The following is a 57,671-nucleotide window of genomic DNA, read 5'->3' on the forward strand; positions in this document are numbered from 1 at the left end:
AGCCCACCTCAAGATGAGATTTCCCAATGAGTAAGACCCCTTGAAGACGACGAGGTAGATAGGCTGGGGGTGGAAGTGCAGCAATGCATGGAGCTGACCAGTACTAATCGGTCGAGGGCTTATCCTATAAGCTTTCTGAAGGAAAGCATAAGCTATAAATCGTAAAGAATGTTTCGTATCTAGTTTTCAGGGAGCAAAACCTTGTAAAACGCTATTGGTTTTATACACACTTTATCGTGATGTACCAAAACCAACGCGGATCGCATTTGTTTCACAAATGCTCGTTTGGTGGCGATAGCGGAGGGGTTCCACACGTACCCATCCCGAACACGACCGTTAAGCCCTCCAGCGCCGATGGTACTTGGACCGCAGGGTCTTGGGAGAGTAGGACGCCGCCAAGCACAGCACTACAAACACACTTTCGATGTATATCGGAAGTGTGTTTTTGTATGTATACTTGCTAATCTATGTGCTCTGTAAACAGTCGGATTATATAGATGATTTCCTCTAGTTTCATTATAATTTGTCCCCAAATAAAACTGGCTTATTCACTTGCTAGATATGAAATAACGTCTTTTAATTTCTCCAAGTTGCCTTTCCCGCTGACATCACTGAATTGAGTGTAATATCCCTTTGAGCCTAACTCCTTGGCCATTGTAAATGTAATGGTATTAATGGCACCCCTTTGTTATTCGCATATCTTACCATCTTATGTAGAATCGATGGATACGTAACATGGTTAATGCTTTCAACGCTTTTGATATTTTAAGTCCTGTGACAAGAACAGTTTTAATATCTGAACAAGGTATTTGATCCAGGATAGAGAAGTATACAAAATAATATATACGTAATTTTTGCGCTTAGAAAGGATATTATTTTATGATGATCATGATTAATGGTGCATTTGGATCGGGAAAAACGACGGCCGCGAAGGCTTTGAATAAGAAGATTCCAAACAGTATGATTTTTGACCCGGAAGAGATTGGTTATATGCTGAGAAAGGTTATACCAGACGAGGTGAAATATAAGGAAGAACAAACGGATGATTTTCAAGATTTAGAGTTGTGGAGAACACTTGTTGTCGCTTGTGCTAAAGAATTAAAACGAAAATATAACCGTACACTGATTATACCAATGACTCTATATAAACTTGAGAATTATGAATATATAAGGCAAGGCCTTGGGGAAATAGATTCAGAGATGTATCATTTTTGTCTTACTGCATCTAAAGATACAATCCATAGTAGGCTGAATGACCGAGGAGAAACACCTGGTGAATGGGTATATCGACAAACGGAACGTTGTATCGCGGCATTCGAAGATGCACGGTTTGAGATTAAACTTGATACAGACCAGATGAAAAGAGAAGAAGTCGTTAAGACGATTTTGGATCACATCAAAGGAGGGCACCTGACATGACATCTACCGAAACCCATATTTATATGGTTAGACATGCAGAATCTATATATATTCATGGAGAGGAACGTTCACGAGGTCTTACGGAGAAAGGATTAGAGTACGCGAAGTGTGTTGCAAATGTGTTCGCCGATATTAAGGTAGATGCTGTGGTCTCAAGTCCATATAGAAGAGCTATTCAGACGGTTCAATATGTAGCGGATCAAAACAGGCTACCGATCGATGAATATGAAAATTTACGCGAACGTTTGATAAAAGGACCCCTTTATGAGGAAAAATGGGAGGTCATTCTCCAGGCCATCAAAAAGTCATTTGATGACAAGGATTACTCGCTGCACGGAGGGGAGTCGACAAAGCAGGCACAAGAGCGGTCTATTCCTGTACTTGAACTATTGCTGGAACAATATGCAGGAAAGCATGTTGTCATTGGTACCCACGGAAATATTATGACCATTATGATGAACTATTACGATTCAAATTATGGGTTTCGCTTTTGGAAACAAACCACGATGCCGGATATCTATCATTTAATTTTTCGTGATATGAAGCTGACTAAAGTAGAGCGCATGTGGAATACCCCCATACACCAAGAATAAAGGAGAATGATTTATGAAGAACGATACCATTAAAGCATATTGTCTTTCTAAAAAGGGGGCAACAGAAGATTACCCTTTTGGTCCTGCGCCCCTTGTTGTCAAAGTTGGAGGCAAGATGTTTGCCTTAATTACGTTCAATGAGAAACAGCAATCGACAGACATTTCTCTCAAATGTGATCCCGTGATAGCTGAGAATCTACGGGAACAACATGAAGAAGTTGTCCCCGGTTATCATCTCAACAAGAAGCACTGGAACTCGATATCTCTTCAAGGAAGCTTATCACTTGAGGATATTATATCAATGATTGATCATTCCTATGAGCTGGTACTAAAAAGCCTGACTAAAAAACAACAAGAGTTAATCCTTAGTTCTTAAGCAGTCAATGCGTTTTCGTGATTTAGAAGGGCTTCATGTTTAATGTGTCGATCTTCTCATCCGTAATATCGATTCCCATACGTTTCGTAATATCACGGTAATGGCCAGCTCTTCGGAGAACAGGACTACCTTCTACTTCACCAAGACCGGCCTCAAGTCCGTTCAGTACAAGAATGCTCGCTCCAAAACCCGGGGTAAGCCCTTTCGCTTTTTCAGCCGGAGTTGGTTTCCATCTGCCTGCCATCACATCATGTGCTGATGGTTTAGGTTCTTGTGGTGTCATCCAGAATAAGATTGCCGTCATATATCCTAGTTTCCCGTCTTCCGCCACTTGATCTGGAGTTTGCAGAAGAACATTTTTGTCTCCGTAAATGATAGAACTGAATAATCCATAATTAAAATTCCAGCTCAGCATGATCGGACCCCGTCCGTAATATCGCTGACCACTTACTCCAGGAAATAGCTTGGCCGAAGCTGGATCAACAAAGGCATCCATATTTACTCCTGTACGTCCTGCAATATTTTCATTCCAGAATAGGCCCCATTTTAGTTCCCCTCCAGGTGCACCAGCCCATCCTCCTCCCGTTTCATGGGATAGATTAGCGAGAAAAGCAGCAAGTTCTCTTTTTCGGTCTTTTTTAAATCCTTCCTTTAAGAAGGCACCAAAGTCCACAATAACCGTTTCTAACGTTTTTTTCTTATTTTCATCTGAATTAAAATCATCCGATCGAAGAATAAGGGTTTCCACTTTTGCTTCTTTATCTAATCTAACGATTTCTTGCGAAGAGGGCGAACCTGTTCGTGTACTAATTTTAATTTTTAGGTTAGACACTTCTTGGACTGCTTGCATTAAGTTGGCGTACGAAAAATAATCACTTTGGTCCTCTTTAAAGTATTCCTTTCCCTTAGCAACCTTGAACCATTCTTTAGAACCAAGCCGATAAGGAAATAACTCCTCAAAATCTTGCTCCGATAATAATGCTTTTACCGCCTCTATAGATTTATCAGGTGAATAATCAGGATCGATATCGTCCCATTCCTGAGTAATATCTTTACGAGATAGCAAACGGTGTTCTCCGAGTTCTAGGGTACTGCCTTTGTACTGAATTAAGCTGAGGCTTCTTAATTTCGTTAGTCCTTCGGATGAAGTATTAGAAGCTGGCGAAGTTGAGTTTGTTTTTAGTTCCTGGGCGGCAGTAGTTAATGGTGATAGTAATAGAGCTGAGCTGAGGGCAATGCCTACACTTTTATAGGCAAGGGATTTCTTAGCCAGACGTTTCTTTTCATTCATCGTTATTCTCCTTCCACTCATTAAAATGGACTTGGTTTTCAAACATATCATAAAAATCCTTAAAAAATTTGTACATAGTTCCTAAATCCCGTGTTCTGGTCATTCCTTATGGCTCTAAAGGGACAGTTATATATAGAATATAGAAATAGGACAAAGAGAGTAGAAAATGCCGGAGAATTAGAGTGATTGCTGTCGATCATTTTAGGAAAACTAGGATTTGTGTATGTGCAAACGTGTAGGGATAAATTACAACACAATGAGTGGAAGAGATGGAACAGATTTATAAATAAAGGGTAATGATTATAGAAGTGAGAAGTGGAAGAGGGTTATGAATTAGGACACAATAGAAAATGACATCTTTATTTTTTAAAAAATTGTGACAGAATAAATGAATGGATGATAGATTTTGAATAATTTTGATAGAAAATGATTGTTTTTTGATGATTTTATGATACTATAAGAGCTGGCAGGAGGAGTGGGAATGCTTACTGAAGAACGATACCGTTTGATTTTAGAACGCTTACAATCACGCGGCGTTGTCAAACTGCAAGAACTTGTAGAGTTGCTAGGGGCTTCTGAATCAACAGTTAGAAGAGATCTTATTGATCTGGAGGCAAATCGTCTGCTCAAGCGAGTGCATGGTGGTGCTTCACTAATTACACAGAAAAGCACTGAACCCGGTATGGATGAAAAAACATTCAAAAACATTCATGAGAAAAATAAAGTTGCCAGGCTTGCAGCGGAGCAATTGCAAAATGGCGATTGTATCTATCTAGATGCAGGTACAACAACACTTTCCATGATTCCTTATATAGAAGCAGAGAATATTACAGTGGTAACGAATGGCCTGTCTCATGTGGATGCGTTAGTCTCCAAAAATATTCGCAGTTACTTGCTTGGCGGCTTGATGAAAACGCATACGAAAGCAGTCGTAGGGAGTATCGCACTTCAAAATATGAATCAATTCCGTTTTGATAAATCGTTTATTGGTACGAATGGAATTGATGTAAAGATGGGGTATACTACTCCTGACCCGGAGGAAGCCTTAATAAAACGGAATGCGCATTTGTTGTCTGGTGAAACTTTTGTGCTAGCTGACTCCAGTAAATTTGGTGAGATTACGTTTGCTAAGTTGTTTGACTTGAATGAAGCAACGTTAATTACCGATATGGTACCAGAACCATATAAAGTTCCCATTGGTCAGAAATATAAAGTAATTGAGGGATGAACAATGATCTATACAGTGACACTGAATCCTTCCATTGATTACATCGTGGAAGTTGAACAATTACAGCTCGGACATTTAAACCGAATGAAACGGGATTTGAAGTTACCTGGAGGAAAAGGGATTAACGTTTCTAGAGTTCTTACCCAGCTTGGTGCAGAGAATACAGCGATGGGATTCCTTGGCGGATTTACAGGTGAATTCATTCGTGATTTCTTATCCAAGAGCTCGGTCGCTTCCGACTTTGTATCGATTTCCGATGATACAAGAATTAATGTGAAGCTGAAGCATGGCGATGAAACGGAAATTAATGGGCTTGGACCTGCTATTACGAATGAAGAAGCGCAAGCTCTTGTAGCAAAGCTCTCTCAATTGAAAAAAGGTGACATTCTCGTTCTATCGGGCAGTGTACCTCCTTCTCTTGGCAGTGACTTTTATAAGCGTTTAATTCAGGTTTGTAAAGAAGCAGGGGCTGACTTTGTTATCGATACAACTGGAGAAGCCTTGTTACAAGCACTGAAAGATAAACCTCTTCTTGTAAAGCCGAATCACCATGAACTGGCTGAACTATTTGGCGTTACCATTGATACCAAGGAAGATTTGGTGAAATATGGCCGGAAACTTCTTGAAGAAGGTGCTAAACATGTGCTCATCTCTATGGCGGGTGAAGGTGCATTGTTGATTACGGATAACGAGGTATATCATGCGAATGTTCCTGCTGGTAAAGTGAAGAATTCAGTAGGTGCTGGAGATTCCATGATTGCTGGATTTATTGGAACGTTCGCTCTTACAGGCGATGTACTGAAATCTATCCGTACGGGTGTTGCCTCAGGCAGTGCAACTGCGTTCTCCGATGATCTAGCAGTAAAAGAACAGATTGAGTCGCTGATTCCTCAAGTACAAATTAATGAGTGGAAATAACTTACATCATGGGTAAGGATATTCGATTTTTAATACTTGCCTAAGTAAAGGAGTGCATACTGTGAGAATTACGGATCTGATGATCAAAGAAGTAATGATAATGGATTTAAAGGCAACAACAAAGGCGGAAGCAATTGATGAACTGATTGCGAGCCTTAACAAAAGCGGACGTATTAATGACCCGGAATTGTTCAAGGAAGCGATCTATAAGAGAGAAGAGCAATCAAGTACGGGGATTGGTGGAGGTATTGCGATGCCGCATGCCAAAACTAAAGCAGTGAATGAACCAACGGTTGTTTTTGCAAAAAGCAAAGCAGGGATTGACTTTGATTCGTTAGATGGAGCACCAGCTCATGTATTCTTTATGATTGCTGCCCCAGAAGGAGCAGGGAATACGCATCTTCGTACACTTGCTGCTTTGTCTAAGCTATTAATTGACGCTGATTTCATCGAACAATTGATGAACACGAAAACGCCGGATGAAGTAACTGCATTATTTGATGAAAAGCAACAAACCGAAGAAGCGGAGCAAGCGAAAAAAGAAGCAGAAAAGGCAACTGCAGCTGAAGCAGGTTCTGCAGAAACAAAAGCTAAAGCAGAAACGAAATCAAAAACAGAAGCAGAAACAAAAGCTGATTCTTCCGAAGATTTTGTTGTAGCCGTTACGGCTTGTCCGACAGGTATTGCTCATACTTTTATGGCAGAAGATGCATTGCTTAAAAAAGCAAAAGAGATGGGAGTACAAATTCGGGTAGAGACGAACGGAGCAGAAGGAGCGAAAAACGTTCTGACTGAAGATGAAATTCGCCGAGCAAAAGGGGTCATCATTGCAGCTGGTAAAAAGGTTGATCTGGACCGTTTCCATGGAAAACCTGTACTTCAGCGCCCAGTAGCGGACGGAATTCGTAAACCAGAAGAACTAATCACCAAGGCTTTAAAAGGTGATGCACCTATACTTCATGCAGATTCTGCGTCATCCTCTTCTTCTGCGGATGAAGAAAAGACAAGCATAGGAAGTACGCTCTATAAAAACCTCATGAACGGGATTTCGCATATGCTGCCATTCGTGGTGGGTGGAGGTATCCTGCTTGCCATCTCCTTCTTGATTGAACAAGCAGCTGGTGCGGATAGTCCGATCTTCCAGTTATTGCAGACGATTGGCGGCGGAGATGGAGCATTCCACTTCCTAATTCCGGTCCTTGCTGGTTTTATTGCGATGAGTATTGGGGATCGTTCAGCTCTCATGCCAGGTATGGTCGGCGGTTTAATGGCAGTAAATGCAAACGCTGGATTCCTTGGCGGTCTTGCAGCCGGTTTTCTAGCGGGTTATGTGATCCTTGGCCTGCGTAGAGTATTTAAATATTTACCATCAGCGATTGATGGACTAAAATCCATTATGCTTTATCCTGTTTTTGGTCTTCTGATTACCGGTGCAGTAATGTACTACATTCTTTCACCGATTTTCAGTTGGATTAACGTAGGTTTGGTGGATATACTGAATAACCTGGGTACAGGGAATATGGTGCTTCTTGGTGTCATTCTTGCTGGAATGATGTCCGTTGATATGGGTGGTCCGTTTAATAAAGCTGCATATACGTTTTCCATTGGTGTCTTTACTTCTAGCGGGAACGAGAACGGGCTAATGATGGCAGCAGTAATGGCCGGCGGTATGGTTCCGCCACTTGCCATTGCACTCGCTACGACGTTCTTCAAAAATAAATTTACTGAACAAGAACGTAAATCAGGTGTAACGAATTACGTGCTGGGACTCTCCTTCATTACCGAAGGCGCGATTCCATTTGCAGCAGCTGATCCGCTTCGTGTCCTGACTTCCTGTATTATTGGTTCCGGTATTGCAGGCGGACTAACACAATTGTGGGGAATTAACCTTCCTGCACCGCATGGCGGTATTTTTGTAGCAGCACTTGCTAACCATGCACTGCTGTTCTTACTTGCTGTAGTCATTGGAGCGATTGTGTCTGGTCTGATTCTCGGATTATGGAAAAAACCAATTGAAGTAAAAGCATAAAATAAATGAAGATGAAACCTGGAAGGGAATATCCTTCCGGGTTTTATTTTTTATAAGGCTAATCCAGAAGCGTGACTTCATCGCCTTCGGTAACAATACCCGTATGCAGTACAGAAGCATATATACCAAACTGGTTATTTCGCTCAGTAACTACCTTCTTCAGCAGAGAGGGGTCTCGCTTCGCATTTTCTGGATCAATATTAATGATGGAACATCGTTTACATGGTCGTTTAATTAGTAAGATAACATTCTCTCCGATTTGCATCCTTTTACCAAACCATTGTTCCTCCATAAAAGGAATCTGCTCAGCCAGCGACAAAACGAAGTTTGGTCGAAATCTACGTGAATCCACTTCATTATTTCCCCATAGTTTCTCAAGTTGTGTAATGGAAGCGTCTGTGACGAGTTGAATAGGTTCCTCTTCGATCGCTCCTAAAGGCACATGAGCAGGTTCGTACTGGATCGGCACAATTTCTTTTTTATACAATTCCTCTAATTTACGAGTCAGTTCCTCATCACCAAAGTAATATTTCTGTGCCTCAGGTGTAATGACTTCCACACGCGGATAATGCTTCCCTATTTCTTGAGCTGTAAAGCTGGCCTGAAAACTAGCCATTTGTGGCAATTGAGTAATCGTAACATATTGATTTTGATTTGATTTGTGTACAAAAGCATGACTGCGATCCCCATAAAGTCCATATTCCATCACTTGAGTACAAGGCACCCGTTCTCCTTGGAACGATTTTATAGGATGACGTACAATTTCTTTGATCCGGCCGACATACATTGAGTTCACTCCTTCGATTTCATGAAAAGGTTGTGCAAGGTGGTAGATAACACTTATAGATATATAATAACTTGTTTATGGTATTTTTTGGGGTAACAATAGAAGAAAACAGGGAAAGAGGATGCGAATGGGACAAATCGTCTTAAAACCTTATAAAGATTCATGTCATGAACAAGTTGTACAGTTATATCTGGCGGTGACAGCGAAGTATAAACATGCGATTTTTTGGTGGCCAGGTCCGGAAGAAAATCACGATAATGTGTACTGTGCCTTTGACAGAGAGACCCTTGTTGGAAAAGGACAAGTCGAAATCATAACCATTCAATCTCAGGATGAGACCGGTGTATACGAAGGAACGAAAGACGGTACAGTGGAGAGCTATCACCAGATCTATATGAATATAAAGGTAAGACCGAAGTATCTAATCAGGAGGAAGTGTTTCAGTTACTTTACGGTGCATTATATGAACGTGCGCTTGTCCTCGCTCAAGATCTTCCTAAGACGCATTCCGTACAGCTTTGTGTAGGAAATCATCAGGGAGAACAGGAGAATTCAGCGCTTTTTGAGAAGCGTGGTTTTACTCCGATGTATCGCCAGTATGAGATGGAAAAAGAGCTGAATAGTGTACAGGAAGCTTCCAATTTACAGATCCCTGAACTTCAGTTCATCCAAACTGCACTTGAATCTTCTGATGAAGAACAACGCTATCTGCGTACAGAAAGCACGATATGGCCGGAATATCCACTTGGGTTACATCGACTTCGTCAGTTGAAAGGAAGAACTGATTTCACTAGCTTTGCTGCACTAGATCCGGATAGCCAGCTCGTAGCCAGCGTCATGGTGTGTCAAGAAAATGAGAAATCAGGTTCCATTGAAGAAGTATTTGTCGTACCGGCTTGGCGAAAAAAAGGAATTGCAACGCATCTTATCCGTTATGGCTTGCAATACTTGCAGGAAAAGGGATATACTGCAGCAAGACTAAGTGTGCAGACAAAGAATGAAAAAGCATTGGAGCTTTATTATCAATCTCTCGGTTTTACGATCTCAGGTGAAGAGCATCGTTATGGAAAAGATCTGATTAAGATTGATTCCCTTTCACACAGATAAGAAAATTCTTTCGTTCATAACTATCAAATTATATAATAGTAAAAACTGGATGAACCCGGATTTCCCTCCTAGGAAAAAACGGGTTTCTTTATTTTATGGAGGAGGAAGCATGTATGATGTATACAAGCATGTAAACAAAATGCCTAGCATGTATTAATCCGAGGGGAAATATCATAGTTATTTCCTGTTTTTTTATTCTGAAACAAGAGTGTCTGGTTCTTATAAATCGATAAATGTGTGCGAGATTTTACTCTTTTCATCAGGAGATTCCCAAGGTTCCTGACAAGAAAACATAAACTTTGTCAAAGAAAATAATATCCTGCGATTACCCGAGAAATATCAGCGGTTACTAGCAAGAGATCGGGAGGGAAGATACATAATGAGTGATATCGAGATTGGTGATTTACGACTATCAGAGCTTCGAGAGCATCCTGAAGATTACCAAAATATTTGCCGGAGACTGTACGGGTATAATGTAAGAGCGAGTAACGGGCTGCTGCAGAAGCCGGGGCAAAACATCCACTTGTATTTGAAAAATGCCAGTTCAGAAGTCGTCGGAGGTATTTTTTGTGAGTCATGGTTATATGGGCTATACATTGATGTGCTATGGATATCAGAAGATTACCGAAAAGCGGGGTATGGCAGGCAGATGCTGCTTGAGGCAGAGCGCAGGGGGAAGGAGATGGGCTGCTTATTCGCACATACCTCCACGTTTTCTTATCAAGCTCCCTCCTTTTATGAGAAGAATGGATATGAAATCTATGGCGTAAATGATGAATACCCAGAGGGGATCAAACAGTATTTTTTAAAGAAAAAGTTGGAATGAAAGTGAAAAGGGGTGGAATGAATGCTTACCATTCAAAAGGTGGAGATGGAACATCTACCGACATTAGCAATGTTGCTCGAAGAGTTAACAGGTGAAAAAACAAATTTCACTAAATTAGAAGAAACCTATCAAAGGTTGCTGCATAATGAGAATTATGAAGTGCTGGGTGCTGTTTACAATGGGGAGCTTGTTGGATCAGTGATGGGAATCTATTGTGAGGACTTGGCTGGTGACTGTAACCCCTTTATGGTAATTGAGAACGTTGTGGTCTCTTCCAAGGCGCGCAGACAAGGAGTCGGCCGTAAAATGATGGACCGAATGGAGGAACTTGCACGAAGCAAGAATTGCTCTTACCTTATTTTGGTATCGGGAGCAGGGCGAGCGGAAGCACATCGGCTGTATGAGTCTCTTGGATACAATGAGAAAGAGTCAGTGGTAGGATTTCGAAAATATTTAGATTAGGGGTGAGGAATTGAGCAAATCATGGCGTTTTGTACTTGAAGGGGCAGTGGTTCTCATGCTGATCTTTGTGATTATGCCGATTTTATCGGGAATGGTTATGACATGGATGTATGTTCCTCAGATGATGCAAAGTGAGTCTGCATCTGTTCAATCATTTGAAGCTTCTCCTCTACTGATGATCGGTATGGCTTTATTGACGCTCTTCGTCTATATGATGATTCGAACCGGAATAACACGGATGATCAGGAAGGGGAAATCAAGTGAGTGAACAAATACATGTAGTAAGAAGAAAAAGAGATCTAGCAGTAATCATTTTTTTAATCCCGTTACTTTCCTCTTATATTTATTTTCTGGTCAAAAATAGTACGCTTGAGATTCCGCTACTTCTTTATGTCTTATCCGTATGTTGTTATATGTATGTGATCGGATTTTTCCTGTATAAATTATTTCTAATACTAAAGTATTGTTTTACATACTATCCACTTCGCTTCGTCGAACTCGAGTTATTACCTGGGTCATTTCGTCTAGGCTCTTGTAGCGTGAAGACTTCGGAGATTGAAGCCATTCGGATCGATGGATACTGGAATTCCACGATAGGGGTTAAGCTGAAGGGGAGAAAACAAATTCCTCTTCATTTAAGGTTGAAATATCAGAATACATTGCAGGAAGACGAAATTATGAAGGAGCTGCGAACCTGGTCCGAGATCCACCAGATTCCTATTCAGTATAAACGCATATCTTACTAATTTAGTAGAGAGGAAGGATACCGAGGTGGAGCAGAAACAATATGTAATTACGAAAAAAGATCGTAAATCACAGCTGGCAGCTACTATATTATTTTTTTTAATGCTGTTAGGTATTAGCGTTCTTCAACGAAAGACAGATCATGTGTTGCTGCACGTTCTTTCATTCGTATTGATTCTGGTATATATCGTGCTTATAGGGTATGAGCTTTATTATTACTTCACCTATACTCGCACTCGTAGAGAACAGTTACTGATCATCAAGGAAGACCGGCTTATAATGCAAGGAGAGGTGATATTCCCCTCTCAAATTGATCTAATTGTCTCAGAAGGATATCTCAATTCTTCGATAGGAATTAAACTAAAGAAGCGCAAATGGATTCCTCAGCGTTTACAATTTATATTTGCAAATCCTAATAAGGAACAAGAAGCATTTGATCAGTTGCAGGAATGGGCAGATACATATCAGATTGAAATCCGGGAGGGAAAAATCAGATCGATAATATAGTATAGAAGGGAGAGGAATATTTATGAATGAGCCTCAGATTGAAGTTATTTCGAGGAGAAGATACAGGAATCTGTTCGCCATGGGGATGTACACCTTATTGATGGGGGGATATAAAGCGATTGCTCATATGGATAGGGATTACATAAATGTATTCATAGTTATAACCGCTGTATTGTTTCTATTTGAACTAGGGCTGCTGCTATATCAATGGTCTGTCAAACCTAAAAGCATCCAACTTCATAAGGGGTGCATTATCGTAGGTAACCGTATGTTTCATACAGATGAGCTGAAGTCCATTATTATAGAGGAGTATTATGGGCCGCATATTGGAATCAAACCTAAAAATAAGAGACTCGTACCCTTATGGCTTGCATTTCGGGTGCTGGATAAGCAAAAAGCAGATCATGCCTTCGATGAAATACATGAATGGGGAGAGCGAAACGAAGTTCCTGTACTCACCCAGCGAATGTGGACACTATAATTAGATACGTAAAAACCTCCCGAACCTGTTTCATTCGTAGCAAACTTGGGAGGTTTTTTTGATGTGCTTAATAGTTAATGATATGAAATATTTAGCTGATTAAATTCACCGTGTGGTTGGATAAGATCCATTCTTGTGATCTTGGAACAAGATTGTTACCCATAGAGAGATGATCAGAATGAGCTCAAAAATATTTGTGGCTGCTGAACTTTCGAAAGGAAGAGGAACCAGTTGCCCTATAAAAAGTAACGCGGTTCCGACAAACATCCATATCCATTTTTGCCGAAAGATTAAGATGATGCCGATGATTAGGAGTATTAGACCCACCACAATAACCATGATTGGAGGTCCTGAGGTGCCTTCTGCTGCATAGCGAAGAACACCGTATTCCTGAACTAGTTGCAGATTTTTCACTTCATGTAAGGTTTGAGCAAAGACCTGATACAGTATCAATGCTAATGTTAAAATCCAGGCGGAGATCCGTATGTATGTTTTCGAAGCAAAAGCTGCTCCTGATCTTTGAAGTATGTAATAACCTACAAGGACAAGACCCGGTGTGACAAAAGCATGAATCCAAAAACGAAGACTGCTTAATATCATAAGGGGCTTACCTTCGCCAATGGCATTGCCAGCTGCAATGATGCCGTTATCGTAAGCAAGGCCAAGTGCTAAGATCACGAGTAAAATCGGGTAATGAAACCACTGCTTTGTCCGTGCCAAATGGGTGAACATGAACAATAACAAGATAATGTAAGCGATTGTAATGACTGAGTAAATCCAGAAATCCATGCGATCCCACCTTCTATTCGATTTTTTCTTCTTTATTCCATAAGCCTATTCACCAATATGTATAATAATGAAACGAATATACTTGCTGAACCAGATTCGCATAACAAACGATAAAGTGAAACCGTTTCGGTCAATGGGAAGACACAATATTTTTATGCATAATTTTACCTCCTGCTGCGAATAGTAAAGGAAAATTCAGGGGGGTTACAAAGGATGTGTAAACGTTATTCGCTTGCAGCAGATTTGGATGAAGTTCGTGATCATTTTGGTGTGCAGCGGGTTATGTATTATTACAAAAACCGTTACAATATTAGCCCGACACAACATGCTCCGCTCATACTTTATGAAGATGGGGAACGTATCATGGACGAATATCGTTGGGGATTTATTCCTTTTTGGGGCAAGGATGCTGTTAACGCAGACTTGATGTCTGTTCATGATAATGTGACTTATCGGAGAATGGTAGAAACAAAACGGTGCATTATTCCTTGTAATGGTTTCTTTTACTGGCGTCAGGAAGGCAAACGAAAATATGCCGTTCGCGTAGTTATGCCGGATCGTTCTATGTTTGGAGTCGCGGGTCTCTATGAAATTTGGAAAGATACCAATAAGGTTCCACTTCGGACCTGCACCATGCTGATGTCGAATGCTAATCTAACTATTCGAGAATTTGATACCCGAATGCCGGCGATTTTAACAAAAGAAGCGATTGATGCCTGGCTTGATCCAGGAATTACGGAAGTACATCAACTGCTTCCTTATCTTACATCTTATCGGGATACGCCGATGGAAGTATATCCTGTATCATCGCTCGTGGGCAATGACAACCATGATTCACTGGATTGTGTAAAAGAAGTAGATATGCGAATGGCTATGATCAAACCTTAACACCTGAACATCGTTAATACACATGACCATACCAGGACGGCAGTAAAGCCGTTTTTGGTATGGTCATGTGTATTTTTACAGCCTTATTATTTACGATGTCTTGCATAGAAACTTTAAAGTAACTATACTTGTTTCAGTAAGCAAGGAAAAGTTTACTAATATTATAGCTGTAAATGTGGGAGTGATAGAGATGAATTCAAAATATAATCTTCTTTTTGATCAAGTTACCTTACCGAATGGAATGATCTTAAAAAATAAAATGATGATGGCGCCGATGACGAATTGGTCTTCTAATGAGGACGGAACTGTATCAGATGCAGAGCTGGAATATTATGCTCGCCGCTCTAATGGAGTAAGTGTCGTTGTTACTGCAGTTGCGTATGTAACAGATAACGGCGTAGGTTTTCCAGGTCAGTTTTCGGTATCGGACGATTCTTTTGTGCCAGGTCTTAAGAAACTGGCGGATACCATTAAAAAACAAGGTGCTAAAGCCGTGTTACAGATTTTTCACGCGGGCAGATTATCTCCCCCTGATTTGGTAGGCGGAGATGTTGTAAGCGCGAGTGCAATTGCAAGTGAAAGACCAGGATCGCCTGAACCGCGTGAACTGCAGGATGCTGAGATTGTTTCAATTATTAAGGATTTTGGAGAAGCGACTCGCCGTGCAATTGAAGCAGGTTTTGACGGGGTTGAGATTCATGGAGCTAACGGTTACTTAATCCAGCAGTTTTTCTCCCCTCATTCAAACCGTAGAGAAGACCGCTGGGGTGGAGATGTAGAGAAACGACTTACATTCCCGCTTGCTGTGATCGATTCCGTTCAATCCGCAGTTAAGAAATATGCGAAAGGTCCCTTTATTGTTGGATATCGTTTTTCACCAGAAGAACCGGAGACACCGGGACTGACAATGGAAGACACTTTCGTATTAACGGATGCACTGCTTGAGAAAAACCTGGATTATCTTCATGTTTCGCTTACCGATTTCTGGTCCAAACCAAGACGTGGCGCGGACGATTCTAAAACCCGAATGGAATGGATTGCAGAGCGTGTAGGTAACCGAGTTCCGCTGGTCGGAGTTGGTAACATTCATACAGCGGATGAGGCACTAAGTGCACTGAATACCAATGTATCCATGATAGCACTTGGCAGAGAATTGATTATTGAACCCGACTGGGTTGAAAAGATTGAATCCGGCAATGAAGAGCATATTGCTGTGCACTTAACAAAAGAAGATCAGGAACGTCTTGTCATTCCGGATCCGCTGTGGAATATGATTCTCGGAGTCCCGGGCTGGTTCCCGGTACTTGATTCAGAAGAATCAAAATAATATGATGAGTATAAGGTCGGAAGCTTCCCGAAGCTTTCCGGCTTTATTGCTTTTTCTTAGATGCTCTATAATATAGTAAAATAAACAAAAGAGAGGATGTTTACAGCTTGAAGCACCCATTTGTACTCGAAGCTGTATGGAACGGTGGACGTAATAGTACCGGTACGATTGAAGCGGGACAGCTTCAAACCAAGATCTCAATTCCTAAAGAGATGGGTGGACCGGGGATCGGTACGAATCCGGATGAGATGCTGCTTGGAGCAGCTGCCACCTGTTATCTGATCACTCTTGCAGCAATGATGGAGCGTTCTGAACTTTCTGTAGAACAGCTTACCTTAACTTCAGAAGCGACCGTCGATGTAACAAACAATATATTTACGTATGAAACAATTACTCATCGACCGGTAGTTACTTTGAAGCAAGGCTCAACAGATTCGGATGTGGAAAAAGCATTTCATCTGTCGCATAAAGCGGAAAGTTCTTGTATGATCTCAAGAGCTGTTGCAGGAAATGTACAAATAAAAACAGAGCCAAGTGTGCTCGTAGACAGTATGTAAGGGAGGAAATACAAAATGACAACTTCAAAATTATTTGTATTTACAGGTTCTTATGCAGAGAAAGAAAATCCAGGGATTCATGTATATGAACTCGATGAAAATACATACGAGCTATCCCTGCGCAGTAAGCAGGGAGGAGTGAAGAACCCAACCTTTCTCCAAGTCGATTCGGATTCTAAGCAACTTATATCCATTGGAGAAATGGTGACAACCGATGGCTTAAAGTCAGGGGAAGCTCTAGCTTATCAGATTTTACCGGAGACGGGAGAACTGGAACTCATCAATCGTGGTCAGTCTGCTTATGCACCTACATGCCATGTTCAAAAGGATCCTCAAGGTGAGTATCTTGTGATCTCAAGCTACCATGGAGGCACAGTAAGTCTAGTATCATTAAAAGAAGATGGAAGCATCGGTAAAATGCTTGATTCCAAACAGCATAAAGGTCATGGGACACATCCAGAACGTCAGGATCGTCCTCATGTTCATTCTGCTTTCTTCTCGCCAGACGGAAGGTTTATCATGGTTCAAGATTTAGGGCTGGATACGATTTTTGTATATCAGATCGACCGGGAAGAAAATAAACTTGTGCTGCATCGTGAAGTGCATACGCATGACGCTGCAGGTCCACGTCATCTCGTATTCCATCCAAATGGCAAGTATGCCTATGTAATTAACGAAGTAGATTCTACGGTAACTTCTTATTCTTATGACGCTGAAGAAGGGAATTTAACGGCGATTCAAACGTTGCCTACGTTGCCAAGCGACTTCACAGGTGAAAATACGTGTGCAGAAATTACGATTTCGGCGGATGGGCGCTTTGTATATGGCTCTAACCGGGGTCATGACAGTATTGTTGTGTATGCCACTTCGGCGGACGGAACGCTCGAACATGTACAGCATATCTCTACGGAAGGTGCTCATCCAAGACACTTTTCGCTTACACCACACGGTAACCTGATGCTTGTCACTAATCGAGATACGAATAATATCGCTGTATTCGAAGTGAACAAGGAGACAGGCCGATTGACTTATACAGGTAAACAAGTGGAGTCACCAAAGCCAGTCTGCGTATGGTCCGTATATATGTAGTGTAGACACAGGAAATGTGGCTGCAAATAAAACAGCACCCTATGCTTCACGATTACATCGTGAGGACATAGGGTGCTGTTTTACTTATTGTTTAAGAGGAAGCTGGGATACATAACTATGTGACAAATCGAGAAGAGAAAGGGCATGATAGAAATCATTCTCTGTCGTTATATGATCCGTTTCTTGTATGTTCTTCAGTAAATGATGTTCTCCATCTTCAAATCCGCTGCCCGAGATGAAGACTTCATTGCTGTTCACAAACGAGCCGGTAGGCAGATAATAGCGTTCAGGCAATAAATTATAATCCTTTTGATTAAATAAATCTTGCCCGAAATGAATATGGTCTTCGAGTGAAATACCAAGCAGATTGGCTATAGTAGGCAAGATATCCACCTGACCACCAATTTGTTTCTGCTCTCCCTCAGGTGTGACACCGGAAGAAGCAATGACAAAAGGAATATTGATCATATCCGAGTAATCATAAGGATGCCCGAGTATTTCATTTAGCAATGACAGGTCTTCGTCATCTAGAGATGTAGTCGGCAGTCCAACATGATCTCCATATAGAACAACAACACTGTTATCCCATACCCCGCGATTTTTCAAATCCGCAATGAATGTACCAAGTTCAGCATCTGCATAATGCTGAGCACGAATATAGTTCCCCACAAAGGTATCATCATAACGTTCGGGAAGAGATAACGTCATTTTCTCTTCGGGAAGAGTAAACGGATGGTGAGCAGACATGGAAATGACTTGGGCATAAAATGGATTTGCTTCTTGATCCATCTCCTCTAATTTTTCCGCTGTTTTTTGATAGAGTACATGATCGGAAGCTCCAAAGAATACCGTATCTTCTTCACCAAAGAATGACTTGTCATAATAGTGATCGAACCCGAGTGATGAATATAGTTCGCCGCGATTCCAGAATTCTACGACATTGGTATGGAACGTAGCAGTATTGTAACCTTTATCTTTAAGAAGTCTTGGCAGGCTCGGCAACACTTTGTCTACGTAAGTCTGGACAGCCGCACCCTCAGGTGGGACATAATAGGAAGTGTTTACTACAAACTCAGCATCCGATGTATTCCCTTGGCCTACCTGATGATAAAAATGAGAGAAATAAGTATGATCTTGTACCAGCTTATTTAAATTCGGTGTAATTTCTTGACCATCGATTTTTAGATGAACCAGAAAATTTTGAAGGGATTCCATCTGAATGATAATGAGATTTTTCCCTTCTAAAGCTCCGTTTAGTTGTAGAATGTCAGCCTTATTTTCAGACAATCCTTTTAATTCATTAATCCATTCTTGCGTGATCTCTTCTGATGGAATAAGTTCCGCTTTCTTTTGATTAAGCAAGGTGTACGCTTCGTAATTGAAAATCCCCATTTGTTCTGCTTTGACTACTTCATTAAAACTGCCGCGATTTGTATAAATATTCAGTGATGTAATAAGAAGTGAGATAGAAAAAAGACAGGCAATGATTTTTTTATTTGCGGGTCTTCGTATCGCTTGTTTCCAGTTTCTCGCCGATTTATTCCTGAATAGTAAATAGCCAAACACGAGAACGTCCGTGAAGATCAGCAAGTATTGAGGATCGATTAGTGAGAAAACACTGTTGCTGACTGCGGTCACCTGATTCACTTGCTCTAATGCTTTGTAGGTGACAATAACACCATAGTATTTGTAATAAATAATAACTGCAAAGAAAATAGCGGTTAAAAGCAAATTGAAAATAGTATATATCATTAATTTTCGTTTCGTGGCAAACCACTCAATAAGACAGAAGATGAGCAGTATGAAAGGTAATTCTTTGAGCATAATGGCCCAGGAAGGTCCGTCATCAAAAACGCCAAACCAAGCTACATAACTCTTAAACAGCATAATTAGAGAGAAGAACAATAACGAGCGTGTGCAGATCATGGTGAGGACATTTGAAGCTTTGACAAAAACGGTTGACTTTTGCTCAGGAGTACTTGGGACATAGTTTATTAAAGCGTCGTCCTGAGATTTTACTTTTTCGAGTGGTGGTTTCATCAATTGTACTTAAGCCGGAATCTCATCTGCCGGACAAAAGTTATCCCTCCCTGCTAGATTCTATCGTTTTCCAGATATTTATCATATCTTCTAGCATTATAGTATAGGTCTTACTGGCTAATCAATTGTGCTTAAAACGTACAGTTCAAAAGTTCTTGTGTTTATATAAAAAATCAACATACTGCCCATTAGTATACTCGAGGTAACTACCCTACTTTAAAGTGCGTACTTCCTATTTGGATCTCTAGTATTTAGTATAAAGGGGAACTGACAAACGGAAGCCAGCTTGTCATGAAAACGAACTATAAAGGAGCGAATGATAATGAAATTACAATTAGCACTTGACCTTGTAAATATCTCAGAAGCTATTGAATTGGTAAAAGAGGTTGAATCTTATATTGATATTGTGGAAATTGGAACACCAATCGTCATTAATGAAGGACTTCATGCAGTGAAAGAAATGAAAGCAGCATTCCCTAATCTTACGGTACTCGCAGATCTTAAAATTATGGATGCGGGCGGTTACGAAATTATGAAAGCTTCCGAAGCGGGAGCTGATATTATTACTGTACTTGGTGCTACGGATGATATGACAATCAAAGGTTCCGTAGAAGAAGCAAAAAAACAAGGCAAAGAAATCCTCGTTGATATGATTAATGTGAAAAACATTGAACAGCGTGCGAAAGAGATCGATGCTCTTGGTGTCGATTATATTTGTGTCCATACTGGATATGATCTTCAAGCCGTAGGCCAAAACTCATTTGAAGATTTGCAGACGATTAAGAGAGCTGTTACAAATGCAAAAACAGCGATTGCGGGCGGAATTAAGCTGGAGACTTTGCCGGAAGTAATCAAAGCTGGACCTGATCTCGTTATTGTCGGCGGCGGAATTACTACCCAAGATGATAAAAAAGCAGTAGCAGCTGAGATGCAGCAATTGATTAAACAAGGGTAACCAAAAGCGATGGTAAAAAGTGATGTAGTATCGATCCTTAGGGAATTAGAAACGGCAGCGACTCTTCTAAGCGAAACCCAGCTAACGGAAGCGATGAATGTAATCGCCGGAGCAGGTCAGGTGTTCGTAGCGGGAGCAGGTCGGTCTGGCTTAATGGGAAAAGCGTTTGCCATGAGGCTGGCACATCTAGGTAAGCCTACTTTTGTAATTGGAGAAACGACGCCCCCTCCCATTCGTAAAGGAGACGTTCTGATTCTTTGCAGCGGGTCAGGTGAAACGAAAAGCTTGTTATCCATGGCCCAAAAGGCGAAAGCAATGGAGGCATCCGTCTTGGTTCTTACGATTCATCAAAATTCTTCGATTGGGCAGCTTGCGGATGTAATCATTCAAATTCATGCGGCAGCGAAGGAAGATGAAGGTAAGCGGCAATCTATTCAGCCCATGGGTTCACTATTTGAACAAAGTCTGATCATTACGCTTGATGGAATTATTCTATCATTAATGAGAAAGATGGATCAGGATACAAGAACCATGTTTGAAAGACATGCCAATCTTGAATAGTTTTCTTTAGCCCCTTTTGCTGCGAAATAGAAAGTTATAGTAGACTTAGGTGAAGGGGGCATGGTATCAAGTGGCAACAGAAATAAAAGATCGGATTAATCTTAAAGAAATTAATTGTGAGAAAGAACTGACGCTTGCTGTCATTGGCGGAAAGTGGAAGCTAATTATATTGTGGCACTTGGGTCTTGAAGGGACCAAACGTTTTAGTGAACTGAAAAAGATGATCCCTCATATTACACAGAAAATGTTGACCCATCAGCTGCGCGAACTGGAACAAGACCTTCTTGTTCATCGCAAAGTGTATGCAGAAGTTCCTCCGCGCGTGGAATATTCTTTGACGGATCATGGACAAAGCCTGATGCCAGTTTTACAAGCGATGTATAATTGGGGCAAACAATATGGTGAGAACGTGATATGGAAAGACGACGGTGAAGAGACGCCAGATCCTGACCATGAGCTGGTAATCGAGTAATAAGTTTATGAGCGGGTAATCGAATAATGAGTCTCGTCCTAAGGACTCGCTTCTGGAAACAGAAGCGGGTTCTTTTTTTTGTCTTTTTTAAAAGAGGCTCAAGTTATTTTATGATACAATTACATAAATTAGGAAGTACATAACAGGAAAAGAGAAGGGGATGAACTCTATGACCAAAATTTTAACAAGGTCTGAAGTCCGGTCAGAATCCACTTGGAATCTGGATGATATATTCGCTACGAAAGAAGCTTGGGAGGAAGAGCGTAAAGCCATCGAGATTGATATTTCTACCGTTACACAGTATGAAGGAAGGCTGGGAGAGGGTGCAGAAGTACTGCTTGCTTGTCTGGAGGCTCAGGAGAAGCTTCAGGGAAGACTGCAGCGAATGAGTGCTTACTCATATCTGCATCAATCGGGCGACAGTATTAACCCTCAGAATCAAATGGATGCCTCAAAAGCGAGAGACGTATCTTCTGCGGTAAGCTCCGCACTCTCTTTTGTGCGTTCAGAGATTTTATCCCTTCCGGATGGAAAAGTGGAAGCCTACATAGAAGAAGAGCCTGGACTCCGAGTGTTCGAAAGAAGTTTGAAGTTGCTGCTTGAGAGCAAGCGTCACCGGCTTAGTGCAGAAACCGAAAAAGTACTTGCTTCTTTTGGTGAAGTGTTAAACGCACCTTACCGTATTTATGAACGGAGCAAGCTGGCGGACATGACCTTTCCTTCCGCTGAAGATGGACGGGGGGGAACAAGTTCCCGTATCCTTTGCACTCTATGAGAATAAATATGTAGAGTCTGCTGATACCGTACTACGCCGAAATTCGTTTAACGCATTTAGTGAAACGTTGTATAAATATCGAAATACGTTCGCAGAAGCGTATGGAACAGAAGTAAAACGCCAAGTGATTGAATCTCGTCTTCGGGGATACGATTCGGTAACAGATATGTTGCTTAAGCCTCAGCAGGTAACTACAGCGATGTACAATAATATCCTTGATATCATTCAGACAGACCTTGCACCACATATGCGGAGATACGCAGCACTCAAGAAACGTGTACTGGGTTTATCTGTGATGACGTTTGCTGATTTAAAAGCTCCGCTTGATCCTGATTTTAGCCCCGGTATTTCATTCGAAGAGGCTGGCGAACTGATCAAAGAAGCTTTGCAGGTCCTTGGACCGGAATATGGCGAGATTGTCGCTGACGCTTTCCGTGAACGCTGGATTGATTATGCAGATAATGCAGGAAAACGAACAGGTGCTTTCTGTATGTCTATTCCAGATGTCCATTCCTACATTCTCATCAGTTGGTCAGATAACATGAGAGGTGCTTTTACCCTCGCTCATGAAGTGGGTCATGCGGGACATTTAATGCTTGCTGGGAAAAATCAACGTCTTACCAATGCCAGACCATCACTTTATTTTATTGAAGCTCCTTCTACACTGAACGAGCTGTTGCTGGCAGATCATTTAATCAAACGTTCTGATGATCCGCGGATGCGCCGCTGGGTAATTTCGCAGCTGTTAGGAACCTATTTCCACAACTTCGTTACTCACCTATTAGAAGGAGAACTGCAGCGTCAGGTGTACGAACTTGCCATGAATAATGAGCCGATTACCGCTGTGAAGTTATGTGAGCTAAAAGGCCGTATTTTATCTTCATTCTGGGGAGAGGATGTTGTCATTGATGATCATGCTGCCCTTACATGGATGCGTCAGCCGCATTATTATATGAGTCTCTATCCTTATACTTATGCTGCAGGTCTTACTGCTTCGACTGCTGTTGCTGAGCAGATTCGTAACGAAGGACAGCCTGCGGTAGATCGCTGGTTAGAGGTTTTAAAAGCCGGGGGGAGCAAAAGTCCCTTGGAACTCATGAAGCTGGCTGGTGTGGATATGTCGCGGCCGGAACCGATTCGCAGTGCGGTACGTTATGTGGGTGAACTGATTGATGAACTGGAGAGTTTATACTAATTCGTACAAAGGTTTTTATGTCCATCAAGGGAGAGAAACGTCATGAGCGTTCATTTTTACTTATTTGGAAGTGGATTTAACGACGGAGGCATGTTTTTTGATGAAGGACCTGGTTTCTTCTCAGGATTAGGCAATTTTTTTGCTGGTTTTCCTCCTGTATTTGCATTTTTCTTTACAACAATTTTATTAATTATTATCAGTGTTGTTCTTTATTCAATTATACAGGGGGTTACCACTTATACTCGTAATAATGCGGCTGAACGTTTGACCGAACGTGCACGTGTTCTAACCAAAAGAACCGAAGTGAGTGGAGGTTCTGGTGATAGCAGGGCATATACTAACTATTATCTAACCTTTGAATTTGAAGATGGTCGTCGAACAGAATTTGAGGTGCGGGCAGAAGAATATGGTTTGCTGGTTGAAGGTGACGAGGGCACACTTACTCATCAAGGAACTCGGTATTTAGGATTTGAACGGATGGCAAGTCCGCTTCGGCCCTAAAAAATATATCATTCACATCTTACTAAGTATTGTTGCTGATTCACTAGAGGCTGTCTGGTCATCTCGATAGAGGGGTGATTAGACAGTTTTTTTCACGAAATGTTGATTTCTATGATAATCTTACAAAATGGGTATGGATTAAGGCCATTCACTTATTTTATAATAGAGAAGTTATCTACAAGCGAAGGGAATAATGAACATGACGATAAGAAAAGCATTAACGGTAGCAGGCTCGGATACAAGCGGAGGCGCTGGAATTCAGGCTGATTTGAAGACATTCCAGGAATATGATGTATACGGAATGACGGCTTTAACAACGATTGTATGCATGGAACCGAAGACATGGGATCATCAAGTATTTCCTGTGGATCTTGGGATTGTAGAAGCGCAGCTTAAAACCGCAATTGAAGGTATTGGTTTTGATGCTATGAAGACAGGGATGCTAGGTTCTGTTGATATTATTGAACTCGTGTCTCGTTATATTGACCAGTACAAGCTAGATCGAATTGTTATTGACCCTGTTATGGTCTGCAAAGGTACAGATGAAGTACTGCAGCCAGAAAATACAGAAGCAATGATCGAATTCCTTCTTCCGCGTGCGGATCTTGTAACTCCAAACATTTTTGAAGCTTCACAACTTGCTAAAACAGGTCCGATTACTACACTGGAAAAAATGCAGGAAGCAGCAACGATCATTCATGATCTCGGAGCAAAACATGTTCTGATTAAAGATAGAGGGAAAATCCGTCCAGGTAAAGCAGTGGATCTGTTATATGATGGACAAACTTATGAATGGTTTGAAGCGGATGCGATTGAAACCCAGTATACGCATGGTGCGGGCTGCACATCTTCGGCTGCAATTACAGCGGGGCTTGCAAAAGGGCGTTCCGTTCGTGAATCCGTATCTGGAGCGAAAACGTTTGTAACACAGGCGATCTCAAATGGATTCCCGCTTAACCAGTTTGTTGGCCCAACAAGACATTCTGCACACCGGATCCCGTCTGCGAAATAATACTCAGCACGTTATCTCAGTAACACTAAAAAGTAACACTAAAAAGAGCTGTCCCATGATGTAGGGTGTGATTCAAGCTACATAGGGGACAACTCTTTTTTTATGAATTACATGGAAATGGCCTCAGGATCTCCTGTGCCCTCTGTAATCCATTCGAACATTCGAGAAATCGCCGCACGGTGCGTTTCCTGCGGGAAATGATGACCGAGACCTTCATAACGATGGAAGTTCACATCTGCTTTTGCTTCGCTTAAGGAGTTGTACATTTTCTCACCTTGACTGTAGGATACCTGAACATCCTTCGTACCATGAACGATAAGCACAGGACAACTGAGTTCGGAAGCAATCGTGACGGGTGAGCGATCTTTATATGCTTCCGGAACTTTCGTTGGAGTCCCCCCGATGACGCGTTTAAACGTACGGCGCAGATCAACTCTTTCCTCGTAGGTCTGAGCCATATCGGATACACCGCTCCAGAGCACCAGTTTATGAATATTTGGTTGGGTGTGCGCTGTATATGCCGCATTAATCGAACCTCTCGAAAATCCCATAATGCTTATTCGTTCGGCATCAACAAAAGGCAGTTCTGACAGAAGTCTTACGGCAGCATACACATCTTCTTTGTCATCTCCGCCAAAGCAGTCGCGTCCTTCACCGCCGTCTGTTCCCCGGTAGGAGGGGGCAAACACGATATGATCGTGCATCGCAAATTCCTCGACCCATGGAGTACGGACCTTACCGAAATTCCCAATTCCACCACGGCAATAAATGAACACAGGCCACTTCTTAGAAGTGAAATCTTGATCTGTGGTATGCAGAGGAGTATTTAGTTGTACAGCGGGATATGTATCGCTGCTGAATTTTCCGAATAGCAACTGGCGAACTTCGTCTTCTGGAAGTTGATACCCGTAGGGCAGACTAAGATATCCTTTTACATGAAGTCCTTCAGATGGATAGGTCACATGATAAATCATAATACATGCTCATCACCTTTGGTCATAGTTGTTATTTTACGCTTGTACTATTATACCCCACAGGCAATGCTCATCAAACGCAAGGTTTACTTTTACCATCTTCTTATGCTGCTACGTATTTTTAATAAAATCTAGCAATGTGGCTTGAAAGCGATTCTTCTCTTCGAATAAAAGTCCATGACCGCTTTCCTCAAAACGATATAACAAAGATCCGGGGATGGCCTGCTGAGTAGCAACTGCGCCTTGAAACTGGGCGATCTGGTCATGAGCTCCGTGAAAAATACCGGTCGGGATTTGAATCTGAGTCAAATCTGAGGAAACATCTTCGTTTCTTAAAGCAATTCCGCTCTGTAAAATGGCGTGGGAAGCGCCTTCGAGGCACATATGCTGAAACCAGCTTTTATATTCTGGACTGATATATTGATAATAGAAGGTGCCTCCAAAATCCGAGATCGCTTGAGGCAAATCAATCTGCATTTGCTGAAGTAAATGATCGATTTGAACTAAAGGCAGACCAAAAGCAGATTGATTCTCTTTTTTTACGAGATAAGGGGTAGTTGCTCCGGCAAGAACGAGTTTTTCCACTCTAGCGCCAGTATCATACTTCGTAATGAAGCGAGTACAGATAGCTCCACCCATGGAGAATCCGACAAGAACTACATTTTCTAGATTAAGTACATCCATTACGAAGGAGATATCTTCGGCAAATCGATCATAGTAATATCCATGCCATGGTTTATCAGACTTCCCAAATCCTCGAAGATCAAGAGTAATACAGCGATATCCTAAGTAGGGCAGCATTTGCATCTGGTAATCAAAAATCCGGTGACTTACAGGCCAGCCCGCGACAAAAAAGATGGTTTGTCCATTTCCTCCGTCCACAGGACGAAGATCTTCTACGTACAGCTGAACTCCATTTTCAACTTCAATCATCATATCCCGTTCCTCCTTTGTTGTTGTAATACGTCATATCGTTCCCCTTGTTCATTTCTATTGTCTTTATCATATGCAGCTCGTATAGAAGGAATGTCCTATCTGTAAAGAAGAAGTTTCACAAAAAAGAAGATGTAGTTTTATGTAATTTAATAGTTGACAGCGCTTCATTTGTTTGAAACAAAGATATATAACTGCTTTTCCTATTGTTTTTTCTGTAAAAAACAGAAAAATACATACTCAAACCCAAATAAAAGTGGTATACTCCCGTTAAGCAATGACAAATTATCCTAAATATAGAACCTCTGGAGGGTTGATTACACTATGGTACAAAACTTGTGGGACAACGAGAAAGCGAAGCAACTGAATAAAGGGCTTGATGAACTTGTGTATCGCTCCAATCTTATTGGAACGGATCGCCGTGTATGTAATTGGGGCGGGGGAAATACGTCAACCAAAACGGTGATTAAGGATTTTCGGGGAAGAGATGTAGAGGTCATGTATGTAAAAGGCAGCGGATCTGATCTTGGAACCATGCAAGCTAAACATTTTACGGGACTTCGGCTTGAAGATATCAATCCTTTATATGAATTAGGTGAAATGCCAGATGAAGAAATGGTAGCATACCTCAGCAATTGTATGATTGATTCAAAACACCCAAGGGCATCAATTGAAACCTTGCTTCATGCATTTCTGCCATTTCCACAGGTAGACCATACACACCCGGATGCCATTATAAGTATCTGCTGTGCAGATAACGGACGCGAAATCGCTCGTGAAATATATGGAGATCGATTCGTCTGGGTTCCTTATATTCGTCCAGGTTTTACGTTGTCAAAGATGATTGCAGAAGGTGTCAGAAATCACCCTAATGCGGAACTTGTGCTTATGGAGAAACATGGACTGGTTACATGGGGAAACACCTCTGAAGAGACGTATGCGAAGACAATTAGCGTGATTCAAGAGGCCGAAGACTATATTGAACGCCAGGCACAGGAGAAGGAAACTTTTGGAGGAGCACGTTATACATCACTTAGCGAGGAAGAACGCCGCGCAGCAGCAGCAGCGATTATGCCTTTGATTCGCGGGGCTGTCAGCGATGAGAAGAAAATGATTTTAACGTATGACGATGCAGATGATGTATTATCATTCGTCAATGGAAACAACTCGAAAGCTTTGTCACAGGTCGGTGCAGCTTGCCCTGATCATCTGGTACATACCAAAGTCGTTCCTTTATTTGTGGAATGGGAACCAAAGTTAGAAAATATAGACCAATTGAAACTAATCTTATCTGAAGAAATCCAGCAGTACAAACAGAATTACAAAGCCTATTTTGAACGTAACAAACATGAAGGAGATCAAATGTTTGAAAGCGCACCGCGCGTCATTTTGATCCCAGGTATTGGAATGATCAATACGGGAAAAAGCCATGCTCATTCGCTAATTAGCGGTGCATTATACCACAGGGCAATTGCCGTGATGAGAGGCGCTACTGCTCTAGGAGAATTTGTCTCTCTTAGTGAAAATGAATCGTACAATGTGGAGTATTGGCCGCTTGAACTGTATAAATTGTCACTCGCACCAAAAGAAACGGAATTCTCGCGCCAAGTTGCACTCATTACGGGTGGGGCAGGCGGAATTGGCAGTGAAACGGCTAGGCTGCTTGTATCCGAAGGGGCACATGTGGCGATTACGGACTTGAATCTTGAAGGGGCTCAGCGTGTTGCAGCAGAAATTAATGCCGAGTACGGAGACGGTAGAGCCCTTGCTATAAAAATGGATGTGACGAACGAAGAGCAAATTAAAGAAGCTTATTCTCAGTGTGCACTTACTTATGGCGGTGTCGACATTATTGTCAATAATGCGGGGCTTGCAACCTCAAGTCCGTTTGATGAAACTTCATTACAAGAATGGAATTTAAATATAAATGTGTTAGGAACAGGATATTTCCTTGTTGCCCGCGAAGCTTTTAAGGTAATGAAAGAGCAGGCGCTTGGAGGCAGTATGGTTTTCATTGGTTCCAAGAATTCAATTTATGCTGGTAAAAATGTGACCGCTTACAGTTCTGCGAAAGCACTCGAAGCCCACTTAGCTCGCTGTATTGCGACAGAAGGCGGGGAATACGGAATTCGCGTAAATACGATTTTACCGGATGCCATCTTACAAGGCTCTGCGATATGGAATTCTAATTGGCGTAATGAGCGAGCTGAAGCTTATGGAATTGAACCTGATCAGCTGGAAGAGCATTACCGGAAGCGGACAACACTGCTCGTTAATATTTATCCAAGAGATATTGCCGAAGGCGTTGCTTTCTTTGCTTCATCCAAAGCTGAAAAAACAACAGGGTGTATGTTGACGATTGATGGCGGAGTACCTGCAGCCTTTACACGTTAAATCCGCAAGTACTCATTTGTTTTGTGCTTCACATTCGAAGGAGGGAACAGATTTGAAGGATAAAGCCTATGTACTATTCGAAGAGCAACAGTTAGCAAGAGGAATCGATGTTAATCATGTAAAACAAAAGCTAGCCGAGCTGAAAATTGAAACTCCTTCTTGGGGTTATGGAGATTCCGGTACACGTTTTAAAGTGTTTCAAAAAGAAGGAGTTCCGCGTAATCCTTTTGAGAAAATGGAAGATGCTGCCGTCGTCCACCGGCTGACAGGGCTCGCTCCGACTGTGGCAATTCATATCCCTTGGGATCAAGTGGATGACTATAGTAAACTGCGTTCACATGCGGAAAATCTAGGTCTGCGCATTGGAGCCGTAAATCCGAATTTATTCCAGGCAGACGAGTACATGCTTGGAAGTGTAACGAACAGTGACAGCAGAATTCGGCGCATGGCAACCGATCATCTGCTTGCCTGTGTAGATATCGCAAAAGAGACCGGTTCGAAAGATGTATCTTTGTGGTTTGCCGATGGAACCAATTACCCGGGACAAGGCGACATTCGTAAACGCAAAGGCTGGATGCAGGAAGCTTTGCAGGAAATGTACCGTGCTCTGGATCCAGACATGCGGATGCTTATTGAGTATAAATGTTTTGAACCTGCTTTTTATCATACCGATTTGGCGGATTGGGGAATGGCGTACAATATGGCGCTGAAGCTTGGAGAACAGGCGCAAGTGCTAGTTGATACGGGACATCATCTCCCTGGAGCGAATATCGAACATATTGTAGCCTACCTGCTGGATGAGAAAAGACTAGGTGGTTTTCATTTTAACAGCCGTAAATACGCCGATGATGATCTTATCGTAGGTACCGTCAACCCATATGAATTATTCCTTATTTTCTATCAAATTCTGCAAGGAAGTATGGATGAAGATGAAGGAATACGAAGCGGTGTAGATAAAATCGCTTATATGCTTGATCAATCTCATAACATTGAACAGAAGATTCCAGCAATGATTCGTTCCGTACTCAATGTTCAGACGCAATATGCCAAAGCACTGCTTGTAGATCATGAGGAAGTAGCGGCTGCTCAAAAAAATAATGATGTACTTGCTGCAGAACATGCAGTAAGAAGAGCATTTGAGTTCGATGTTACTCCACTACTTCATGCCGTACGTGAGGAGCAAGGCCTTCCAGTGGATCCTATGGAAGCCTATCTAAACAGCCGTTATACTGCTGAAATTGCAGGGCGCGGCAAAGGAGGGGCTAGCTGGTGAGTGTCCTAGCCTTTGATTTGGGAGCCAGCAGCGGGAGAGCAGTCCTTGGACTGCTCCACGACTCCCGCATGGAGATAAGGGAAGTGCATCGATTTAGTAATAATCCGGTTTTTGCTGGGGAACACATGCACTGGGATATATTACGAATTTTGCATGAAATGAAACAAGGTTTGCTGAGAACAAAACAAGCAGGAGAGCGAGTAAGCAGTGTCGGCATTGACTCGTGGGCTGTTGATTTTGGGATCCTTGGTAAAGATGGCGAGCTGCTCGGAAATCCATATCATTACCGTGATACGCAGACAAACGGTGTAATGGAAGAGGTGCTGAATAAGATTCCGGCGGAACGCATTTTTCAAAAAACAGGAATTCAGTTTCTTCCGTTCAACACCATTTATCAACTTGCTGCCTTGAAAAAGCGGGACTCTTATCTCCTGAGAGAAGGGGCGCATCTGCTGATGATTCCGGATTTACTCCGTTACTTTCTGACAGGAGAAAAACAGCATGAATTCACAAACGCGACGACGACTCAGTTGTTTAATCCCGTTATGAATGATTGGGACCGAGAATTAATTAAGCAGATTGGCATACCGGAAGAATGGTTTGGCCCCATTGTTTCTCCCGGCACGGAAGTCGGGATGCTTCGTTCCGAAGTGACCAAAGAACTCGGCATACGGCCAGTGCCCTTCATTGCGGTGGCTGAACATGATACGGGCTCAGCAATTGCTGCCGTCCCGGCGACGGATGGCCCTTTTGCTTACTTAAGCTGCGGCACATGGTCTCTCATGGGCACCGAGGTAGATGCACCGATTATTAATGAACAGACGCTTGCGAGTAATTTTACGAATGAAGGTGGTGTAGGTCATACTTATCGTCTCTTGAAAAATATTATGGGATTGTGGATTTTTCAAGAGACGATAAGAGAGTGGGAACGAGAAGGGCATGATGTGAATTATGATAAACTTCTTCATTTAGCTGAGCAGGCAGTTCCGTTTCAGCATTTTATAGACCCAGATCATTCCATGTTTCTTCCAGCAGGGAACATGACGACTCGAATCCAAGAATATTGTGTAAAGACCAATCAACGTCCGCCGCAAACGCAAGGAGAGATCATTCGGTGCATACTGGAAAGTCTCGCCATGAAATATCGGTATGTATATGAGCTGACAGAGCAGGTGTCTGAACAATCTTTCAGCGGGCTTCATATGGTCGGCGGAGGCATTCATAATCATCTTTTATGTAAGTGGACTGCGAGTGCCCTTGGCAAACCTGTATATGCCGGTCCTGTTGAAGCAAGCGCGATTGGCAATATTATTGTACAATGGATAAATGAAGGCGTTTTCAGTTCTTTGACTGAAGCGAGAAAAGCAGTAAAAGAATCATTTCCAGTACTTACGTATGAACCGGAAAACGCAGAGGCCTGGAAAGAAGCTTATTTCGAGTATGTAAAGTATACAAATTTAGCTGCCTATGTATAGACCTAAACAATAAGATGAGTTTCTCTAGATAAGAGGTGTACGCTGATGAAAGTCTCCCTATTTATTACTTGTTTGAGTGATGCCATCTATCCAGCGGTGGGAGAAGCCATGGTTCGTATATTGGCAAAATACGGTGTTACTCTTCAATTTCCAAACGTGCAGACTTGCTGTGGTCAACCGGCTTATAACAGCGGATATTTTGATGAAGCGAGAACAGCTGCCAGAACGATTCTAGAAGCATTTGAAGACAGTGATTTTGTAGTCTCGCCTTCAGGTTCTTGCACTTACATGATCCATCACTATGAGGACTTATTTAAAGATGATCCTGTTCTGGCAGAACAAGCAAGGCGTCTTGAAGCAAAAACCTATGAATTTACACAGTTTTTAGTTCAGGTGATGGGGATCACCGATATAGGTGCTAGATTCCCTCATAAAGTTACGTATCATCCGTCCTGTCATGGCAGTCGTTTATTAGGAGTGAAGGAAGAACCGATGGCTCTTTTAGCAGGAGTCAGGGATATCGAGTTTATTCCACTCCCTTTTGCAGAAGATTGCTGTGGGTTTGGCGGAACCTTTGCTGTGAAGATGGCAGATATTTCAGGTGCGATGGTAACGGAAAAGGCAGAACATATCGTCGAAACAGAAGCTGAAGTTCTGGTTGGTCTAGATATGGCATGTCTGATGAATATTGCCGGCCAGCTTCGCTTCCAAAATAAGCCGGTTCGGGTTATGCATCTTGCTGAGCTGCTATACGAAGGGGTGAAGTCTTCATGAGCATTGGAGCAGGGAAACATGCTGTTAGAGAACGCGCTGAAATTGCACTGCATGATGAATTTTTACGCAGAGCGGTACGATTTACGACAGAAAGGCTTCGTGGTGGCAAAAAGCTGGCATCGGAAGAGCACGGAAGATGGGAGGAATGGAGAGAGCGCGGAAGACAGATCAGGCTTCATACCATCGCTCATTTGGATTATTATCTAAATCTTTTTACTGAGAATGCGAGAGCGAACGGAGTTCACGTCCATTTTGCCGAAACCGGTGAGGAAGCCGTTAAGATTGCCTTACAGATCGCCAAACACCGGGAAGCTCATTCTGTCGTAAAGTCTAAATCCATGGTCACAGAAGAACTTCATCTGAATCATGCATTGGAAGAAGCGGGAATCGAAGCGATAGAAACTGATCTCGGTGAATATATTATCCAGCTTGCCGGTGAAATGCCTTCTCATATTGTTATCCCGGCTATCCATAAAAATAGATATCAGATTGCAGAGCTATTATCAAAAGTAGCAGGAGAAACGCTGGCTCCTGATACAACCATACTCGCAGGATTTGTGCGTAAAAAATTACGTGAACGGTTTCTCGATGCCGATATCGGTATGACGGGATGTAATTTTGCAATTGCGGAGACAGGTTCCATGGTTCTCTTCGAAAATGAAGGGAATGCACGGATGGTGAGCACACTGCCGCGAACTCAAATTACGCTGATGGGCATGGAGCGTATCATCCCGTCATGGGCTGATCTAGAAGTTATGGCAACCCTGCTGCCAAGATCGGCTACAGGTCAGCGTATGACGATGTATATGTCAGGTATAACGGGTCCTAAAAGGACCGAAGATGCCGATGGACCGGAACAAATGCATATCATTATCGTGGATAACGGACGTTCTTTGCAGCTCGGAGATCCAGAGTTTCAGGAACTGCTCAACTGTATCCGCTGCGGTGCTTGTCTAAACGCTTGCCCCGTCTATCGCCATATTGGAGGTCATGCTTACGGAAGCACGTATAGCGGACCGATTGGGGCGGTCCTAACACCGGCTCTAAATAAGAATGTTGCCGAATGGGACGATATTGCTAGCGCCTCAAGCCTCTGCGGAGCCTGTTATGAAGCTTGTCCTGTGAAAATCCCTTTACATGACATGCTTGTTTCTCTTCGTAGACGTAAAGTGGAGCAAGGGTATGGAAATAAGGTAGAAACCGCAGGGATGAAGGCTTTTGGAACGGTCGTGAAGAAGGCTAGCCGCTTTAGTACAGCGATAAAAATGGGACAAATCGGTCAAAAACTAGTTGTGAAAAATGGCGAAATCACTTTGAAGGCTGGTCCGCTGAAGGGCTGGAACAGTTACAGAGTAACTCCATCACTTGCAAAACAGTCCTTCAGACAGTCATGGAAGACGCTGGAATCTGAGATTCGGGCAGAGCATGTGGAGATGAATACGGATGTTCGCGAACGAATGCAAAATGTACTAGACCGTAGACAACAGGAGGACTCGCGAGATGAGTAAATACGGCGAAACTTGGCTTGCGGAACTTGAACAAGAATCCCGGCGTAAACAGGATGCATTTATGCAGCATATTGCTTCTAAACTGCAACGACCTCGTATAACGGAACGACCCGCGAGACCCTTTCAAGGGTCACCTAGTTTTTGGAATGAAACCGAGTGGGATGACGAAAAGCGGGTTGAACAATTTTCTCATCACTTCGAGAGCGTAGGGGGACATGTCGCCCTAGTTTCTAACGAGCAGGAACTCCGTGCATGGATTGAGGAAAAAGCAGAAGAGCTGGAACCAAAACGAATTATTTGTCAGGATCAAGCAGAGCTAAGGGCGCTCCACTTAGAAGATTCCATCCCCTACGCCAAGATTACTTTTTGGAATACGGAGGAAGGAATTGACGAGAAAGTTTTGGCTGCAGAAGCGGATATTGGGATTGTGGTTGCAGATGGAGCAGCTGCATATACCGGTTCAGTGATGGTGAAGTCTTCCAAGGAAAAGGGAAGATCGGTAAGTTTACTGCCCACGGTATTGTTTCTTATTATTCCTAGAGAACAGATCCGAACGAGAATGGGCGAACTGCTTGTCGAACTCGACGAACAAGGCCGAGAGGAATTACCAGCAGGGGTGCATTTTATATCCGGACCCAGCAGGTCTTCTGATATAGAGAATGATCTGACCATTGGGGTTCACGGTCCTGGAATCGTATATGCGATTATATTAGGTTAAAGTGAAAACAAGTGAAGGCCTCCGAAGCTAAAGGAATGGAGGTTTCTTCACTTTTTTTATGTTCAGCAAGCAATGATTTGGGTAATTAATAAAATAGGTGATTACTATTTCATGTGATGAATGATGTAGGTGATTAACGATATAAGTGAAGGATGCTGTGACAAAAGTATCGAGAAAAAGCAGTAAAATTGATATTTCGCGAAATAAATATGAAACTTTTGACGTAAGGAATCATGACTTTATACCTGTTGTGCCACAAATTAACAACGTGATAGTGTAGATATGTAGGAGAGATTGAATAATCAAATCCACTTTTTTTTACATCAAAATGACCGGTTTACTGTTATGGTCAGTTGGTTCTAGAGAGCGCGAAATGAATCATAAATGAAGGATAACGGAGGGAAACAAAATGACAGAATCTGTTCACATACCACAACCTAAAACCTATGGTCCACTTGGAAATTTACCAATGATTGAGGGAACGGCTCCGATACAGTCACTATCTAAAGTTGCAAAAGAATATGGTCCGATCTTCCAAATGCAGTATCCTGCTGGACGTAAGGAAGTATATATATCAGGTCATGAATTTGTTAAAGATGCGACAGATGAGAAGCGCTTTGATAAAAGAATATGGGCTCCACTGCAAAATGTTCGGCCGTTTGCGGGTGATGGACTCTTTACGAGTGCAACGAACGAGCCTAACTGGAAAAAAGCGCATAATATTTTGTTATCTAGTTTTAGTCAGCGTGCCATGCAAGGGTATCACACCAAAATGCTTGATATTGCTTTTCAGCTCGTTCAGAAATGGGCGAGATTAAACCCTGATGAAACGGTGGATGTTCCGGCTGATATGACCAGACTTACGCTTGATACGATTGGGCTATGTGGATTTGACTACCGTTTCAACAGTTTTTACAGAGAAGATAATCATCCATTTATCGATGCCATGGTTCGTTCATTGGACGAAGGGATGAGTCAGCTTCATAGATTAGGTATTCAAGAGATGTTTATGGTGAAAAGAAAGAAACAGTTTCAAGATGATAAGCAGTTTATGTTCAATCTTGTGGATGATCTGATCAAGGAACGAAAAGAGCGGGGCGGCGGAAACAGCGGAGATTTACTTTCCCACATGCTTGAAGGTGTTGATCCGGCAACGGGTGAAAAACTTGACTCTGAAAATATACGTTTCCAGATCATTACTTTCCTGATCGCAGGACATGAGACAACAAGCGGTCTTCTGTCATTTGCCATCTATTACTTAATGAAGAATCCAGACAAAATGAAAAAGATTGTAGAGGAAGTTGATCGAGTCCTCAAAGATCCGGTCCCTACGTATAATCAAGTTAGAGAGCTCAAGTATACTCGCATGGTGTTAAATGAAGCACTGCGTCTATGGCCTACTGCACCGGCATTTTCTCTTTATGCGAAAGAGGATACACAAATCGCTGGTAAATATCCGATCAAGAAAAACGACAGCGTAACAGTACTCATTCCGGCGCTGCATCGAGATACTCGGGTATGGGGAGATGATGTGGAAGAGTTCAAACCAGAAAGATTCGCAGATCCAAGCGCGGTACCGCATGACGCTTATAAACCTTTTGGTAATGGACAAAGAGCTTGTATTGGACAGCAGTTTGCCCTTCAAGAAGCTACTCTTGTTCTTGGTCTTGTTGTAAAACACTTTGAATTTATAGATGTTAATAATTATGAACTTAAAGTAAAAGAGGCTCTAACTTTGAAACCGGATGATTTTCATGTAAAAGTACGCAGCAGAGGAAACTTATCTGCAGCACTTATGATTCCAGGTGCTTCAGCAGTTACCGCACAAGAACAAACGTCAGAAGCGGCCACAGCTGAATCATTGCCGGAGAATGCGCATCATACTCCAATGCTTGTACTTTATGGTTCGAACCTCGGTACTGCAGAAGGGATTGCTCGTGAGGTAGCCGACCGGGCTAAATATCAGGGGTTTGATAGTAATGTAGCACCAATGGATGATTATGCAGGCGATTTGCCAAAAGAAGGCGTCGTACTTATTATCACCGCTTCTTATAATGGCCAGCCGCCATCCAATGCAAAATCGTTTACGCAGTGGATTGAATCAGCTGGACCAGCCGAGTTCGAAGGTGTTCGTTATGTTGTATTTGGTTGTGGTGACCATAACTGGGCCAGCACGTATCAGCGGATTCCAAGATTGATTGATGAAACCTTGGAAGCAAAAGGAGCGACTCGTCTTCTAGGCAGAGGAGAAAGTGATGCAAGCGGGGATTTTGAAACCGATGTGGATGATTGGTCGGAAGGACTATGGCCTGATCTGATGCAAGCACTGGATCTGAAGCTTGTGGAAAATGGCAAGAAGAAGGGTACTGGCCTGAAAGTGAAATATGTCAGCGGAGTAGCTGCCGTTCCACTGGTAGAGACATACCATGCTGAACTTGGTCACGTAGTGAAAAGTGAGAATTTACAAAATGCAGAAAGCGGCAGAATTACTCAGCACATTGAGATTGCTCTTCCAGAAGGGGTGTCTTATCAAGAAGGAGACCACTTGGGAATACTGCCTGTTAATCCTGAATCGCTCGTACAGCGAGTGTTGAAGCGGTTTGCTCTTCAAGGAAGCAGCCACCTGGTTCTATCCGCGAGCGGAAGAAGCAGTGCGCATCTACCAGTGGGAACTCCAGTACGTCTTGATGATCTGCTTGCACGCAGTGTAGAACTGCAGGAGCCGGCAACTCGTGCACAGCTGCGTGAGCTTGCAGCTTATACCGTGTGTCCTCCTCATGCGAAAGAACTGACAGCTATGCTGGATGATGAGATATACCAATCCGAAATTAGAGCGAAACGAATCACCATGCTCGATTTGATTGAGAGATATGAAGCTTGTGAAATTCCATTTGAACGGTTTATGGAACTACTGCCTGCACTGAAACCGAGATACTACTCGATTTCAAGTTCACCTAAGGTGAGCGAAAATATCGTAAGTATTACGGTAAGTGTAGTAAGAGACGCAGCATGGAGTGGTCAAGGGGAGTATAAAGGAATTGCATCCAACTATCTGGAAGGTCTTGATACGGGCGCAGAGGTATTCCTATTTGTGCGTACGCCGGAATCAGGATTCCATCTCCTTGAAGACGCGGAATCACCAATTATTATGATTGGTCCAGGTACAGGAGTAGCACCATTCCGTGGTTTCATTCAAGCGAGAAAAGTAATGAAGGAGCAAAATATCAAACTGGGCGAAGCCCATCTATACTTTGGATGTCGGAATCCTGAACATGACTATCTATATAAAGAAGAGTTAGTCGCTGCTCAAGAGGAAGGCCTTGTTACACTTCATACCGCTTTCTCGAGAGTGAACGGACAAGAAAAATGTTATGTACAGCATCTAATGAAACAAGATGCCGAACATCTGCTTAGCCTGCTGGAACAAGGAGCTAAGATGTACATTTGCGGTGATGGTACAAAAATGGCACCGGATGTGGAACAGACCTTGATTGCAGCTTATCAGTCTAAACATGGGGTTAGTGAAGATGAAGCATTAGCTTGGTTGACCGGTCTTGAATCCTCTGGTAAATATGCGAAGGATGTATGGGCGGGAGCTTGATCTAACCTTGAATATAAGGCTAATCTCAGTGGTGTATTCACTGGGGTTAGCCCTTTTTTTATATATGGCTCATTTGGAAAAACCTGTACATCCTTTACTATAGGCAAGTACAATGTGGATAGAGATTCGAAGACTATTAGCAGCTGCAGGGAGTGGAGTACATGTTATCGTTTCAAATCATCAGTTTGATCGTATATTTAGGTTTGTCTGCTGTCATTCTTTGTCATAGTATATGGCTACGTGGGCGGGTGGGACAAATCAGGTTTGATGGGCAGGGGAAACAGCAATCCTTTCTTACCATAGTCGTGTTTATTTTAGGTGGCGTTTATCTCATTTCAAGTACAGGGATCTTAAGATACGGACTCTTTATTATCGCTTTTATCGTGCATTACTTTGTAACCCGGTTCTATGTAGGAACTAAGGGAATAAAGTACGGTACACGTTTTTACTCTTTCGACCAGATCCGTTCCTATCGTGGGTATAACGATACAAATGAAATATCCCTCTACTTACATGGAAAGACGAATGATATTTATTTACGGCCGCGTATGTCTTATCATAGCAGTACCATTCGTCAGATGTTAGACCAAGCAGGAATAGAGTGTGCTAACGATTCGGAAGATACAACCGAACATGGAGCCATGAATTAATACGTATTATTGCGTACGCTGTTTTGGATGTAAGACGTAATCATGGGCGACAATCGGGCCTTTGCCCCATACTTCATAAGAAATAAACACTATAGCGCCTTTTGGCGGCTTCAGACTGTAAGTAAACTAGCTTAAACTAGTTTGCCTGCAGTCTTTTTTGTTTTTTTATATGACGAATTTGTGTGATTTAGGATGAGGGCAAAGGGACCTAAGATTCTTCTCATCGTGACGTATTATATATTGACCAATTGTCCTTCATGACGTATTATATTGGCTGAACACAACTTGAAAATATTGGGAATTATGACAAGGAGAGATAAAATGAAGAACAAGCGGGTGTTTTTGTTTCATGAAGGAAACGCGTCTATGCGCGAGCTGCTCGGAGGTAAAGGTGCGGACCTCGCCGAAATGACGAAAGCTGGATTACCAGTTCCCTATGGATTCACCATAACTACAGCTTCCTGCAGAGATTATTATACTCACCTTGGTCATATCCCACTTACCCTCATTGATGAGATTCGAACAGCACTTCGGTCTCTTGAACAAACTTCAAACAAGCGCTTCGGTGATCCGGAGAATCCTCTTTTACTTGCGGTACGTTCAGGAGCGGTTACTTCTATGCCCGGCATGATGGATACCATTCTTAATTTAGGCCTCACGGATGAAACGGTAGAGGGTCTTGCGTTAACTACAGGTGATCGAAGATTTGCACTGGAATGTTATGCAAGATTTATACAAATGTATGGCCATGTCGCCATGGATATCGAAAATAATGCTTTCTCTAAAGTTCTTCAGCAAATAAACCGTGAATCGGAAGCGGAACATATCGGACAGTTACCTATAGAAAAACTGGAAGAGTTGATTAGCAAATTTAAACAAATTATTCTTCATCGTGCCAAAAAGTCGATCCCGCAAAACGTAGAAGACCAGTTAATTGATGCGGTACGGGCTATTTTCCGTTCCTGGTCAAATCCAAGGGCTAAGGTCTATCGCAAAGTTCATAAAATACCAGAAGATCAAGGTACGGCTGTAAGTGTACAGGAAATGATTTTTGGGAATCGGGATGAAACGAGCGGTACAGGCGTTCTGTTTACGAGGAATCCTTCTACAGGCGGAAATGAGATGCTGGGTGAATACTTGCCTGCTGCCCAAGGAGAAGAAGTTGTATCGGGTACAAGAACACCTTTGGGTATTACCTATCTTAAACAAACCATGCCGTCCGTATATGAACAGCTCCATGAAGCAGCTTCTTTATTAGAAGAGTTATATGGAGATATTCAGGATATTGAATTTACGATTGAGAAAGGTCAGCTATACATATTACAAACAAGAAATGCACGAAGAACAGCGCAAGCTGCCATGAAAGCTGCGGTTGATTATGCGGAAGAAGGGATTATTACCAAAGAAGAGGCACTGATTCGTATAGAGCCTGAACACTTGAATCAACTGCTCCATCAATCGATTAAGGTTAGAGAAGAAGATGAGATTATAGCTAACGGACTACCTGCTTCTCCTGGCGCGGTAAGCGGACAGCTCGTATTTGATGCAGAAACAGCTGAATCCTGGGCATCTCTAGGAAAACGAGTAATTCTGGTGCGCAGAGAAACGACTCCGCAGGATATTCACGGTGTTATTGCAGCAGAAGGGCTTCTTACGCTCCGCGGCGGAATGACAAGTCATGCTGCTGTAGTGGCGAGAGGGATGGGAACACCTTGCGTATGTGGCTGTGAAGAGCTTGAACTGCGAGAAGATACGAAAGAGCTGATCTGTAGGAATCAAATCTTCCGCGAAGGTGATGTAATATCGATTGATGGCGGAACAGGAAAAGTGTATGCCGGAGAAATCGAACTGAGAGAGCCTGAAATCTCCGAAGAATTAACACGGATGCTAGATTGGGCAGATGAAGTGAAGCGGATGAAAGTATTCGCAAACAGTGATCATCCTCATGATGTGAGACTCGCTCGTAAATGGGGAGCAGAGGGAATTGGACTATGCCGAACAGAGCATATGTTTTTATCACCATCAAGACTCCCGCTAGTACAGAGAGTCATTGTCGCAGGGAGCAATCAAGAGCGTCAGGAAGCGCTCCAAAGACTATTACCTGTACAGCAATCAGATTTCGCAGAAATTTTCATGGAAATGGATGGACTGCCCGTGACAATCAGGCTGCTTGATCCGCCGCTTCACGAATTTTTGCCTAAGCTTGAAGTGCTCGAAGGAAGAAGAGAACATCTGAAGATGATTACACTCGATGGGGATACAGATGAACTCGAGAAGGTAGATCGTGTAATGGAGAAGGTAAAAGAATTAAAAGAGTCGAATCCCATGTTAGGTCAAAGAGGAGCAAGACTGGGCATCGTCTTCCCAGAAATCTATGATATGCAGATCGAAGCGATATTTAGAGCCGCGCTGCAATGTATTCATCAAGGGATCAAAGTAATGCCCGAGATCATGATTCCACTGATTGGTCACGCAAGTGAGATATCCTTCCTGCGTAAATTAGTAGATGAAGTAGCAGAGCAGGTACTTAGGGAAGAGCGAATCCATTGTCCTTACCGTGTAGGTACGATGATTGAGGTTCCTCGTGCTGCACTTACCGCTTCACAAATAGCGGAGCATGCCGACTTTTTCTCGTTTGGCACGAATGACCTGACTCAGATGACACTGGGATATAGCCGAGATGATGCAGAGCGGAAGTTTTTAAACCATTATGTAGAACAAAAGATTCTTCCTGCTAATCCATTTGAAGTGTTAGATCAAGATGGAGTGGGTGAATTGATTCGTATTGCGCTTGAACAAGGAAGATCCCTTAAACCGGAACTTGCAGCAGGAATATGCGGAGAACATGCAGGGGAGCGAGATTCGATTTTCTTTTTCCATAACGTAGGACTTGATTATATTAGCTGCTCTCCTTATAGAGTACCGTTTGCACGGATCGCTGCTGCCCAAGCACAGATTCAAGCTTCAAATGTGACGAAGTCATCACAGGGTGAGAATCCTATTTCTACTACAGCATAAGAGATAGTTAACAAATCACGCTGGAGGGTGAATAAAATAGAACTTACCGCACGCCAGCAGCAAATTATTGACATTGTGCAGAAAAAGACACCGATTATTGGAGATCAGATCGCTGAACAGCTGGGCTTGCCTAAACCGACGATACGCAGCGATCTTTCTCTTCTTGTAATGACACAGTACTTGTCCGCAAAGCCGAAGGTTGGATATTTTCCAGGTGAGCGTCTGACGGCGAAGGAACCGCTTCGAACTGTGCTAGTAAATATGAAAGTAAAAGATATTCAAAGTGTCCCGGTCGTAATCAATGAAAATGCAACGCTTCACGAAGCCGTGGTTGCTCTCTTTTTAGAGGACGTTGGCACCCTGTTTGTTATTAACAAAGAAGGTAGGCTTTCTGGCATCTTATCTCGAAAAGACCTCCTGAAGATGACGCTTGGGAACCAAGATCTATCCGAAGTGCCTGTATGTATGCTGATGACGAGAGCCGTGCAGATCATTGCCGTTACACCAGAAGATCATGTCGTGGAGGCTGCACAGAAAATGATTAATTATGAAGTGGACAGTCTTCCTGTCATTCGAACGTGGAATCAAGAGGATGGGTACGAAGTCGTTGGCAGAATAACCAAGACTACCATTACCAAGCTTGTCGTTCAGATCGCAGTAGAATAGGCCGCTGGAGGAGAAAATATGCAATTTGTTGCTATATGCTCGGATTCACTTGGGGAAACTGCAGATCTTGTCGTGCGAGCTGCATTGCACCAATTTGAATCCTTGCAAATTCAGATTAAACGTTACCCCCAGATTCGCAGTGAGGAAGAGATTCGCGATCTGATGGAAGAAGTTCATCGAATGTCAGGGTTTGTTGCTTATACTCTTGTGCAGCCAGAACTTCGTGAACTGATCAAAGAAGAGTCCATTCGGCTGAGTATCCGTACGGTGGATATAATGGGACCCATGATGCAGGCATTTATCGATACATTTCATGATTCTCCTACGCAAAGACCAGGGGTGCTTCACCGCCTGGATGAAGACTATTTCAGACGGGTAGAAGCAGTTGAGTTTGCGGTAAAATGTGATGACGGCAAAGATACCAGTGCGATTCGAAAAGCGGATATTGTGCTTCTTGGTGTGTCTCGGACTTCGAAAACTCCGCTCAGTATTTTTCTGGCCCATAAAGGGTATAAGGTCGTAAATTATCCTGTTGTGCCTGAGATCAAACCTCCTGATCCGCTTAATGAAGCGATCAAGGGACAAGTCATCGGTCTTACGATGGACGCTGAACATCTGCTCAAAATTCGCACAGAACGATTGAAAGTCATGGGTTTGCCGCACGGTTCTAATTATGCTTCACTCGCTAGAATTGTGGAAGAATTGGAATATGCATACACGCTATTTGATCGGTTAGGCTGCCCGGTTATTAATGTTACAGACAAAGCGATTGAAGAAACAGCTGGAATGATACTTGGTTATATATGAAACCGCCTTCTGGCGGTTTTCTGCTTCTTTTGATACGATAATAGATAAGACAAATGCGAATAGGGGGGAGCCGCTTGTTAACAACAACGGAGTACCAGAATATTACGATAGAACCTTTTGGGGAAGAGCATGAACAATTTTATATGAAGTTAAAAGAGCTATCAAAAGTAGATGATCAGGAACATGTACACCCGGCGAAGTCAGAAATTGCTTTTGTTGCGCTTGCTGATGGAGTTCCAGCTGGCTTGATCTTTACATACCATCGTCCGTTTCATCCCTATTGTACCTATATCTCACTTCTCGTCTTACCTTCAAGTGACCGAATGCTGATTGCATCGAGACTGCTGATGTCTTTATCAGCGCACCGAATGGTATACCCGCTCCAAATCTCGGTTTGGGAAACCGACTTTGCGATGAAGCAGGCACTAGTTAAGCAAGGTTTTTATGAAATTAGAAATACATATCAAGTACATATTGCGACGTCAAAGAGTGGATTTATCAGAGATGAGGAATACTTCATGAACCACCACTCGGATTATAAGCTGTTATCATTGTCTGAATTTCTGGAGAGGGAACAAGGGGAAGAAGAACTGGTACGTCTTGTGAAAAAAACCTATGAACATACACACCGGGCAAATCCACCGGGCGTGTTCGATCTATCTCGCTGGAAAGCATTCCTGCATGAACAAGATTTGGATTCACAAGGTTCTTCTGTTGTTCTCAATTCTACGAACGGTCATTGTGCCGGATTTGCCTTGCTTCATTCGACTTCAGAGGACGGTGTGGCAGAGCTGGGATGGAGAGGCGTGGCATCTTCTGAGCCATTAGATCTGATTCTGCTGCTTACCAGAGAACAAATGAAATACGCCGCTGATAACGGAATCAAGCAGCTTACTTGCGAAGTAGACAGTACAGATCCTTACCAAATGGAGATGCTGCATGTGTATCCGTTTGAACCTGCTCCCGCATGGGTTACTTATCATAAACAAAGATAATGACAGGAGTTGAATTTCTCATGGTGATAAGAGAACAAGCAGAACATTTTATTATGATTGAGCAACATGAACATGCTAGATTAAGCGGAGAGATTGCCAAGCATTTGAAATCTGAATACTTCATACATGAGAAAGATAGACAAGATGTCATTTATGCAATCACACAGCACGATCGTGGATGGATTCGGCTTGATGCGCATCCCATCTGGAATGAAGTCACAAACGCTCCCTATTATTTTGTCGATTACCCTTATGCGGTTAAGCTTAAAATGTACCAAATTGGAATTCAGGAAGTAGAATCCGTGAATCCTTATGCGGGTTACTTAGTAAGTCACCATTTTTCCACCTTTCCTGATATTAAGAATGGAACCGATCCATTCAGTATTTCTTTTAATCAGGAGGAGAAGCAGAGACAGGACCAGCTGGAACAACAACTGGGCTCGATTCAAGAGACCGAAATGAAACAACATTATCACTTACTTCAATTATGTGATGATCTCTCTCTCTATGTATGTATGAATGAACCTGGGGTAAGTAAAGAGAAGGAACATCCATGGTTCCAGAAGGGGCTAGGATCAGCTGCGGTTCTTTTTCAAGAAGGAACAGAATCCGTTCAAGCATGTTGGAAAGATGAAGATACGGTGGAAGTGCAGCCTGCTCCATTTAGTAAGTCTTTTGAGGCGGAGTTATCGTACCGAAAAGTAGCCAAAAAGGACATTCAAGATAAAGGATTGAACAAAGCTTATCACGAAACAAAGCCGGCAGTTCAAAAAATCACGTACACATCGTAAAAAAATATATAGCTCAAATAAAAGAAATGGCCTTCATCGGTCGTTTCTTTTTTGTTTGTTCATTCTTTTTCTTTCTTTGAAATGGAAGGCAGATCAAAACAGTGTTATAATGAATCAAGATTTTTGTAAAATAGAAATCAATTTTGATAAATGGGGTCATAATTTTGAAAAAAACGATGAAGGGGCTTCAGGGGTCCTTATTTGTTGTTGTATTTGTTTTGCTTTTGGCAAAGTTTGCCTTATTCCGTTTCTTCGTTTTTAGAGACTTATCACTGGACCGTTTGGGTGCAGATGCCCTAGCGATTCTCGTTATTCTTAGCCTATGGGAACTCATTATTCCGCGTAAATGGAAAGGCAGTGCTTATTTTGTACTAAATACACTCTTCTCTCTCATTTTGTTCGCAGCAACGCTGTATAACGTGCAGTTTGGCTCTATACCTACTTACACAACGCTGCTCAGCTTGAATCAGATTCCGCAAGTCGCAGGAAGTATTGGTATGCTCATAAAGCCGATGCATTTCTTATTTTTCGCTGATGTAATCTTAATGGCCATTTGGTGGTTCTACCAACGTATGCAAGGCAAACGCCGCTTGTATACAAAACAGCTTTCCCGGATCTCCATCGTCGGGGTCGGGGCCATCTGTGTTATTCTCTCGGGACTAACGATTGCGAAAGATGGTACGATCGAGAATGAAACCGTTCGTGCAGATGAGCTGGGCTTTCTGAATTATCAAATCGCTGCTGCCATTCATGCGAAAGCAGAGAATAAGGCGATCGCCGCTGGGAATCTAGAAGAGACCATTAAGAAAGTAAATGATCTGAAGTCATCCTATCCTTATCAGACCTCCGAGAAGGACCCTGATGCGAAACCAGAAGGATATGGAGCGATGAAAGGTAAAAATGTCATTGTCGTACAGCTTGAATCTTTTCAGCGTTTCCCAATCGGGCAGACGGTAGAAGGTCAAGAAGTTACTCCGGTTCTGAATGAACTTGTAAAAGATAGTCTTTATTTCACAAATGTATTCCAGCAAATTGGTCAGGGAAATACTTCGGATGCTGAATTTATCTCTAATACATCGATTTATCCGCTTGGCACGATTGCCATGTCTACCGGGTATAGCGATCGTGTTCTTCCGAGTCTGCCAAGACTTTTGCAAAATGAAGGATACACAGCAGAGACGTTTCATGTGAACACGGTTAGCTTCTGGGATCGAATCAAGATGTATCCTGCACTGCATTTTGATCAATATTTTGATAAGCCTTATTACAATAATGATGATTATAATGAAATGGGAGCTTCCGATGAAGAACTATTCCGTGTTGGAGTTGAAAAACTGGCAGAGTTAAAAGCGCAGAACAAACCTTTTTATGCTCAGTTTGTAACGGCATCGAGCCATTCTCCATTCAAAGTGAAACCGGAATTTGTGAAGTGGGATACTCCTGCTTCTATTGAAGGAACCGCGCTTGGGGAATATTTGACTTCACTGAATTATGCTGATTATGCGCTTGGAACATTAATTGATGGTCTAAAAGAGCAAGGATTATGGGATGAAACTGTGCTTGTTGTATATGGTGACCATTTTGGATTACAGAATCAAAGTACTTCTCCAGAAGAGGTCGAAGCAGCGCTCGGTATTCCGTATCATGAACAGGTCAGCAGGTTTAATATTCCTCTAGTTATTCATGTACCGGGGATGGAAGGACAAGAAATTGAGACGGTTGGCGGTCAGATGGATATTTTGCCTACGGTCAGCAATCTGCTCGGTATTTCACTTGAGGACACGAAATTTACCGCATTCGGCCAGGATCTGCTGAATGTGGATCAAAATGTGATTGGAATGCGATATTACTTGCCAACGGGTTCTTTCTTTAATAATGATATTATGTTTATTCCAGGTACTGGGTTTGAGGACGGAACCGCAATTTCCCTTGAAACCCTGACTCCTGTGGAAGACTTTGAAAAATATAAGTCAGACTATGATTACATTATGCAACTGATGAAGTTGTCTGATGAATATGTGAAGCTGCTTCCGAAACGCGGATTATAAAAATAGAATCGCAAAGGCACCGTATAATAGGTACGGTGCCTTTTGCAGGAGAAATAAAGAAATGAGGAGAACAACGGATGATTAAAAATGAGAAGATAAAAGCATCGGAAGTGCAAGTAACGGGTCTTCATGGTGAAGATCTCGGTCTAATGTCTACAAAAGAAGCGTTGAAGCTAGCAAAGGAGTTAAAAGTGGACTTAGTATGCACCTCACTCATGACAAGTCCGCCGCCTTGTAAACTGATTGGGGCCGGAGCAGCGAAACAGGAAGCACTGGCTGAGAAACGTAAAGACAGAGCGCCGAAGACGAAGGAGATCAGGCTGACACCTCATATTGAAGAGCATGATTATGATACCAAAAGAACACAAATGGAACGGATTCTAAAGACCGGTGATATTGTAAAGCTGGTTGTTAAGATTCAAGGAAAGCAAGGAGAGGCAGCTAAGAAATTACTTGAAGACTTCATTCGGGATTTAAAACCACTCGGGAAACCAAGTACGGGAATCCAGCTTAGCGGTAAACAGGCAGTTGTGGAATTACATCCTTAAAAAAATGTTGTTAAATACAAGGTAGAGTTATTGGAATACAGATGATTTAACGCTATAATCTTAAAAGGACTTACATCCTTAACGGATGATCTAAAATTTGAACTTACTCTAACAATTATCGGAGGTTACTTTGCATGGAGAAAACTTTAATCTTTGGCCACAAAAATCCTGACACGGATACGATTTGCTCTGCACTCGCATATGCTGATCTAAAAAACAAACTGGGCTTAGAAGCAGAGGCAGTACGTCTTGGCGAGGTGAACGGCGAAACTCAGTATGCTCTTGATTACTTTGGCGTTGTTGCACCGCGTCTAGTAGAGACCGTTGCGAATGAAGTAAACAAAGTTATTTTGGTAGACCATAATGAACGTCAGCAAAGTGTAAGTGATATTGATCAAGTACAAGTTACTGAAGTTATTGACCATCATCGTATTGCAAATTTTGAGACAAGCCAGCCGTTATACTATCGTGCGGAACCTGTGGGCTGCACAGCAACCATACTTAATAAATTGTATAAAGAAAATAATGTAGAGATTTCTAAACCGATTGCTGGTTTGATGTTGTCTGCTATTATTTCGGATTCACTCTTGTTTAAATCCCCTACATGCACAGAGCAAGATGTAGCTGCTGCAGAAGAACTCGCTGCCATTGCTGGCGTAGACGCTAAAGTATATGGCCTGGACATGTTAAAAGCAGGTGCTGATCTGAGCAAAAAATCAATTCCTCAACTGCTGACACTCGATGCAAAAGAGTTCCAAATGGGCAACTCCAAAGTGGAAATTGCACAAGTGAATACAGTGGATGTTAATGATGTGCTTGCAAAACAAGAGGAACTTGAAGCAGCCATTTCGGCCAATGTTCAGGTGAAAAACTTGGATCTATTCCTTTTCGTAATTACAGATATTCTAAATAATGATTCTGTTGCTCTTGCCATTGGTGATAAAGCAGAAGCGGTAGAACGTGCTTACGGTGTACAACTTATTGAGAATAAGGCACTGCTCAAAGGTGTAGTATCTCGTAAATCTCAGATTGTTCCTGTTCTTACAGAAGCATTAGCATAACACTTAAAAACACACAAAAACCCTCTGACTGTTGTCAGAGGGTTTTGTTATATCTTTTCTATTTAGAACGAAACCGTAGGTTCAGGTTCCATACTATTCTCCATAACTTCTGGTGCTTTCTTAAATTCGACTTTCTTCACTCGGTTGCGTCCTACTTCTTTGACTGTAAAGAGGAGACCTTGATGAAGATGTGTTTGACCAGGTTTCGGGTTAAGCAAGATGGTATACAACCATCCACCAATCGTATCCGCTGTTTCCAGATCAAAATGTATTCCCGTCATATCTGCGATTTGATCAAGCTGAATTTTTCCATCTACGATGTAGTGAAGTTCCCCAAGTTGTTCAATTTCCTTGCGTTCTTCCGTGTCAAATTCATCTCGAATTTCGCCAACGATTTCTTCCAAAATATCTTCAATAGTGACAAGCCCGGCTGTGCCACCGAATTCGTCTACTAATACGGCTAGATGAACTTGTTCTTTCTGCATGCGTTTTAACAAATCATTAACCGCTGTTGCTTCAGATACGGTAAGAACGGGGTGCATGAATTGTTTGAGATCAACACTTTTACCTTCCTCATAATTAAGGAACATTTGTTTTGTATTAATCATTCCTATAATCTGATCTTTCCCTTGATGGGCAACAGGAAAGCGTGTGTACTGTTCACGGCGGATAATTTCCATGTTCTGATCAAACGTATTATTTGTATAAAGACAAACCATATCCGTACGAGGGATCATAATTTCTTTCGCTAATAAGTCGTCAAAAGCAAAAATACGATTTACATATCCGTATTCTGTATTATTTATTTTTCCGCTCTGATAGCTCTCAGATAAAATAATCTGTATCTCTTCTTCAGAGTGAGCATCTTCATGTTCACTTGCTGGTTTTAATCCGAAAATTCGAACCAAACCATTGGCAGATCCGTTTAAAAGCCATATAAAAGGATACATGATTTTATAGAACAACATAATGGGTCTTGCAACCAGGAAGGTCACAGTTTCTGCTTTCTGAATAGCCATTGTTTTCGGAGCGAGTTCACCCACAACGACGTGCAAGAAGGTAACGATAGCAAAGGCAGTAATGAAAGAAACGATATGGCCAATTTCTGCAGCAATGCCGAATCGTTCAAGCAACGGTTCAATCAATATTGCTACAGTAGGCTCACCGAGCCATCCAAGTCCTAGAGCTGTTATCGTAATACCAAGCTGACACGCAGACAAGTATCCATCCAGATTGGATGTCACTTTCTGTACGGCAAGTGCACCTCTGCGTCCTTCCAGTACTAATTGATCAATACGGCTTGGTCGTAACTTAATAATGGCAAATTCAGTAGCTACGAAGAAAGCCGTAAGCCCAATTAATACAACAAACAAAAACAATTTCAGTCCTATGTCATCCATTAGACATCTTCACAATCCTTTATAATAAATTTTAGGTTCATATGAACTAGTATACAGAACTTAAGATAGGGTGAGCAATGGTCAATATCGTCTTGATTAGCTGATTTATAGCGTTTTAGGCCAAAATTGTTTAACAATATACACTTTTGCGCTCTCTTGCACACCTTTACAAGGAATAGCGGGTCACGTAATATTAGTCCATATGATTTAATAGGATGAGTTTACAAAAATATAGGAGGTCCATGAGATGACAGAGTTATTCACCCTTACTCGTAGCGAAATGGCACAACTGCTGCTGTCCATCGAAGGACATCATAAGATAACACCGCTCGAACTGCTGCAGAAAGCGTGGACTAAGCACCATAAATCTGACGTAGATCAGGGAACCACATATGCAGCCTTCTTATCCACTTCGCTTCCTCCCATCTTAGAGAAATTAATTAAAGGCAATCGAACGGCTGGTTTCTCTCTTCAAGAGATTGCGTCCCTCGCACAAATGATTGAGTATTCAAATACATCCCTTACTTCGATGCAAAATTGGGTGAAGCGGGATTTCAAAGAATATTTTTCTTCACCGAAGATCGGGAAAAAATATTCCATTCATCAAGCTGCACTTCTCTTTATTATAGATGATTTAAAAGCACTCCTAGACTTTGATTCCATTCGTAATCTGTTCAAAGGGATTTTTATGGATCCGGTGCGTGATGACGATGATTTATTAAATCCGCTGATATTATACAATACGTATGCAGACCTGTTTGAACAGTTAGACTGTGAGAAGGAGCGTCTTATTCATACGGATAGGGGGGCAGAGTCGCAGGTGCTGTCAGCGGTGGACAAGATGGTGCAATCTTTCTCCTATTTAACGGAAAGACAACACCTTATTGTGAGAAATATTATTTTTATTGCTACCTTATCGGTACAAACGACGTATCTGCATTCCCTTTCAAAACGATATTTAAACGCAACATTATTTCTATAATGATATGAATGATGAACAATAAAAAGCCAGGTGTTTTTAAAACCTGAACTGCACCCCAGTTGTTAGGCACAATCTTACAACTGGAGGTGCAGTTTTATTTATGCAAAATGAGTGGAAAAGGATAAATAAAAAGATGAATCTTTTGTAACCTTAGTTTGGAGTAAGGTAAAAAGAGGTAACTATTAAAGTAGATACAATTGGTAGGTGAAGGAGGCGGCCACATGTCAGGGCCTTTAACAGACAGTAAAGTCTGGAAGAGCATCTTTCAGAATGCACCCATTCCGATGGCCATGGTTGTTGGTGATAAGGGAATCATATGTAAAGTGAATAAAGCGTTTGAGAAATGGACTGAACGGTGTTCAGATGAACTGCTCTCTAAATCTTTTATACATATATTAGGTTTACAAGACGTGGGATATATTAATTTTAATCAGATCGCTTATGAACTGGAGACAGGCAGCGAAGATGCAGTTCATTACAAAGTTCTACTAAACAAGGAGCGTATCCAATCACAAGAAGTACAGCTTCACTTCTCGCTATTGGAGGATTCAGAACAGGAAGACCATTGTTTTATTGTTCAGGCAGTTACTCCAATTAAAGACTTAGCAGCGGAAAGAGAATGGGAAGAATCAAAATCTTTGTTTAAATATAATCCATTAGGAGTAGCTTCTATGGATCTGAGCGGCCATTTACTACGGGTAAATGAAGGGCAGTGTAAGATAACAGGTCATACGGAAGAAGAGCTTCTTGCAGGCCGATACACTCCTCTGATTCATCCGGATTCTATAGAGAAGACCAATTATCACTTTTCTATGGCTTCCAAAGGGATCCCGCAATCGTACCATATACGTATGCTTCATAAAGAAGGTCATTCCATTGAGGCAAATGTAATCAATGTTCCTACGATTTTAAACGGTAAGGTGGTAGGTGTTTACGGGATTACTAGCGACATAACAGAAAGTAGACGGCATCTTCAGGAAATCGAGAATCTCAGCAACCAACTTGAACTTATTTTTAATGCAGTAGATGAATGTATATTTGGCGTAGATCATGAGGGGCATCTGACTTATTTGAATAAAAAAGGAGCCGAACTGCTCGGCATATATCAAGAGGAAGCGATCGGTCTTAAACTGACGAATCAATTTTTGCAATTCAATGAAAACCATTATCCATACGCACCAGAAAAGATGCCAATATATCAAAGCATTCTGTCCGGGGAGAGTCACTGCGTGAAAGAAGAGGTCTTTGGACGCAAAGACGGAAGTACGTTTATTGCCGAGTATCAAGTTACTCCTTTAATCGATCGGGGTGAACGTAAAGGTGCAGTCGTTGTGATTAGAGATATTACTTCGATTAAAGAGATTATGAAGGCAAAAGAAGAAGCGATTCATGCAGACCGGGCCAAATCAGAATTTCTTGCGATGATGAGTCACGAACTGCGGACGCCGATGAACGGGATCGTGGGGATGACTTCATTATTAATGGATACAGATCTCGATGAGGAGCAAAAGTCATATACAGAGATTATTGCGAACAGCAGCAACACACTCATGCAAATGTTTGGGGAACTGCTTGATTTTAGTAAGATCGAAGCCGGAAAAATAGAAGTGGTTCACGAGCCATTCTCCTTAATTGAAGCACTTCATGAGGTGCATGATTTATTTATCGCTTCAGCAGAAGAAAAAGGGATTCGACTTATACAAAATTATGATGAGAATATCCCAGAAACCTTTTTAGGTGATGAAACGAAGATCAAGCAAATCTTAATTAACTTAATTAGTAATGGAATTAAATTTACGAATGATGGAGAAGTGGTTATACAAATTGAACAGATGAACACGCATCTGGCGAATCGAAAACTCCTCGTATTTCAAATTCAAGATACTGGTATCGGAATTCCACTTCATAAACAGAATGAATTGTTTCAATCATTCTCACAGTTAGATACTTCAATTAATCGAAAATACGGTGGAACCGGTCTTGGACTGGCCATTTCAAAACGGTTGGTTGAAGTTATGGGAGGCACGATCAGCGTCAGTAGTGATGAAGGGAAGGGAGCTACCTTTCAATTTTTACTGGAGCTGGATGCTTTATGAACAAATTAAAAAGGACAGTCTTGATCTTGTTCTCGGGTAGAGAAAAGATGGGACTGTCCATTTCTTTTTTTATTATTCGTTCCAACCGCCTATAATACTAGAGAGCAACATACACTCCTCATCCTCTAACTCAGCGATGCATCGGATGTTCTCCTGATCTTCTGGATCTGTACAGTAAATTTCACGACGTCCATCTTCATGGTGAACAATGATGAAATTAGAACCTGATTTGGTTTCCAGTTGATACTTCATACCTACACCGGGCAAAGTGGATTTGAGAAGTTCCATGGGAATAATCCCCTTTCTAAGCTATAATTCGTTTTGCTACACTCAAAGCCGTATTGTACTATCAGGTGCCTCTGAATGCAAGACGAAAAAAGAAGGAATAGGTATAAAATTGTAGACTTTCCTAGACCGTGTTTCAGGTTTTTAATGAAAATTATGATAACACTGCTTTTTAGGAAGGAATTTTGATGATTATAATGAAATAGAACTGTGTATACATAAATTAACAACATAGAGAATTTTTTCTTATGAAACACCCTTTATAAGTTTTCACCTCCCTAATAACCATCTTCTAAGACCAACCTCCATGGTGTTACCTCTACTATACAGGCGTTTAACCTTCTAATGTCCAGTCACAGGCATCTTCAATTTGTTATTTGCTTATTTCTACTCACTTAAGCAGCTGTTATACAATTCTACATCTTGAGGAGGCTTTTTTATGAACAAAAAAGAAGTGGTAGCTATGTTACTGGCCGGAGGTCAGGGTAAACGATTGAAAGGGCTGACGAAGACTTTAGCTAAGCCTGCTGTTTATTTTGGGGGTACTTACCGCATTATTGATTTCCCGCTGAGTAATTGTGCGAATTCGGGAATTGATACGGTAGGCGTACTAACACAGTTTGAGCCTTTGGTGCTCCATTCGTATGTAGGGATCGGCAGTGATTGGGATTTAAATCGCCGAAATGGAGGCGTGTTTGTTCTTCCACCTCATGAGAGAGAGGGGAGTAATAACTGGTACAGAGGTACGGCAGATGCGATTTATCGGAATTTAAATTTTGTTGATCAATTTGAACCAGAGCATGTACTGATCTTATCAGGTGACCATATCTATAAGATGAATTATGATGCCATGCTTCAATATCACAAAAACCAAAATTCGGATTGCACGATTTCGGTCATTGATGTTCCTTTACATGAAGCAAGCCGGTTTGGCATTTTGAATACAAAAAACAATTATGAGATTTATGAGTTTGAAGAGAAGCCTGAACATCCGAAGAGTACGCTGGCATCTATGGGAGTATATATGTTCAGATGGTCTGTCCTGAGACAACATCTTCTTGAGAGTGAACAAGATCCGGATTCTACCTATGACTTCGGTCATGATATTATTCCACTTCTTCTCAAGAATGAGAAGAAGCTGTATGCTTATCCATTCAGCGGTTACTGGAAAGATGTAGGGACGGTTAAGAGCTTATGGGAGGCGAATATGGATCTGTTAAGCGACGATCCTCCCTTGAATTTAAATGATCCGCAGTGGCGTATCTATTCACGTAATCCAAATGAACCGGCGGGCTATATTGGTACAAAAGGAAAGGTTCGTAACAGTATCGTAAATGAAGGCTGCATTGTCGAAGGGGAAGTCAGCAAATCGGTATTATTTTATGGGGTCGAGATCGGGGAAGGAAGTGTGGTTACGGATTCAGTGATTATGCCTAAAGTGAAAATAGGAAAGAATGTTAGACTTCATCGGGCGATTGTAAGCGAAGGAACGATGATTGAAGATTACTCTGTTGTTGGGGGTAATGGAGACCAGGAAGATGAAATTTTACTAATTGATCAGACATATCGACAACATACGTATGGACTTAGCTAAATATGAGTGAGGACGGTGACCTAGTATGCAACATCTCATGGGTGTAGTGAACCTGGATCAAGAGCTCGAGTTAATGAATGAATTAACATATTTTCGTTGTGGTGCTGCCGTTCCTTTTGCGGGTAGGTATCGTTTGATCGATTTTGTTTTGTCCAATTTAATGCATTCTAACATTCATCATACCGCGCTGTTTGTACGCCGAAAGTATCGGTCGCTGCTGGATCATTTGGGGCAGGGGGCTCCATGGGACCTAGATCGCAAACACGGGGGTCTCTTTATACTTCCGCCAGACTGGAATGATCCTACGGACCGTTCCAAAGGCGATCTGCAACATTTTCATAATAATCGTGATTATTTTCTTCGAGCCAAAGGTACCCATATTATTCATACCGGCAGTCAGCATATTTACTCCATGGATTACCGGGAAATGTATCAGTTTCATATCTCTCAGCAAGCCGATGTCACTCTTCTTTATAAAAAAGTAGATGAGATCCTTCCTGAACATGAGTCCTGTGTACGGGTCGATGTGGACGGTGTAAAAGTTACGGGAATTCATCAAGAAGGTGATCATCCTAATATATATCTCGGTGCTTTTATTATGGAAAAACAATTGTTTCTGAAATTAGTAGATCATTGTATTGCGCATGGTCAAGATTACTTCTTCCGTGATGGAATCCAAGATAATTTGCATAACTTAAACATTGCTGGTTTTGCTTTTGATGGATACCATACCGTTATTAACTCGGTAGAAAGTTATTATCGCAATAGTATGGATCTACTTAATCAAGAACAATATCAACGTTTGTTCAAACAATATGAGATCCATACCAAAATCAAATATGAACCACCGACTAGGTTTCTCGAGAATGCGGAAGTAAGCAACTCTTTGATTGCGAATGGTTGTATTATTGGAGGGCAGGTCGAGAACAGTATTATTTTTAGAGGAGTCAAAGTTCACAAAGGGGCTCAAATTCGAAATTCGATCATCATGCAGAAATGTGTAATTGAGGAGAATACAGTGCTGGAGAATGTAATCCTTGATAAAGATGTACATTTAACGGCAGATTGCACACTGATCGGTGATGCCAAGCAGCCTTATGTCATTGCCAAAAGCAGCCAAATTTAAATCAGGAAAAAAGGTCAGAGGAGTAATTCTCTGACCTTTCTTCATATGTTCAAATTCTGAAGTTTCATAATCGTGGTGGCAGTTTATATGTATACTATAAGTCGGCCTTTTTCGCTGCTGATGAACTAAGTACACGCTTAGCACCATAATATTTTGAACTCCAATAACCCTTATTAATGGGTGTAATGGCGATACCTTTAGAGGAGGTAGCGGAGACAAAATTGTTATCGCTTAGGTATATTCCAACATGCGAAATGCCTTTACCGCTTGTATTAAAGAATACAAGATCGCCTTTGGTTAGAGCGGATTTCTTAACTGATGTGCCTTTTTTGTATTGTTGTTTCGAACTGTGAGGTAAAGTTACACCTAATTTTTTGTATACATAACGAGTAAACCCAGAGCAATCAAACCCTGTGAGTGTAGTACCGCCGTATTTATAAGGAACACCAACTGTGTTATTTACTGTGGTAGAAAGTACAGAAGCGGAAGCTTGCCCGAGTCCTGCGGTGAATAGTAATGATAGTCCTAATGCTGCTGATGCGAGTTTCTTTTTCAAAATGTAATACTCCTTCCAATGCCTGCGAGGTTAGCTAAGGATTCGGTTGAAGGTACCCTATGATCACTCTGTTTCGAGATCAATTCACCCATGGTAGGCGGGTCCCCCGCTTCTTAGGTGCGTAAGAATTCGGCGGTTATCGTGATTGCACCTTGTATATTCATGTTAATGATAACAATTAGTTACAACAATGATTACGAAAATGTTACTTTCTCTACAACGAATTTTAACATTGGGCGAATGAATTATCAACCTGATTTTACTAATTTCGTTATCTTTTTCTCGAATTTATTTCACCTTTGTGAACATGAGTGTTGTTTATCCCTTATTAACAGAAATATGATAGATATATGAATACTGACTAATTTACTAAAAAAGACGATAAAAGAGGCCCAGCTGCTTAAAATAATGCAGCTGGGCCTTTCGATTTTTTTATTCATCGTGCTCAGTAAAGACAATTTCATAGACA

The 57,671-nt window shown here is 41.9% G+C and carries 53 protein-coding genes, 2 rRNA genes, 1 pseudogene and 1 riboswitch (1 of these 57 running past the window's edge); of the genes and pseudogenes, 46 read left to right on the forward strand and 10 right to left on the reverse strand.

What is annotated here, in order from left to right; all coding sequences use genetic code 11:
• From PV403_RS20090 to PV403_RS20110, 5 genes are all read left to right on the forward strand, one after another.
• A 23S ribosomal RNA gene (locus tag PV403_RS20090) occupies window positions 1-127 on the forward strand; the annotation flags it as partial.
• Window positions 128-284: 157 nt separating this feature from the next.
• Window positions 285-401: ribosomal RNA gene (rrf, locus tag PV403_RS20095) — 5S ribosomal RNA — on the forward strand.
• 478 nt (window positions 402-879) lie between these two features.
• The gene (locus tag PV403_RS20100; protein WP_332085769.1) at window positions 880-1,419 is read left to right on the forward strand and encodes an AAA family ATPase; all 540 of its coding nucleotides are present in this window, start codon (window positions 880-882) and stop codon (window positions 1,417-1,419) included.
• Window positions 1,416-2,012, forward strand: a complete 597-nt coding sequence (locus tag PV403_RS20105) for a histidine phosphatase family protein (protein ID WP_332085770.1) — start codon at window positions 1,416-1,418, stop codon at window positions 2,010-2,012. The genes PV403_RS20100 and PV403_RS20105 overlap by 4 nt, the downstream gene beginning before the upstream one ends.
• A gap of 13 nt (window positions 2,013-2,025) precedes the next feature.
• Window positions 2,026-2,388, forward strand: coding sequence for an MmcQ/YjbR family DNA-binding protein (locus tag PV403_RS20110; protein WP_332085772.1), 363 nt, complete (start codon window positions 2,026-2,028; stop codon window positions 2,386-2,388).
• Window positions 2,389-2,410: 22 nt separating this feature from the next.
• Here the strand turns inward: PV403_RS20110 and PV403_RS20115 are convergent, their stop codons facing one another.
• Window positions 2,411-3,679 (reverse strand): chitinase, encoded by a 1,269-nt coding sequence (locus PV403_RS20115; protein ID WP_332085774.1) that lies wholly within the window; start codon window positions 3,677-3,679, stop codon window positions 2,411-2,413.
• 481 nt (window positions 3,680-4,160) lie between these two features.
• Between PV403_RS20115 and PV403_RS20120 the strand changes: the two genes are divergently transcribed.
• The 3 genes from PV403_RS20120 (at window position 4,161) to PV403_RS20130 (ending at window position 7,854) form a co-directional block, all read left to right on the forward strand.
• Window positions 4,161-4,907: a DeoR/GlpR family DNA-binding transcription regulator gene (locus PV403_RS20120; RefSeq protein ID WP_213536253.1), complete on the forward strand. Its 747-nt coding sequence runs from the start codon at window positions 4,161-4,163 to the stop codon at window positions 4,905-4,907.
• Between the two features lie 3 nt (window positions 4,908-4,910).
• Window positions 4,911-5,825 (forward strand): 1-phosphofructokinase, encoded by a 915-nt coding sequence (gene pfkB / locus PV403_RS20125; protein ID WP_332085775.1) that lies wholly within the window; start codon window positions 4,911-4,913, stop codon window positions 5,823-5,825.
• A 61-nt stretch (window positions 5,826-5,886) separates the two neighbouring features.
• Window positions 5,887-7,854 carry a PTS fructose transporter subunit IIABC gene (locus PV403_RS20130; protein WP_332085776.1) on the forward strand — a complete coding sequence of 656 codons (1,968 nt, stop codon included), beginning with the start codon at window positions 5,887-5,889 and terminating at the stop codon, window positions 7,852-7,854.
• 58 nt (window positions 7,855-7,912) lie between these two features.
• On the opposite strand, the gene PV403_RS20135 is transcribed toward PV403_RS20130, so the two are convergent.
• Window positions 7,913-8,641: an MOSC domain-containing protein gene (locus PV403_RS20135; RefSeq protein WP_332085777.1), complete on the reverse strand. Its 729-nt coding sequence runs from the start codon at window positions 8,639-8,641 to the stop codon at window positions 7,913-7,915.
• Window positions 8,642-8,768: 127 nt separating this feature from the next.
• On the opposite strand from PV403_RS20135, the gene PV403_RS20140 reads away from it, so the two are divergent.
• The 8 genes from PV403_RS20140 (at window position 8,769) to PV403_RS20175 (ending at window position 12,768) form a co-directional block, all read left to right on the forward strand.
• Window positions 8,769-9,167, forward strand: coding sequence for a hypothetical protein (locus PV403_RS20140; RefSeq protein ID WP_332085779.1), 399 nt, complete (start codon window positions 8,769-8,771; stop codon window positions 9,165-9,167).
• The gene (locus PV403_RS20145) at window positions 9,077-9,748 is read left to right on the forward strand and encodes a GNAT family N-acetyltransferase (protein WP_332085780.1); all 672 of its coding nucleotides are present in this window, start codon (window positions 9,077-9,079) and stop codon (window positions 9,746-9,748) included. Before PV403_RS20140 ends, PV403_RS20145 begins: the two co-directional genes overlap by 91 nt.
• 379 nt (window positions 9,749-10,127) lie before the next feature.
• Window positions 10,128-10,574 (forward strand): GNAT family N-acetyltransferase, encoded by a 447-nt coding sequence (locus PV403_RS20150; RefSeq protein WP_332085781.1) that lies wholly within the window; start codon window positions 10,128-10,130, stop codon window positions 10,572-10,574.
• A gap of 21 nt (window positions 10,575-10,595) precedes the next feature.
• The gene (locus PV403_RS20155; protein WP_332085783.1) at window positions 10,596-11,036 is read left to right on the forward strand and encodes a GNAT family N-acetyltransferase; all 441 of its coding nucleotides are present in this window, start codon (window positions 10,596-10,598) and stop codon (window positions 11,034-11,036) included.
• Window positions 11,037-11,046: 10 nt separating this feature from the next.
• The gene (locus PV403_RS20160; protein WP_332085784.1) at window positions 11,047-11,304 is read left to right on the forward strand and encodes a hypothetical protein; all 258 of its coding nucleotides are present in this window, start codon (window positions 11,047-11,049) and stop codon (window positions 11,302-11,304) included.
• Window positions 11,297-11,782 (forward strand): hypothetical protein, encoded by a 486-nt coding sequence (locus tag PV403_RS20165; protein ID WP_332085786.1) that lies wholly within the window; start codon window positions 11,297-11,299, stop codon window positions 11,780-11,782. Before PV403_RS20160 ends, PV403_RS20165 begins: the two co-directional genes overlap by 8 nt.
• Window positions 11,783-11,807: 25 nt before the next feature.
• Window positions 11,808-12,287 carry a hypothetical protein gene (locus PV403_RS20170; RefSeq protein ID WP_332085787.1) on the forward strand — a complete coding sequence of 160 codons (480 nt, stop codon included), beginning with the start codon at window positions 11,808-11,810 and terminating at the stop codon, window positions 12,285-12,287.
• A gap of 22 nt (window positions 12,288-12,309) precedes the next feature.
• Complete coding sequence (locus tag PV403_RS20175) at window positions 12,310-12,768, forward strand: hypothetical protein (RefSeq protein ID WP_332085788.1); 459 nt, start codon at window positions 12,310-12,312, stop codon at window positions 12,766-12,768.
• Between the two features lie 105 nt (window positions 12,769-12,873).
• Here the strand turns inward: PV403_RS20175 and PV403_RS20180 are convergent, their stop codons facing one another.
• The gene (locus PV403_RS20180; protein ID WP_332085789.1) at window positions 12,874-13,557 is read right to left on the reverse strand and encodes a hypothetical protein; all 684 of its coding nucleotides are present in this window, start codon (window positions 13,555-13,557) and stop codon (window positions 12,874-12,876) included.
• A gap of 213 nt (window positions 13,558-13,770) precedes the next feature.
• On the opposite strand from PV403_RS20180, the gene PV403_RS20185 reads away from it, so the two are divergent.
• The 4 genes from PV403_RS20185 to PV403_RS20200 all read left to right on the forward strand — a co-directional run bounded on the left by PV403_RS20185 (window position 13,771) and on the right by PV403_RS20200 (window position 17,418).
• Window positions 13,771-14,445 carry an SOS response-associated peptidase gene (locus PV403_RS20185; protein ID WP_213535515.1) on the forward strand — a complete coding sequence of 225 codons (675 nt, stop codon included), beginning with the start codon at window positions 13,771-13,773 and terminating at the stop codon, window positions 14,443-14,445.
• Between the two features lie 190 nt (window positions 14,446-14,635).
• Window positions 14,636-15,772: an NADH-dependent flavin oxidoreductase gene (locus PV403_RS20190; RefSeq protein WP_332085790.1), complete on the forward strand. Its 1,137-nt coding sequence runs from the start codon at window positions 14,636-14,638 to the stop codon at window positions 15,770-15,772.
• Between the two features lie 107 nt (window positions 15,773-15,879).
• Complete coding sequence (locus tag PV403_RS20195; RefSeq protein ID WP_332085792.1) at window positions 15,880-16,329, forward strand: OsmC family protein; 450 nt, start codon at window positions 15,880-15,882, stop codon at window positions 16,327-16,329.
• A 15-nt stretch (window positions 16,330-16,344) separates the two neighbouring features.
• On the forward strand, window positions 16,345-17,418 hold the full coding sequence (locus PV403_RS20200) for a lactonase family protein (protein WP_332085794.1): 1,074 nt from the start codon (window positions 16,345-16,347) through the stop codon (window positions 17,416-17,418).
• An 84-nt stretch (window positions 17,419-17,502) separates the two neighbouring features.
• Here PV403_RS20200 and PV403_RS20205 read toward each other — a convergent pair whose 3' ends face one another.
• Window positions 17,503-19,344, reverse strand: coding sequence for an LTA synthase family protein (locus PV403_RS20205; protein WP_332085856.1), 1,842 nt, complete (start codon window positions 19,342-19,344; stop codon window positions 17,503-17,505).
• 436 nt (window positions 19,345-19,780) lie between these two features.
• Between PV403_RS20205 and hxlA the strand changes: the two genes are divergently transcribed.
• The 6 genes and pseudogenes from hxlA to pdxK all read left to right on the forward strand — a co-directional run bounded on the left by hxlA (window position 19,781) and on the right by pdxK (window position 24,929).
• Window positions 19,781-20,413, forward strand: a complete 633-nt coding sequence (gene hxlA, locus PV403_RS20210; protein ID WP_332085795.1) for a 3-hexulose-6-phosphate synthase — start codon at window positions 19,781-19,783, stop codon at window positions 20,411-20,413.
• 9 nt (window positions 20,414-20,422) lie between these two features.
• Entirely contained in the window at window positions 20,423-20,974 is a 552-nt protein-coding gene (hxlB, locus tag PV403_RS20215) for a 6-phospho-3-hexuloisomerase (protein ID WP_332085797.1), read from the forward strand.
• A 70-nt stretch (window positions 20,975-21,044) separates the two neighbouring features.
• The gene (locus PV403_RS20220) at window positions 21,045-21,446 is read left to right on the forward strand and encodes a winged helix-turn-helix transcriptional regulator (protein WP_213535508.1); all 402 of its coding nucleotides are present in this window, start codon (window positions 21,045-21,047) and stop codon (window positions 21,444-21,446) included.
• A 169-nt stretch (window positions 21,447-21,615) separates the two neighbouring features.
• Window positions 21,616-23,416: pseudogene (gene pepF / locus PV403_RS20225) on the forward strand (oligoendopeptidase F).
• 42 nt (window positions 23,417-23,458) lie between these two features.
• Entirely contained in the window at window positions 23,459-23,917 is a 459-nt protein-coding gene (locus PV403_RS20230) for a DUF2500 domain-containing protein (RefSeq protein WP_332085798.1), read from the forward strand.
• A 199-nt stretch (window positions 23,918-24,116) separates the two neighbouring features.
• Complete coding sequence (pdxK, locus tag PV403_RS20235) at window positions 24,117-24,929, forward strand: pyridoxine/pyridoxal/pyridoxamine kinase (RefSeq protein ID WP_332085799.1); 813 nt, start codon at window positions 24,117-24,119, stop codon at window positions 24,927-24,929.
• A 107-nt stretch (window positions 24,930-25,036) separates the two neighbouring features.
• Here pdxK and PV403_RS20240 read toward each other — a convergent pair whose 3' ends face one another.
• Together PV403_RS20240 and PV403_RS20245 are read right to left on the reverse strand one after the other, a co-directional pair.
• Complete coding sequence (locus PV403_RS20240; protein ID WP_213535505.1) at window positions 25,037-25,903, reverse strand: alpha/beta hydrolase family protein; 867 nt, start codon at window positions 25,901-25,903, stop codon at window positions 25,037-25,039.
• A 111-nt stretch (window positions 25,904-26,014) separates the two neighbouring features.
• Window positions 26,015-26,839, reverse strand: a complete 825-nt coding sequence (locus tag PV403_RS20245; protein WP_332085802.1) for an alpha/beta fold hydrolase — start codon at window positions 26,837-26,839, stop codon at window positions 26,015-26,017.
• Between the two features lie 321 nt (window positions 26,840-27,160).
• On the opposite strand from PV403_RS20245, the gene PV403_RS20250 reads away from it, so the two are divergent.
• The 16 genes from PV403_RS20250 to PV403_RS20325 all read left to right on the forward strand — a co-directional run bounded on the left by PV403_RS20250 (window position 27,161) and on the right by PV403_RS20325 (window position 49,163).
• Window positions 27,161-29,230, forward strand: a complete 2,070-nt coding sequence (locus PV403_RS20250) for a bifunctional aldolase/short-chain dehydrogenase (RefSeq protein ID WP_213535503.1) — start codon at window positions 27,161-27,163, stop codon at window positions 29,228-29,230.
• Between the two features lie 52 nt (window positions 29,231-29,282).
• The gene (rhaI, locus tag PV403_RS20255) at window positions 29,283-30,503 is read left to right on the forward strand and encodes an L-rhamnose isomerase (RefSeq protein WP_332085804.1); all 1,221 of its coding nucleotides are present in this window, start codon (window positions 29,283-29,285) and stop codon (window positions 30,501-30,503) included.
• Complete coding sequence (locus PV403_RS20260) at window positions 30,500-31,978, forward strand: rhamnulokinase (RefSeq protein WP_332085806.1); 1,479 nt, start codon at window positions 30,500-30,502, stop codon at window positions 31,976-31,978. Before rhaI ends, PV403_RS20260 begins: the two co-directional genes overlap by 4 nt.
• 45 nt (window positions 31,979-32,023) lie before the next feature.
• Entirely contained in the window at window positions 32,024-32,752 is a 729-nt protein-coding gene (locus PV403_RS20265; protein WP_191804146.1) for a (Fe-S)-binding protein, read from the forward strand.
• Complete coding sequence (locus tag PV403_RS20270) at window positions 32,749-34,260, forward strand: LutB/LldF family L-lactate oxidation iron-sulfur protein (RefSeq protein WP_213535499.1); 1,512 nt, start codon at window positions 32,749-32,751, stop codon at window positions 34,258-34,260. Before PV403_RS20265 ends, PV403_RS20270 begins: the two co-directional genes overlap by 4 nt.
• Complete coding sequence (locus PV403_RS20275) at window positions 34,253-34,978, forward strand: LutC/YkgG family protein (protein ID WP_332085807.1); 726 nt, start codon at window positions 34,253-34,255, stop codon at window positions 34,976-34,978. Before PV403_RS20270 ends, PV403_RS20275 begins: the two co-directional genes overlap by 8 nt.
• 409 nt (window positions 34,979-35,387) lie before the next feature.
• The gene (locus PV403_RS20280) at window positions 35,388-38,579 is read left to right on the forward strand and encodes a bifunctional cytochrome P450/NADPH--P450 reductase (RefSeq protein ID WP_332085808.1); all 3,192 of its coding nucleotides are present in this window, start codon (window positions 35,388-35,390) and stop codon (window positions 38,577-38,579) included.
• A gap of 161 nt (window positions 38,580-38,740) precedes the next feature.
• Entirely contained in the window at window positions 38,741-39,229 is a 489-nt protein-coding gene (locus PV403_RS20285) for a hypothetical protein (protein WP_332085809.1), read from the forward strand.
• A gap of 321 nt (window positions 39,230-39,550) precedes the next feature.
• Complete coding sequence (gene ppdK, locus PV403_RS20290) at window positions 39,551-42,247, forward strand: pyruvate, phosphate dikinase (protein ID WP_332085811.1); 2,697 nt, start codon at window positions 39,551-39,553, stop codon at window positions 42,245-42,247.
• A 27-nt stretch (window positions 42,248-42,274) separates the two neighbouring features.
• Entirely contained in the window at window positions 42,275-42,913 is a 639-nt protein-coding gene (locus PV403_RS20295; RefSeq protein ID WP_332085813.1) for a CBS domain-containing protein, read from the forward strand.
• A gap of 18 nt (window positions 42,914-42,931) precedes the next feature.
• Window positions 42,932-43,720 (forward strand): pyruvate, water dikinase regulatory protein, encoded by a 789-nt coding sequence (locus PV403_RS20300; protein ID WP_191804157.1) that lies wholly within the window; start codon window positions 42,932-42,934, stop codon window positions 43,718-43,720.
• A gap of 74 nt (window positions 43,721-43,794) precedes the next feature.
• Window positions 43,795-44,715: a hypothetical protein gene (locus tag PV403_RS20305; protein WP_332085816.1), complete on the forward strand. Its 921-nt coding sequence runs from the start codon at window positions 43,795-43,797 to the stop codon at window positions 44,713-44,715.
• A 20-nt stretch (window positions 44,716-44,735) separates the two neighbouring features.
• Window positions 44,736-45,506 (forward strand): DUF3891 family protein, encoded by a 771-nt coding sequence (locus PV403_RS20310; protein WP_332085817.1) that lies wholly within the window; start codon window positions 44,736-44,738, stop codon window positions 45,504-45,506.
• A gap of 176 nt (window positions 45,507-45,682) precedes the next feature.
• Window positions 45,683-47,554 carry an LTA synthase family protein gene (locus tag PV403_RS20315; protein WP_442951784.1) on the forward strand — a complete coding sequence of 624 codons (1,872 nt, stop codon included), beginning with the start codon at window positions 45,683-45,685 and terminating at the stop codon, window positions 47,552-47,554.
• Between the two features lie 77 nt (window positions 47,555-47,631).
• The gene (gene infC / locus PV403_RS20320) at window positions 47,632-48,102 is read left to right on the forward strand and encodes a translation initiation factor IF-3 (RefSeq protein ID WP_213535490.1); all 471 of its coding nucleotides are present in this window, start codon (window positions 47,632-47,634) and stop codon (window positions 48,100-48,102) included.
• Between the two features lie 134 nt (window positions 48,103-48,236).
• Complete coding sequence (locus tag PV403_RS20325) at window positions 48,237-49,163, forward strand: manganese-dependent inorganic pyrophosphatase (RefSeq protein WP_213535489.1); 927 nt, start codon at window positions 48,237-48,239, stop codon at window positions 49,161-49,163.
• 62 nt (window positions 49,164-49,225) lie between these two features.
• Here the strand turns inward: PV403_RS20325 and PV403_RS20330 are convergent, their stop codons facing one another.
• Window positions 49,226-50,563 carry a hemolysin family protein gene (locus tag PV403_RS20330; protein ID WP_213535488.1) on the reverse strand — a complete coding sequence of 446 codons (1,338 nt, stop codon included), beginning with the start codon at window positions 50,561-50,563 and terminating at the stop codon, window positions 49,226-49,228.
• A 247-nt stretch (window positions 50,564-50,810) separates the two neighbouring features.
• Between PV403_RS20330 and PV403_RS20335 the strand changes: the two genes are divergently transcribed.
• Complete coding sequence (locus PV403_RS20335) at window positions 50,811-51,545, forward strand: DUF1836 domain-containing protein (protein WP_213535486.1); 735 nt, start codon at window positions 50,811-50,813, stop codon at window positions 51,543-51,545.
• A gap of 221 nt (window positions 51,546-51,766) precedes the next feature.
• Window positions 51,767-53,641, forward strand: a complete 1,875-nt coding sequence (locus PV403_RS20340) for a PAS domain-containing protein (protein WP_213535485.1) — start codon at window positions 51,767-51,769, stop codon at window positions 53,639-53,641.
• A 72-nt stretch (window positions 53,642-53,713) separates the two neighbouring features.
• Here the strand turns inward: PV403_RS20340 and PV403_RS20345 are convergent, their stop codons facing one another.
• The gene (locus PV403_RS20345) at window positions 53,714-53,929 is read right to left on the reverse strand and encodes a hypothetical protein (protein WP_213535484.1); all 216 of its coding nucleotides are present in this window, start codon (window positions 53,927-53,929) and stop codon (window positions 53,714-53,716) included.
• A 436-nt stretch (window positions 53,930-54,365) separates the two neighbouring features.
• Between PV403_RS20345 and PV403_RS20350 the strand changes: the two genes are divergently transcribed.
• Both PV403_RS20350 and glgD read left to right on the forward strand, forming a co-directional pair.
• Complete coding sequence (locus PV403_RS20350) at window positions 54,366-55,520, forward strand: glucose-1-phosphate adenylyltransferase (RefSeq protein WP_213535483.1); 1,155 nt, start codon at window positions 54,366-54,368, stop codon at window positions 55,518-55,520.
• A 25-nt stretch (window positions 55,521-55,545) separates the two neighbouring features.
• On the forward strand, window positions 55,546-56,646 hold the full coding sequence (gene glgD / locus PV403_RS20355; RefSeq protein WP_213535481.1) for a glucose-1-phosphate adenylyltransferase subunit GlgD: 1,101 nt from the start codon (window positions 55,546-55,548) through the stop codon (window positions 56,644-56,646).
• Window positions 56,647-56,740: 94 nt separating this feature from the next.
• Here the strand turns inward: glgD and PV403_RS20360 are convergent, their stop codons facing one another.
• Together PV403_RS20360 and PV403_RS20365 are read right to left on the reverse strand one after the other, a co-directional pair.
• A complete protein-coding gene (locus PV403_RS20360; RefSeq protein WP_213535480.1) occupies window positions 56,741-57,202 on the reverse strand; it encodes a C40 family peptidase in 462 nt (153 codons plus the stop codon).
• Window positions 57,203-57,206: 4 nt separating this feature from the next.
• Window positions 57,207-57,347, reverse strand: a riboswitch (cyclic di-AMP (ydaO/yuaA leader).
• Between the two features lie 287 nt (window positions 57,348-57,634).
• Window positions 57,635-57,671, reverse strand: partial view of a DUF11 domain-containing protein gene (locus PV403_RS20365; protein ID WP_332085822.1) — the 3' portion only. It continues 1,682 nt past the right edge of the window; 37 of the gene's 1,719 nt are visible here — the last part of the coding sequence; its start codon lies off the right edge, out of view; the stop codon is at window positions 57,635-57,637.

The sequence above is a fragment of the Paenibacillus sp. GYB006 genome (assembly GCF_036577645.1).
Lineage (GTDB): Bacteria > Bacillota > Bacilli > Paenibacillales > Paenibacillaceae > Paenibacillus.

Bases quoted from the DNA above. Each gene is read 5' to 3' on its own strand.
- PV403_RS20325 (WP_213535489.1), top strand. From the start codon at position 48,237: ATGGAGAAAACTTTAATCTTTGGCCACAAAAATCCTGACACGGATACG.
- pfkB (WP_332085775.1), top strand. From the start codon at position 4,911: ATGATCTATACAGTGACACTGAATCCTTCCATTGATTACATCGTGGAA.
- PV403_RS20175 (WP_332085788.1), top strand. From the start codon at position 12,310: ATGAATGAGCCTCAGATTGAAGTTATTTCGAGGAGAAGATACAGGAAT.
- glgD (WP_213535481.1), top strand. From the start codon at position 55,546: ATGCAACATCTCATGGGTGTAGTGAACCTGGATCAAGAGCTCGAGTTA.
- pdxK (WP_332085799.1), top strand. From the start codon at position 24,117: ATGACGATAAGAAAAGCATTAACGGTAGCAGGCTCGGATACAAGCGGA.
- PV403_RS20185 (WP_213535515.1), top strand. From the start codon at position 13,771: ATGTGTAAACGTTATTCGCTTGCAGCAGATTTGGATGAAGTTCGTGAT.
- PV403_RS20310 (WP_332085817.1), top strand. From the start codon at position 44,736: ATGGTGATAAGAGAACAAGCAGAACATTTTATTATGATTGAGCAACAT.
- PV403_RS20340 (WP_213535485.1), top strand. From the start codon at position 51,767: ATGTCAGGGCCTTTAACAGACAGTAAAGTCTGGAAGAGCATCTTTCAG.
- hxlB (WP_332085797.1), top strand. From the start codon at position 20,423: ATGGTAAAAAGTGATGTAGTATCGATCCTTAGGGAATTAGAAACGGCA.
- PV403_RS20275 (WP_332085807.1), top strand. From the start codon at position 34,253: ATGAGTAAATACGGCGAAACTTGGCTTGCGGAACTTGAACAAGAATCC.
- PV403_RS20335 (WP_213535486.1), top strand. From the start codon at position 50,811: ATGACAGAGTTATTCACCCTTACTCGTAGCGAAATGGCACAACTGCTG.
- PV403_RS20155 (WP_332085783.1), top strand. From the start codon at position 10,596: ATGCTTACCATTCAAAAGGTGGAGATGGAACATCTACCGACATTAGCA.
- PV403_RS20115 (WP_332085774.1), bottom strand. From the start codon at position 3,679: ATGAATGAAAAGAAACGTCTGGCTAAGAAATCCCTTGCCTATAAAAGT.
- PV403_RS20120 (WP_213536253.1), top strand. From the start codon at position 4,161: ATGCTTACTGAAGAACGATACCGTTTGATTTTAGAACGCTTACAATCA.
- PV403_RS20180 (WP_332085789.1), bottom strand. From the start codon at position 13,557: ATGGATTTCTGGATTTACTCAGTCATTACAATCGCTTACATTATCTTG.
- PV403_RS20205 (WP_332085856.1), bottom strand. From the start codon at position 19,344: ATGATCTGCACACGCTCGTTATTGTTCTTCTCTCTAATTATGCTGTTT.
- PV403_RS20350 (WP_213535483.1), top strand. From the start codon at position 54,366: ATGAACAAAAAAGAAGTGGTAGCTATGTTACTGGCCGGAGGTCAGGGT.
- infC (WP_213535490.1), top strand. From the start codon at position 47,632: ATGATTAAAAATGAGAAGATAAAAGCATCGGAAGTGCAAGTAACGGGT.
- PV403_RS20280 (WP_332085808.1), top strand. From the start codon at position 35,388: ATGACAGAATCTGTTCACATACCACAACCTAAAACCTATGGTCCACTT.
- PV403_RS20110 (WP_332085772.1), top strand. From the start codon at position 2,026: ATGAAGAACGATACCATTAAAGCATATTGTCTTTCTAAAAAGGGGGCA.
- PV403_RS20150 (WP_332085781.1), top strand. From the start codon at position 10,128: ATGAGTGATATCGAGATTGGTGATTTACGACTATCAGAGCTTCGAGAG.
- PV403_RS20265 (WP_191804146.1), top strand. From the start codon at position 32,024: ATGAAAGTCTCCCTATTTATTACTTGTTTGAGTGATGCCATCTATCCA.
- PV403_RS20245 (WP_332085802.1), bottom strand. From the start codon at position 26,839: ATGATGATTGAAGTTGAAAATGGAGTTCAGCTGTACGTAGAAGATCTT.
- hxlA (WP_332085795.1), top strand. From the start codon at position 19,781: ATGAAATTACAATTAGCACTTGACCTTGTAAATATCTCAGAAGCTATT.
- PV403_RS20250 (WP_213535503.1), top strand. From the start codon at position 27,161: ATGGTACAAAACTTGTGGGACAACGAGAAAGCGAAGCAACTGAATAAA.
- PV403_RS20135 (WP_332085777.1), bottom strand. From the start codon at position 8,641: ATGTATGTCGGCCGGATCAAAGAAATTGTACGTCATCCTATAAAATCG.
- PV403_RS20230 (WP_332085798.1), top strand. From the start codon at position 23,459: ATGAGCGTTCATTTTTACTTATTTGGAAGTGGATTTAACGACGGAGGC.
- PV403_RS20270 (WP_213535499.1), top strand. From the start codon at position 32,749: ATGAGCATTGGAGCAGGGAAACATGCTGTTAGAGAACGCGCTGAAATT.
- PV403_RS20140 (WP_332085779.1), top strand. From the start codon at position 8,769: ATGGGACAAATCGTCTTAAAACCTTATAAAGATTCATGTCATGAACAA.
- PV403_RS20300 (WP_191804157.1), top strand. From the start codon at position 42,932: ATGCAATTTGTTGCTATATGCTCGGATTCACTTGGGGAAACTGCAGAT.
- PV403_RS20315 (WP_442951784.1), top strand. From the start codon at position 45,683: ATGAAGGGGCTTCAGGGGTCCTTATTTGTTGTTGTATTTGTTTTGCTT.
- PV403_RS20240 (WP_213535505.1), bottom strand. From the start codon at position 25,903: ATGATTTATCATGTGACCTATCCATCTGAAGGACTTCATGTAAAAGGA.
- PV403_RS20345 (WP_213535484.1), bottom strand. From the start codon at position 53,929: ATGGAACTTCTCAAATCCACTTTGCCCGGTGTAGGTATGAAGTATCAA.
- ppdK (WP_332085811.1), top strand. From the start codon at position 39,551: ATGAAGAACAAGCGGGTGTTTTTGTTTCATGAAGGAAACGCGTCTATG.
- PV403_RS20100 (WP_332085769.1), top strand. From the start codon at position 880: ATGATGATCATGATTAATGGTGCATTTGGATCGGGAAAAACGACGGCC.
- PV403_RS20105 (WP_332085770.1), top strand. From the start codon at position 1,416: ATGACATCTACCGAAACCCATATTTATATGGTTAGACATGCAGAATCT.
- PV403_RS20285 (WP_332085809.1), top strand. From the start codon at position 38,741: ATGTTATCGTTTCAAATCATCAGTTTGATCGTATATTTAGGTTTGTCT.
- PV403_RS20200 (WP_332085794.1), top strand. From the start codon at position 16,345: ATGACAACTTCAAAATTATTTGTATTTACAGGTTCTTATGCAGAGAAA.
- PV403_RS20330 (WP_213535488.1), bottom strand. From the start codon at position 50,563: ATGGATGACATAGGACTGAAATTGTTTTTGTTTGTTGTATTAATTGGG.
- PV403_RS20190 (WP_332085790.1), top strand. From the start codon at position 14,636: ATGAATTCAAAATATAATCTTCTTTTTGATCAAGTTACCTTACCGAAT.